Raw genomic sequence first — 42888 nt, forward strand, 5'->3', positions numbered from 1 at the left:
GCAGCTCGAGGTCGGCGACGACGTCGAACTCAACGTCGTGCACCGCGGTGTCGGTGGCGTCACCGAGTCCGACATCGACCTGGCGACCGCGTCCGACGCGATCGTCCTGGGCTTCAACGTCCGTGCGCAGGGCAAGGCGACCGAGCGGGCCACCCGCGAAGGCGTCGACGTCCGGTACTACACGGTCATCTACCAGGCGATCGAGGAGATCGAGCAGGCTCTGAAGGGCATGCTCAAGCCGGAGTACGAAGAGGTCGAGCTCGGCAAGGCGGAGATCCGCGACGTCTTCAAGTCGTCGAAGATCGGCACCATCGCCGGTTGTCTCGTCGTCTCGGGCGAGATCCGCCGCAACGCGCGGGCCCGTCTGCTCCGCGACGCGACCGTCATCGCCGAGAACCTGCCGATCAGCTCGCTGCGGCGGTTCAAGGACGACGTGGTCGAGGTTCGCGACGGGTACGAGTGTGGTCTGACGCTGGGGTCGTACAGCGACCTCAAGGTCGGCGACATCATCGAGACCTACGAGCAGCGCGAAAAGCCGCGTGCGTAAGTGACACGGGCGGCGCTCCTCCGCATCTGGGCGGGGGAGCGCCGCTTCACCTTCCACACAACCCAGAACCCATATGTTCGTAGGAGCCCTTGAGCTCGACATCCTGCTGGGCGACGTCCACTCGCTCAAGCAGAAGCGATCCGTGATCAAGCCGGTGCTGGCCGAGGTGCGCAGACGTTTCGACGTCTCCGTCGCCGAAGCGGGCCATCAAGACCTGCACCGGCGCGCGCTGATCGGTGTGGCCGTGGTCGCGGCGAGTGGCGAGCACGTTCGAGACGTGCTCGACTCGTGTGAGCGCCTCGTGGCGGGCAGGCCGGAGTTCGAACTGCTCTCCAGCCACCGCCGGCTGCTCGGCCCGGATGACTGACGAATTTTTCAAGGAGACGAAATCCCATGGCCGACCCCGCTCGGGCTCGTAAGCTCGCCAAGCGGATCTCACAGATCGTCGCGCACGCGATCGAGCACGACATCAAGGATCCGCGGCTCAATTACGTGACGATCACCGACACGAAGATCACGGCGGATCTGCACGACGCCACGGTCTACTACACGGTGCTCGGCGAGAACCTGGAGTCCACGCCCGATCACGCCGGTGCCGCGGCGGCGCTCGAATCCGCCCGCGGTGTGCTGCGCACGAAGGTCGGACAGGGCACCGGAGTCCGCTACACTCCGACGCTGGCCTTCGTGGCCGACAGTATTCCTGAGGACGCCAAGCGCATCGAAGACCTTCTCGCGAAGGCGCGGGAAGCCGATGCGGAGGTCGCCCGGCGGGCCACTGGGGCGCAGCACGCCGGCGAAGCCGACCCGTACAAGCCGCCGCGGGAAGAGGCCGAAGACGATGAGTTCGCCGACGAGGAGACCCGTCGCTGAGGGACCGGACCACGCCGTGAGCCGGCGCGGTCTCCTGCTGGGAGCCGCGGCTCTCGGCGGCTCGGCGCTGATTTCCGCTTGCGGCGCCGAGAAGCCGCCCCTGGTGGGGCCGCCGCCGGTGGCCCCACCGACCACACCGACGCCGCTCACCGAAGCGGTCACGGTGCAGAAGATGCGGTCGGCGGCACGGAACCGCGACGTCAACCTCGTCATCATCGCGCCCGACGGCGTGTCCCGGGTCGGGATGCCGGTCTGCGTCGCCCTGCACGGACGCGGCGCGGACGCCCGGACCTTCCTGAACCTGGGCGTGCAGGACGCGCTGAACCGGGCCGTCGCGACCGGATTGCCCGGCTTCGCGGTGGCCGCCGTCGACGGGGACAACTACTGGGTGGACGTCGGCAAGGCCGACGACCCGCAGCGGATGCTGTCCGACGAGCTGCCCGGCTGGCTCGCCCAGCGCCAGCTGCGGCCGCCGTCGGCGATGTTCGGGATCTCGATGGGCGGATTCGGCGCGCTGCGCTACGCCCGCGACCACAAGAACCTCAAAGCCGTCGCCGTCGCCAGCGCGGCACTGTTCGTGAGCTGGCCCGATGCCAAGTCCCGCAAGGTCTTCGCGGATCGCGCGCAGTGGGAATCGCACGAGCCGCTGCTGCACACCGGCGACCTTTCCGCCGAGTCGACCGGGGTGTGGTGCGGGAATTCGGATCCCTTCGCCCGTGCCGACCGGAAACTCATCAAGGCCCTGGACCCGGCCGTCGCGAAGATGTCGCCTGGCGCGCACAACGACGACTACTGGCGCGAGATCATGCCCGACGTGCTGAAATTCGTGGGGGAACGCCTCACCTGACGGGTGCAGGAACACCTCGCGTGCAATGAAAGGTCCTTTCCTTGCGAAATTTGCAAGGAAAGGACCTTTCATTGCACGCCCCGGGGCCAGGTGACTACTTGCGCGGGAGGCCCTGCGGGTTGACCTGCGACGCTTCGACGGCCTCGTTCCCCAGATTCCAGCGCTTGAGCACCTCGGCGTACTGGCCGTTCTTGAGCACGGACTGGATCGCTTGGCGCAGCGGCTCGGCGAGCCCGTTGCCCTTCTTGGTCATCGCCGCGATGTCGGCCGGGATCTGCCCGCCGCCGGAGACCGTGCCGACGATCTTGGTCTGCCCGTCCACGGCGACGTGGTACGCGGCCGTCGGGTTGGGGCCCGTGTAGGCGTCGATCCGGCCGGACTGCAATGCCAGGTAGTAGTCGGTGGTGTTCTGGAAGTACTGGAACTCCACCGGTTTCAGGCCCGCCGCCTTGTTCTGCTCGTCCCAGCGCACCAGGATCTGCTCCTGGTTGGTCCCGGAGCCGACCCCCACCTTGAGCCCGGCGATGTCCTTGGGCTCCTTCACGGTGACATCGCGGTTCTTCTTGACCTCGAAGGCGATGGTGTCCTTGCGGTAGGTGGCGAAGTCGTACTTGTCCTTGCGTTCCTCGGTCACCGTGATGTTGGAGAACCCGGCCGCGTACTGCCCGGTCTCCACCGAGAGGAACAGGTTCTCCCAGGACGTCGCCTGGAGGTCGAGTTCCAGCCCCAGCACGTCCGCGACCAGTTGTGCGATGTCGGTCTCGACGCCGATCACCGTCTTGTCGTCGTCGGCGCGGAACGACAGCGGGGGAGTGCCGTTGCCGGTGGTGCCGACGGTCAGTTTCCCGCTGTCGCGTACCGCTTTCGGCACCAGATTCGCGATGGCATCGACCTTCTGCGCCCGGATCCGGTTCTGCTGTGCGGTGATGTTGATCCCTTCGGTCCCGGGTCGCGGCGCGGCGGGGGCGGCGGCCTCGGTCGTCCCGCACGCGGTCAGCGCGACCGTGGCCAGTAACAGGATCGGGGTCAAGAGTTTTCTCACGGTGGTACTCCTTAAAGGACCTTTTCGAGGAACGCCCGGGTGCGGGGATGCTCTGGCGTGTCGAGGATCTGTGCGGGCGGGCCCTGTTCGACGACGCGGCCGGCGTCCAGGAACACCACGGTGTCGGCCACTTCCCTGGCGAAGCCGATCTCGTGGGTGACGACGATCATGGTGGTGCCGTCGCGGGCGAGTTTCTTGATCACGTCGAGCACTTCGCCGACCAGTTCCGGGTCGAGCGCGGACGTCGGTTCGTCGAACAGCAGGACCTCGGGCCGCACCGCGAGCGCGCGGGCGATCGCGACCCGTTGCTGCTGCCCGCCGGAAAGCTGCCGCGGATAGGCGTCCGCCTTGTCCGCGAGCCCGACCAGCGTGAGCAGTTCCCGAGCGTGGTCCGTCGCCTCCGCGCGGGACCGGCGCTGCGCCGAAATCGGTGCCTCGACGACGTTCTCCAGCGCCGTGAGATGACCGAACAGGTTGAAGTTCTGGAACACGAACCCGATCCGCGTGCGCTGCTTGAGGATCTCGCGTTCGCGCAGTTCGTGCAGCCGGTCACCCGAACGCCGGTACCCCATCAGTTCACCGCCGACGCTGATGAAGCCGCGGTCGGCGCGGTCGAGATGGTTGATCAGCCGGAGCAGCGTCGACTTACCGGAGCCGGAGGGGCCCAGCACCACGGTCACCTCGCCGGGCCGGACCTGGAGGTCGACCCCGTCGAGCACGGTCAGCGCGCCGAAGGCCTTGTGCACGCCGCGGACGTCCACCTCGAACTCTTCGCTCATCGGGCCGCCTTCAGTTTGGCGAGGCCGGCGCGGGCCTGCTGCAGGGGAGTGGGCGGGACGGTGCGCAGAGCCCCCTTGGCGTAATGGCGTTCGACGTAGAACTGCGCCACCGAAAGGAGCGTGGTGAGCAGCAGGTACCAGGCGGTGGCCACCAGCAGCAGCGGGATCACCCGGCCGTTGCGGCTGTAGATCACCTGGACCTGGTAGAAGAGTTCCGGCAGTGCCATCACGTACACCTGCGAGGTGTTCTTGACCATGCCGATGATCTCGTTGGCCGCGTTCGGCACGATCGAGCGCATCGCCTGCGGCAGCACGATCCTGCGGAACTGCCTGCTCGCCGGGATGCCCAGCGCCGCGGCGGCTTCTCGCTGCCCCTGATCGACCGCGAGGAAACCGGCGCGCACGATCTCCCCGGAATAGGCGGCCTGGTGCAGGCCGAGACCGAGCCCGGCCGCGAGGAACGGCGGGATCAGGCTCATCGTGTCGAACGAGACGAACGACGGGCCGAACGGGACGCCGAAGGAAAGCTGGTTGTAGAGAATGGCGAGGTTGTACCAGAAAAGCAGCTGGAGAATGAGCGGCACCGAGCGGAAGATCCACGTGTAGGTCCAGCTGACCGAACGCAGGAGCGGATTCCGGGAAATGCGCATGAGCGCGAGAACCGTGCCCAGCACGAATCCCGCGACCACGCCGAACACCGTCAATTCTACCGTCAGGACGACCGAGGAGACAACGGCGTCGGCGAACACGTAGTCGGCGACGACCTGCCATTCCCACGCCTCGTTGGTCACCAGAGCGTGCCCCGCCATGGCCACCAGGACGGCGACCACCGCGGCGGCCAGCCAGGTCAGCGGCCGCCGCGCGGGCACGATCTTCAGTCCTTCCTCCGGCCGGGCAGGTGCCGGCGGCGGCGCCGGTGGCGCGTCCAGATCACTGGTCATAAGACACCTGTCTCGCGGGAAATGGGCAGCACGAATCGCCGAAAAGCGGAAAGGTCGAAAAGGAAACACTCCAGGCGCGGCATTGATCGCCGCTTTCCTTCTCGCTGAGCCGACTTTAGGAAGAGGTGCCCGTTCCGGTCAACGAAGCCGGTGCCGGTTCCAGATGCTGGAAGTCTCGCCGGTCACGAGCCGGTCAGGCGGGTTTGGCCGCGACGATCAGATCCCGCACGATCGCCTGGTCCACCCGGTGGGCGAATCCGGCGTACGGGCCGTCCTCACGGACCTCCAGGCCCGCTTTGTCCAGGATCGCGGCGAGTTCCTCGCGCGGCGCGACGTTGGTGTTCCACGAGATGCCGAGCGCGCCGCCAGGGCGCAGCACCCGCGTCCACACCGGGACCGCGGCCGCGAGCAGGTCGCGCGGGCTGCGCGCGAGCGACGCGTCCTGGGTGCGGTGGCTGCCGTGCTGCACGCCGTACGGGGCGTCGGTGACGATGAGGTCCACCGAGTTCGGCCGCAGCAGTTCGTCGGTGGTGAGCGTGTCGCAGTTGAGGTAGCTCAGCTTGCGGACCTCGCCCGCCTTGTACTGCTCCTTGGTGATCCCGAAGCCGATGTCGAGCCGCCTGCCGAGCCGGACCTTGTTGCGGCGTACCTGACCGGATTCGGCGCTGTGCTTGATCCGCTTCTGCTTCAGCCAGGTCTTGATGAACATCTCGTAGGAGTCGAAGTCCTTGCCGTCCACGTCGAGACCGGTGGCGTCGAAGCCGTACATCATCGCCTGGTTCAGCGTGGTGCCGCGGCCGCACAGCGGATCGAGCAGGTGCAGCGGCTTGTCCAGCATCGCGGCCGGGTTCGCCGTCGACAGGAGGGTGACGTTGACGAGGAGTTTGGTGAACAGCTCGTTCGTCTTGCCCGGGTACTTCTGGATGGTCAGCAGATCCGAGTCGAACTTCGCGAGCGGGCTGATCGTCACCGGCTTCAGGACACCGTCGCCGAGTTCGAACAGCGCGTACAGCGCCGAAAGGTTCGAAAGGAGCGCGAGATCGCGTTCGCTCAGCGGGGCGGGCGTGGTGAAGGTGAGGTAGCCGACGCCGCCGAGTTCCGTTTCGCCGATCTCGGAGATCTCGGTCTCCAATGCGGACAGACCGAACACCGCCAGTTCCGCGCGCAGGAGGGCCGGGGTGGAGTCGGTGTAGACCCGGTTGGCGGACGGGTAGACCAGGATCGCGTACTCGGACATCCGGTAGAGCGTAGCTTGACTGATTGTGACAGCCACTCCAGTGCCGAACCTGAAGGAAGCCGCCGCCCTCCTGGCGCGCGCCACCGACGTGACCCTGCTCGGCCATGTCCGCCCGGACGCCGACGCGCTCGGCAGCGCGCTGGCGCTGGGGCGGGCACTTCAGCTGCGCGGCGTCAAGGTCCGCGTCTCCGTCGGCGAGCCCGAGGAGATGCCCGAAACCCTGCGGAGCCTGGACGCCGGCGGGCTCTACGTCCCCGCGAGCGAGCTGCCGGAGAGTGAACGGCTGCTGGTCGCGCTCGACACGCCCACTCCGGGCAGGCTCGGGAAACTCGCGCAGCGGGTGGACGCCGTCCGCGCGGCGGGCGGCGACGTCCTGGTGATCGACCACCACGCGTCCAACGTCTTCTACGGCACGCACCACGTCGTCGACGACACCGCCGAAGCCACCGCCGTCCTCGTCTTCGCGTTGCTGGAGGAGCTCGGCACCGAGCTCGACGAGCCGATCGCGCGCTGCCTGTACGCGGGGCTCGTCACCGACACGAGCGGGTTCCGCCGGGCGCGGCCCTCCACCCATCTGATGGCCGCGAAGCTGCTCGAAGCCGGGGTCGACCCGGACAAGGTGGTCCGCGAGATCGTCGACGACCACCCGTTCGCGTGGCTGCCGATGCTTTCGGACGTCCTCGCGGGCGCCCGGCTCGAACCGGACGAGGCTCGCGGCTTCGGCCTCGCGTACGCGGTCGTGACGCTCGACGCCGCGCGGTCCGTCCGTGCCGAGGAGGTCGAAGCGGTCATCGACGTCGTCCGGTCCATTCGCGAGGCCGGGGTCGCCGTGGTGCTCAAGGAGGCCGAGCCGATCGGACCGCGGCGCCGGTGGACGGTCTCGCTCCGTTCGGCGGGCGGCGTCGACGTGTCGGCCGCGGCCGGGGAGCTGGGCGGCGGAGGACATCGCCAGGCGGCCGGGTGCACCGCGGAGGGCACGGCCGACGAGGTGCTCGGCAAGCTCCGGGAAGCCTTGTCGAGGGCGCCGCTGCTGTGACGGACGGTGTCATCGGAATTTCATCGGTGGTTCCTAACGTGAGCCACGATGAACGACCGAACCTCGCTCCGCCGCCGGATCCTGGTCACGTTGGGCGTGATCGGGCTGTTCCGGCTGGGCCAGAGCCTGCCCACGCCCCAGGTGACCGTCCGCGCGCCGATAGGTGATCACCCGCTGCGGTGGATCCTCGACCTCCTCACCGGCGGAGACCTGGCCACGGTTTTCGGATTCGGTGTCCTGCCCTGCCTGGTCGCCCCGTTCGTCCTGCGAGCGCTGATCGTCCTGATCCCGCGACTGGCGGCGCTCCGGGCGGAAGGTGAAGCCGGAGCCAGGGTGCTGACGCGGTACCGGCGACGGCTCGTCGTCGTGCTCGGCCTGCTGGGTGCCGTCGGCCTGGTCTTGTCCCGAGGACAGGACGTCCTGGACGGAGCCGTGACGGTGGCGTGCCTGACGGCGGGCACCGCACTGGTCCTGCGGCTGACCGAGCTGATCACCGACCGGGGCTTCGGCGACGGCGTCCGGATCCTGCTGCTCGCGCAGGTCCTGGCGGTGCTGCCGCCGGAGTTCCTGAGCCTGTACGAAAGGACGGGCTGGGCGGCTGTCGTGGTCATGGCCATGGTGACGCTGTCGATCACCGTGATCACGATCGTCGTCGCGCAGGGGCAGCGCCGCGTCCCGGTTCAGTACGCCAAGAGGATGATCGGCAGGCGCGCTTTCGGCGGCACTCCGTCCTACATTCCCCTTCGCTTCCCCCAGGCGAACACTCCGGCCGTCCTCGCTGCGGTCCTGCTGTGGGTGCTTCCCTTCGATCTGGGAGATCCCTGGTGGATCGCGGTCTACTTCGTCCTCGTCTGCCTCTTCGCCTTCGCCAGGGCCGCCGTGGCGCTGGACATGGGCAAGGTGGCGGGTGAGCTGGTGCGCGTGGGTGGTTTCGTCCCCGGGATCCGGCCGGGGAACTGGACCGCCGAATACCTCGACTACGTGAACCGCCGGATCATCGCCTTCGGAGCGTTCAGCTTGGGAGTGGTCGCGCTGATCCCGGTCGCAGGTTCGGCCCTGCTGGGCGTCACCCCGGCGACGCTGTTCGTCGCCGGGGTGACCCTGCAGGTGGTGCTCGTCTTCCTGGTCAGTGTCTCGCTCGACACCACGCGGCAGATCGAGTCGCTGCGCCGGCAACGACGCTACGAACCGTTCCTCCGCTGACCGCTTCAGAAGTGCGGAAGCCACCCGCCGCCGAGGGCGTCGGCGGGACCGAATTTGTTGCCGCCCTTGCCGTTCCAGAGGTACAGGGTGCCGGTGGTCTTGTTGATGGCGCCGATGTCGGAGTGGCCGTCCTTGTTGACGTCTCCGAGTGACATGAGGGTGGCCTGGTAGTCGCCCCAGCCTCCACCAATGGCGTCGGCGGCGCCGAACTTGTTGCCGCCCTTGCCGTTCCAGATGTAGAGGGTGTTGCCGTCCCGCACCGCCGCCAGATCGGTCTTGCCGTCGTTGTTGAAGTCGCCCGCCACGGGTGCGGTGAAGGGTTCCCAGCCGCCACCGACGGCGTCGGCGGGGGTGAAGTGGTTGCCGCCCTTGCCGTTCCAGATGTAGAGCGTGCCGTCCTTGACGGCCGACAGGTCGCTGATGCCGTCGTTGTTGAAGTCTCCGGCGACTGGCGCGCTGAAGGGTTCCCAGCCGCTGCCAACGGCGTCGGCGGTGCCGAACTTGTTGCCGCCCTTGCCGTTCCAGACGTAGAGGGTGCCGTTCTTGACGGCGGCGAGGTCGGTTTTGCCGTCCTTGTTGAAGTCTCCCGCGGCGGGCCGGGTGAAGCCTTCCCAGCCGCCGCCGACCGGGTCGGCGGTGCCGAAGTTGTTGTTGCCCTTGCCGTTCCAGATCGTCAGCGTGCCCGTGCCGGTCGCGTAGATGTCGCCGACGCCGTTGCCGTCGAAGTCACCGCCGTCCGTGGTCGAGCGCTGCCACAGTGCGCTGACGATCTTCTGCGCGTCCCCGGCCTCGGTCTGGTAGCGGTCCGGATAGGCCGAGACCTGCACCGCCTGGCACACCTCGCCGATCGGCGCCGAGTTCCAGGAACCGTTCGGGTACACGCGCACCATCTTGTCGAGGAAGGCGTTGGTGGCCCAGACGGGGTTGAGCCGGTTCGTCGCGCTGCCCCAGGACGCGCGTTGCTGGAACAGGCCGAGACTGTCGTGATCGACCTCTTCGCTGATGTTCTGGAGACTCGTCTCGACGATCACCGTGGCGATGGCGATGGCCGCGGCTCTCTGGTTCAGCCCGCGATCGCGGACGGCGTCGACGACCATGCGGGCGCACGACATCCGGTACGCGGTCAGGTATCCCCGCATCTTCGCGGTCAGGGTGCCGTTGAGCTGCGTGGCCAGGGCGGCGTCGCCGCTGGTCGTGCCCGAGCGGTCGCACGGGGCCGTCGCGTAGGCGGTGGTCACCAAGCCGGCCGGTTCCTCTTCGGCGTGCGCGACGGGGGACAGGGCGGTGATCGCGAAGACGGTCAGAGCTGCCGTGGTCGCACGGCGGGTGAAGTTCTTCGACACTGCTCGACCTCCAAGGTCGTGGGGTGGGGACGGAACCGGTCAGAAGTGGGGGAGCCAGCCGCCGCCGAGGGCGTCGGCCGCACCGAATTTGTTGCCGCCCTTGCCGTTCCAGAGGTACAGCGTGCCACTGGTCTTGTTGATGGCGCCGATGTCGGAGTGGCCGTCCTTGTTGACGTCTCCGAGTGACATGAGGGTGGCCTGGTAGTCGCCCCAGCCTCCACCAATGGCGTCGGCGGCGCCGAACTTGTTGCCACCTTTGCCGTTCCAGATGTAGAGGGTGTTGCTGTCGCGGATGGCGGCGAGGTCGGTTTTGCCGTCGTTGTTGAAGTCTCCGGCGATGGGTGCGGTGAAGGGTTCCCAGCCGCCGCCGACGGCGTCGGCGGGGGTGAAGTGGTTGCCGCCCTTGCCGTTCCAGATGTAGAGCGTGCCGTCCTTGACCGCGGAGAGGTCGCTGATGCCGTCGTTGTTGAAGTCTCCGGCGACTGGCGCGCTGAAGGGTTCCCAGCCGCTGCCCACGGCGTCGGCGGCGCCGAATTTGTTGCCGCCCTTGCCGTTCCAGACGTACAGCGTGCCGTTCTTCACCGCGGCGAGGTCGGTTTTGCCGTCCTTGTTGAAGTCACCGGCCGCGGGCCGGGTGAAGCCTTCCCAGCCGCCGCCGACCGGGTCGGCGGTGTCGAAGTTGTTGTTGCCCTTGCCGTTCCAGATCGTCAGCGTGCCGGTTCCGGTCGCGTAGATGTCACCCGCGCCGTTGCCGTCGAAGTCGCCGCCGTCGAGGGACTTTTCGATGACCTTGTCGTAGCGGATGCCGCGGTAGGTGGTCATCTCCGACCAGGAGTTGGTGTTGTGGTTGGTCTTCTGGCCGTAGTCGTTCTCCGAGTAGACCCAGGCGCCCGCCGAATGGTTCTTGGGGTCGACCCACTTCTCGAACAGCTCGATGTGACCGTTCTTGAGCAATGCGTCACCGGGCAGCAGATCGTGCAGGCTCGGCAGCCAGGACTTGTGCGAATAGGACTCGAAGTCGCCGGTGTTGAGATCCCAGCCGTCGGATTTCTTGGGCAGGTGCCAGGCCATCGCGACGAGACCGGAACAGTCGGGCCGGTACTTCCCGCCGGTGCCGTCGGAGATCGCGTCCGCCTGGTCCTGGCTGTACCAGGTGTCGCCCCGGTCGTACCAGTACTTGGCGCGGGCGATGATCTCGGCGCGGGTGATGGAGCCGCCCACTGTGGACGCCGCACTCGCTTCGTTTCGCGTGCCGAACGTGAGCAAGCCTGCGACAAGTGTCACGAGGGCCATGAGCGCGGAGGCGAACCGGACCGCTCGTGGAGAACCGGAGCTGTTCATGACGACCTTTCCTGAGCATGATGTGGAGTGGACAGCACAGAGGCTCCGGGAGGCCGCTGTAGCCACGCTTCAACGCGGGCTACAGCGAGGCGGCGCGCTGTAGGTGGATCCGCTCTGGGGAGGGACGGATGAGGTTTTCTCTGCTCGGGCCGATGGAGGTGGCGGGCCCGTCGGGGCCGATCACGCTCCCGGGGGTCAAGCCGCGCACACTGCTCGCCGCGCTGCTGCTGGGCTACGGCCGGACGGTGCCCGCCGAACGGCTGATCGGTGTGGTCTGGGGCGAGGAGCCGCCCACGACCGCCCGCGCCGTGGTGCAGACGTATGTCGCGACACTGCGCCGCGCGTTCGACGCGGCGGGCTTGCCGCAGGTCATCGTGTCCGATCGGAACGGCTACCGCGCCGACGTCGCCGAGGACGCCCTCGACGTGCGGATGTTCGAGCAGCTGGTGGAACGGGGACGGCTGGCCGCGCAGAGCGGCGACCACACCGAGGCGGCGGACCTCTTCCGCACCGGCCTCGCCCTGTGGCGGGGCCCCGCGCTCGGCGGTATCGGGGAGTCGTTCCTGCGCGCCGAAGCCACCAGGCTGGACGAGCTGCGCCTGACCGTCACGGAGGAGCGGGTCGACGCGGACCTGGCGGCGGGGCAGGGGCCGCGGCTGCTCGCGGAACTCACCGAACTGGTCGCCCTGCATCCCACGCGGGAGCGGCTGCGCGGCGGCCTCATGGTCGCGTTGTACCGGTCCGGACGGCAGGCCGAAGCGCTGGAAACCTACGAACGCGGCCGGAAGGTGCTGGCCGACGAGCTGGGCATCGATCCCGGCCCGGAGCTGCGCCGGGTGCACGAGTCGATCCTGCGCTCCGACACCGCCCTGCTCCCGGCCGTCACCTCCCGCACCCCGCGGCAGCTGCCGTCGCCGCCACCCGATTTCACCGGCCGGGTGCTCGAACTCGCGGCGCTGCGCGCGACCTTGGTGCGGCCCGGCGAGATGCCGGTCGCCGTCGTCTCCGGCGCGGGCGGCGTCGGCAAGTCCACCTTGGCCCACCGGATCGCGCACGAGATCGCCGAGCATTTCCCCGACGGGCAGCTGCACCTCGAACTCCACGGCTCCACCGACGGCCCGGCGACCGCCGAAGAGGTACTCGGCCGCGTCCTGCGCGACTTCGATCCCGCGACGCCGGCGCCCGGCTCACTCGACGAGCGGGTCGCCCGCTACCGGACGGTGCTCGCCGGCACCCGCACGCTCGTCGTGCTCGACGACGCCGCGAACGAGGCGCAGGTCCGGCCGTTGTTGCCCGGCGGCCCGGGATGCGCGGTGATCGTCACGTCGCGCAACCGGCTTCCCGCGCTGGCGGGCGCGACCTTCTTCGAACTCGGGGTGCTGCCCGCGGACGCCGCGCTCGACCTGCTCACCCGCATCGTCGGGGCCGAGCGCGCGAGCACCGAGCCCGCTTCGGCCGCCGAGATCACCGAGCTGTGCGGGCAGTTGCCGCTCGCGATCCGCGTCGCCGGCGCGCGGCTGGTGTCCCGGCGGCAGTGGTCGTTGTCCCGGCTGGCGAACCGCTTGGCCCAGGAACAGCGCCGCCTCGACGAACTGGTGGTCGGCGACCAGGAGGTGCGGGCCAGTATCAACCTGAGCTACACGCTCCTGCCCAAGGCGGCGCGGACCGCGTTGCGACGGCTGGGCTTGCTCGGCCTCGCGCATTTCCCCGCGTGGGTCGCGGCGGCGGCGATCCAGGCCGATCCGGACGACGCGGAGCAGGTGCTCGAAGACCTCGTCGACGTGTCGCTTCTCGAAGTCGACGGCGTGGATCCCTTGGGGCTCATGCGTTACCGGCTGCACGACCTCGTCCGCCTGTTCGCGCTGGAACGCGCCGTCGAGGAGGAGCCCGCCGCGGACCGGGCCGCCACCGTCGAGCGGGTGCTCGGTGCCTGGATCTGGCTGGTCGAACGGATCAACGAGACCCAGCCGCCGGTCGTGCCGTCGATCCAGGGCATCTCCCGGCTGGGCCGTCCCGTCGACGAGGAGATCGCCCGGCGGGTCGTGGCCAGGCCGTACGAATGGTTCCGCGCCGAGGAGGAGGCGATGACCACCGCCGTCGAACTGGCGGCGGCACTGGATCTGGTCGACATCGCGGTCGAACTCTCGTCGGCCTTGTGCGGCACCGCGTTCGGCGGGCACAACCGGGTCCTCGACGATTCGCTCGGCTCCTGGCGCCGCACCCACGACGCGGCGCTCACCGCCGCCCGCCGCACCGAAAACGCCTTGGGCGAGGCGACTCTGCTGGCGGGGCTCGGGCAGCTGTACTACGAACACGACGACTTCCCCCGGTCCCGCGCGCATCTGAGCCAGGCGCTGTCGATGTTCCGCGCCGCCGGTGACGTCCGCGGCGAGGCCGCCACCCTCGCCGCGCTCGGCGCCGCCTGCCGTGAGCAGGGCTACCTGCCCGAGGCGGTGCACTTCCTGGACCGGGCCGGGCGGATGTGGTCCGGTCTGGACGATCCGGGGGCGATGGGCCACGTCCACCGGCTGGCCGGCACGGTACGGCTGGAGCTGGGCGAATACCCGGCAGCGCTGACCGCGCTGACCGAGGCACGAGCGTCGTTCGCGGCGGCGGGCTCCCGGCGCGGCGAGGGACTGACGCTGCGCAGCCTTTCGCTGTACCACCGGGCCCGCGGCGAGTGGGCCGAAGCCGAAGAGTTCGCGCGTGCCGCGCTCGCGGTGTTCGAGGGCACCGAGGACCGGATGCTGGCCGCCTATTCCGAACGCGCGCTGGCCAAGGCGTTGCTGCGGCGCGGGGACTCGGTCGCGGCGCGGCGGCTGGCGGAGAACGCGCTGGAGGTCTGCCGTGAACTCGGCGACGCCTTCGGCCACGCGTGCACGCTTCGCGTCGTCGGGGAGGTGCATCTCGCCGAAGGCCGGTTGTACCAGGCGAAGGGCTGCCTGGAGGACTCGCTCCAGCGGTGGACCGACCTGCGCGCCGAACTGTTCCGGGCCCGGACTCTGCGGACGCTCGCGGAGGTCCACGACGCGCTCGGCGACGTGCCGTCCGGGCGACGGATGACCACGGAGGCGTGCGAGATCTTCCGGACCTACGGTGCCCGCGAGTATCAGGAGCTCTCGGCTGTAACCGGGTTACAGCGTTCCTGAAGGACGCTGGTGGACAGTGGGGTCCATGTCTTCGTTCGTGTCGTTGTCGGATCCCCACATCGCCGCCGTGCCCGTCCGGGAATGCGGGGAACCCTTGGTGGACCTGCGGGAAACCGGGGCCATCCTGATCGATCCCAGGCTCGCCGACGAACGGGGTGCCTACGCGCACGTGCGGCTCAGCGTCGCGGACCGGCTCGTCGCGGCGCAATGCCAGCTCCCGCGCGGGCTCCGGCTGCTCGTCGTCGAGGGATTCCGGCCGAGGGAGGTGCAGGAGCGGTACTTCGCGGACAGCATGGCCAGGATCGCGCGCGCCAGTCCGGACTGGTCGCCCGGACAGGTGGCCGCCGAAGCCGCCACCTACGTGTCACCGCCCGAAGTCGCGCCGCATGTCGCCGGGGGAGCGGTGGACCTCACGCTGTGCACCGTCGACGGTGTCGAACTGCCGATGGGGACCGACGTGAACGCGACACCGCCGGAATACGGGACGGAATGTTTCACCGAGTCCGCGCTGATCGGTCCCGAAGCGCGCGCGAACCGGGAAACGCTCATCGACGCGATGACCACGACCGGATTCGTGAACTACCCGAGCGAATGGTGGCACTGGTCCTACGGAGACCGGTACTGGGCGTTCACCACCGGTGTGAAGCACGCCCGCTTTGGTCCGGCGGGTTTCCCGGCGACTGGGACTGTCGTACCAGACGTCTAGTCTGCGGTGGTGCCTGAAGCTTCCGAACTCGACGAACGCGTCCCGCCGAAACGCGTACTCGGCCTCGCCGTGCCCGCGCTCGGCGTCCTCGCCGCCGAACCGCTGTACGTCCTGGTGGACACGGCCGTCGTCGGGCATCTGGGCGCGCTGCCGCTGGCCGGTCTCGCCGTCGGCGGTGTCGTGCTGTCGCAGGTTTCGAGCCAGCTGACGTTCCTGTCGTACGGCACCACGTCGCGGACCGCGCGGCTGCACGGCGCCGGACGGCGTGGTGACGCCGTCCGCGAAGGTGTCCAGGCGACCTGGCTGGCGGTGATCGTCGGGCTGGTGGTGATCGTCGCCGGACAGCTGCTGGCCGCGCCGATCGCCCGCGTCCTCTCCGGGGACGACGCGATCACCGACGCCGCCGTCTCCTGGCTGCGGATCGCGCTGTTCGGCACGCCGTTCATCCTGATCACGATGGCGGGCAACGGCTGGATGCGCGGCGTGCAGGATTCCGCGAAACCGTTGCGCTATGTCCTGGCGGGCAACGGGATCTCCGCCGTGCTGTGCCCGGTGCTGGTGTACGGCGCGGACTGGGGGCTGGAAGGTTCGGCGATCGCCAACGTCGTCGCGCAGGTGATCTCGGCGTCGCTGTTCATCGCGGCCCTGGTGCGGGAACGGGTCCCGCTGCGCCCGGAGCCGAAGGTGATGCGCGCCCAGCTCGGCCTCGGCCGGGATCTGGTGCTGCGCAGCCTCGCGTTCCAGGCGTGCTTCGTCTCGGCCGCCGCGGTCGCCGCGCGGACGTCCACCGAAGCCGTCGGCGCGCACCAGGTCGTGCTCCAGCTCTGGACGTTCCTCGCGCTGGTGCTGGACTCGCTCGCGATCGCCGCGCAGTCGCTCGTGGGCGCCGCGCTCGGCGCCGGGGCGAGCAAACGGGCGCGCGGGGTGTCGAACCAGATCACCGGCTACGGCCTGGTGTTCGGCTGTTTCCTCGGCGTCGTGTTCGCGTCGGTGGCCGGGGTGCTGCCGCGAGTGTTCACTTCGGACGCGGCCGTACTCGGCCAGATCCCGCACGCCTGGTGGTTCTTCGTCGCGCTGCAACCGATCGCCGGGGTGGTGTTCGCGCTGGACGGCGTCCTGCTCGGCGCGGGCGACGCCGCCTTCCTGCGCAACGCGACCCTGCTGAGCGCGGCGGCGGGGTTCCTGCCGCTGATCTGGCTGTCGCTCGCCTTCGGCTGGGGGCTGGCCGGGATCTGGACCGGGCTCTCGCTGTTCATGCTGCTGCGGCTGGTGACCCTGCTGGTGCGGTGGCGCTCGGGACGATGGGCCGTGGAAGGCGCCGTCCGCGGTTAGTCCTCTGAATGCGTTCCTTGCGTGTGCAACTACCGCATTCAGAGGACGAAACGCGGGTGGTGGCGGGCTCGCTGTGGCGAAAGCCACCCGGGTAACGGGTATGTTTCGCCGTTGCTTAGGAGCTACAACTATATGAGGCGGCAGTGCGGGCGTCTCTTTCTGCCCGAAACCGTTCCCGAGGAGGAAACACTGTGACAGGCCGAGCCACTCGCCGGTCCTGGTTCATCTGGTTCGCCGCCGTCACCGTCTATCTCCTCGCCGTCTTCCACCGCACCTCGTTCGGCGTCGCCGGGCTCCAGGCCGCCGACCGCTTCGGGGTCGGCGCGGCCGCGCTCGGCACGTTCACCGTCCTGCAGGTCGGCGTCTACGCCGCGATGCAGATCCCCACCGGCGTCCTCGTCGACCGCTACGGTCCACGACGCGTGCTCACCGGCGCCGTGTTCTTCCTCGGGCTCGGCCAGATCCTGCTCGCGGTCGCCGATTCCTACCCGCTCGGCCTGCTCGCCCGCGCCGTCGTCGGCTTCGGTGACGCGCTCACCTTCGTGAGCATCCTGCGGCTGATCGCCGCGCACTTCCCCGGCCGCCAGTACGCCCTGCTCGCCGCGCTGACCGGGGCCATCGGGTACGTCGGCAACCTCGCCGCGACCCTCCCGCTGGGCCTCCTGCTCGACGGTCCCGGCTGGACCCCGACGTTCCTCGCCGTCGGCCTGGTGACGGCCCTCTACACCGCCGTCGTCGCCCTCCGCGTCGAAGACACCCCGCGCGGCCTGCCGGAGCCCGTTCGCGAAAAGGTCCATCCGAAGGTGCTGGGCCGCCAGGTCGCCGACGCGTGGCGCACGCCCGGGACCCGGCTGGGGTTCTGGGTCCACTTCAGCACGATGTTCGCGCCCAACGTGCTGACCATGCTGTGGGGTGTCCCGTTCCTGGTGCAGGGGCAGGGATATCCGAAGGCCACCGCGAGTTCGCTGCTGATCGTGTTCGTGTTCGGCTCGATGATCGGCGGCCCGGTGATCGGCGGGCTGATCGGGCGGCGCCCGTCGCTGCGGATGCCGCTCGTCGGCTGGTACATCGGCGGCGCCGCGGTGATGTGGGCGGTCCTGCTCGGCTGGGGCGGCACGATCCCGGTCGCGGTCCTGGTTCCCGTGTTCGCCTTCCTTTCCCTCGGCGGCCCGGCGTCGATGATCGGTTTCGCGCTGGCACGGGACTACAACCCGCTCTCGCGTGTCGGCACCGCGACCGGTGTGGTGAACGTCGGCGGCTTCGTGGCCACGACGATCTCGGCGCTCGCGGTCGGTGTGCTGCTGGAGTGGACGGGCGGCACCTTCCGGCTGGCGTTGCTGTCGGTCATCGCGGTGCTCGCCTTCGGCACCTTCCGGATGCTCGTCTGGTGGCGGCGAACCCGCGCCGTGCTGTTCGAGGCCGAGGCCCGCGGCGAGGCGATCCCGGTGCAGATCCGGCGCCGCCGCTGGGACGCCGAAGCGCCGATGCCCGTCTCGTCCTAGTCATTCGGGCGGGGTGGCTGGTGTGTCGCGAAAGCCACTTTCGAGACGTCAGGTGTCGCGAAAGTGGCTTTCGCGACATGCCACAACTGGTGTTCGTGTGCCATGCGACGAAAGCGCCCTTCACCGCGTGAGACGCGGGGAAAGTCCCCTTCGGCCCCGCCCGGCCCCGAAAGATAGGGTTCGGCCCGTGTCGCGCCCCAATCAGGCTCAAGCCAAGAAACGTCCCGCCCCGCCGCCCGGTCTCGTCATCGTCGACAAACCATCCGGAATGACCTCCCACGACGTCGTCGCCAGGGCGCGGCGCTTCATGGGCACCCGCAAGGTCGGGCACGCCGGCACCCTCGACCCGATGGCCACCGGGGTCCTCGTGCTCGGCATCGAACGCGCGACCAAACTCCTCGGCCATTTGGCCCTGGACCGCAAGACCTATCTCGCGACCCTCTCCTTGGGACTGTCCACCACGACCGACGACGCCGAGGGCGAGCCGATCGCCGAAGCCGCCCCGGAGGTCGTCGAGAAGATCACCGACGAAGCGATCGCCGCCGGGATCGCCGAGCTGACCGGCGACATCCAGCAGGTGCCGAGCGCGGTCAGCGCGGTCAAGATCGACGGCAAGCGCGCGTACGCCCGCGTCCGGGCGGGCGAAGAGGTCGTGATCCCGCCGCGTCCGGTCACCGTGCACCGCTTCGATCTGCTCGCCACCCGCCGCGAGGCCGGCCGGATCGAACTCGACGCGATCGTCGAATGTTCGTCGGGGACCTACGTCCGCGCGCTGGCCCGCGATCTCGGTGCCGGGCTCGGCGCCGGCGGGCATCTGCTCGCGTTGCGGCGCACCACGGTCGGGCCGTTCACGCTCGCCAAGGCCCGCACCCTCGACCAGCTCGAAGACAAGCCGGAGCTGTCGCTGGACCTCGACGCCGCCGTCGCCGCGGCGTTCCCGCGCCGCGATCTGGACGCCCGCACGGCACAGGCGGTCCGATATGGACAGAGGGTGCCCGCGGCCGGGATCGAGGGCACGTACGGGATGTTCGGACCGGACGGCCGGGTGCTCGCCCTCGCCGCGGACGAAGGTGAACTGGCCCGGTCGGTGGTCGTGTTGCTGCCCGCCTAGGGTGGTGCACGGAGCTGGGCTGGAGGAGACGGGGCACAAGTGCAGCGTTGGCGTGGTTTGGGTGACCTCCCCGGGAGCTGGGGACGGTGCGTGGTGACGATCGGCGTCTTCGACGGCGTGCACCGCGGTCATCAGGAGCTGATTTCGAGGACGGTCCGCGCCGCCGCCGAACGCGGCGTGCCGAGCGTGGTGCTGACCTTCGACCCGCATCCGTCGGAGGTGCTCCGGCCGGGCAGCCATCCCGCGCAGCTGACCACGTTGCGCCGCAAGGCGGAACTGGTCGAGGGCCTGGGGGCGGACGTCTTCTGCGTGCTGCCGTTCACCCTGGAGCTGTCGCGGCTGACGGCGCACGAGTTCGTGCACGAGGTGCTGGTGGACAAACTGCACGCGGCCGCGGTGATCGTGGGGGAGAACTTCACCTTCGGCGCCAAGGCCGCCGGTGACGTCGCGCTGCTCCGCACGCTGGGGAAGCGGTTCGGTTTCGTGGCGCAGGGTGCGGAACTGCAGGGTCTGCTCGCGCAGGAGCAGGCGGACAACGACATCACGTTCTCCTCGACCTACGTCCGTTCGTGCATCGACGCCGGGGACGTCGTGGCGGCGTCCGAGGCGCTCGGCAGGCCGCATCGGCTGGAGGGCATCGTCGTCCGGGGCGACGGCCGGGGGCACGACCTCGGCTACCCGACGGCGAACCTGTCGACGCCGCGCTTCGCCGCGGTGCCCGCCGACGGTGTCTACAGCGCCTGGTTCACCCGTTCGTCGGATCTTGGCCGCCGGCTGCGCGCCGCCGTGTCCGTCGGGACCAATCCGACCTTCTCCGGGAGGGAACGCACCGTCGAGGCCTTCGTCCTTGACATCGACGAGGATTTCTACGGACAGCACGTTTCGCTCGATTTCGTCGCCAAGCTGCGGGACCAGGTCCGTTTCCCGACGTCGGAAGGTCTGGTGAAGCAGATCGACGAGGACGTCGCGCGGACCAGGGAACTGCTCGGCGAGCAGGACTGACCGGAGCCGGCCTCGGCCGGACGAGAATCGACAAACATGCCCGCCCGCGTGCGTTCCGGTGGCAAGATGTCACGGACCGCGCAGGGCGTTCGATGGGGTAGGGGAGCGGACCAGGTGGAGGACCACAAGATCGTCCAGCGGAACATCGCGCTGCAGAAGGAGTGGTACGGGGAGCCGCTCGGCGATCGTGTGCGGAGACTGGTCGTCGCCTTCGACATCTCCCAGGCCTTCCTCGCCGAGGTCCTCGGCATCAGCGCGCCCATGCTCAGCCAGGTGATGAGCGGTCGTCGCGCGAAGATCGGGAACCCGGTCGTCCTCGCCAAGATGATCATGCTGGAGCGCAAGGTGCTCGTCCCCGCGGTCGCCGCGGGGGACCGCAAGGCCATGCAGGAGGCGCTGGAAGACGTCCGCGACTCGCGGCCGACGGTGGGCAGGGACAGCATCCCGGTCGGCGCCGTCGCCGACGACCAGGGAGTGCTCGTGGCACTGCGCGACATCGGCGAGGACGAAGACCTCACCGAAGCCGCGAAGCTGCTCGACGACGATTTCCCGTCGCTGGCGGATCTGCTGCGCCGGGCGGCCAAGACCACTTGACGATGACGATCTTCAGCGCGCTGATCCCGCCGGACGGCGTTCTCGACGAGGTCGCCGCCGCGGTGGGTACTCCCGGAGGCGACGGTTTCCGCTGGTCGCCGCGGGAGAACTGGCACATCACCCTCGGTTTCTACGGCGTGGACGACCCGGCGGAACGAGGCGAATGGCTCGCCGGACGGCTGGCGGGCGCGGGCCCGCTCGACCTCCGGCTGGAAAAGGCCGCGACTTTCCCCGGGGTGCTGTGGTTGAGTGTGTCCGGAACCGGGCTCCACGAGCTGGCCGTGAAGGCAGGCGCGGGGAATGAGGGCAGGCCGTACGTGGCCCACCTGACACTGGCCCGCTTCCCCCGCGACCGGCCGGAGGCCGCGAGCGCGTGGGAGGAGCGGCTGGCCGGGTTCACCAGTGAGACTTGGACGGCGACCGAGGCCGTTCTGATGAGCAGTGACCGTGAGCAGGGCGAGCCACGCTACCGGGTGATCCGGTCGTACGCGTTGAACCACGCCCGCGACTGAAGCCGCTGATCACGAGGCTGGTAGCCTCGACGATTGGGTCCGGCTGCAGTCCGTGGCGGCCGTGACCGTCTCACCCGGCGTGAAGACATCGTCCGGGCCGCACGGCACAGAGTATCTAGGAGCACCACTGTGGCTTTGTCCACCGAAGAGAAGAAGTCGATCCTTGCCGAGTACGGCGTGCACGACTCGGACACCGGATCCCCGGAGGCCCAGGTCGCGCTGCTGACCAAGCGCATCGTCGGCCTCACCGAGCACCTCAAGGCTCACAAGCACGACCACCACTCCCGTCGCGGGCTCCTGCTGCTGGTCGGCCGCCGCCGCCGGCTGCTGAACTACGTGATGAAGGTGGACATCGAGCGTTACCGTGCGCTGATCCAGCGCCTCGGCCTGCGCCGATAGCTTGAACCCGAGGGGGAGTGACCACATCGGTCGCTCCCCCTCGGTCCAAGTACAAGGAAACACGCGGCGCGAGCGCGCACGAGGTACCGTCCGCCGGTCCTCGGTAGTGGTTCCCGGGCAACGGCCCGGGGGCTTCGATCGAAGACCGGCCTCACTCCTCGAGCGTCCGCAGGCGAAACAGGTCCCAGGGTGGGAGACTCGCGCCGTTACAGAGGATCAAAAGAGGAGATACACCCTATGACCGACTCCACCGGAGTCACCGTGCACGAAACCGAAGCCGTGATCGACAACGGCCGTTTCGGCACCCGCACCGTTCGCTTCGAGACCGGCCGCCTGGCCCGTCAGGCCGCCGGCGCCGTCGTCGCGTACCTCGACGAAGAGACCATGCTGCTCTCGGCGACCACCGCGTCGAAGCACCCGAAGGACCACTTCGACTTCTTCCCGCTGACTGTGGACGTCGAGGAGCGGATGTACGCCGCCGGGCGCATCCCCGGCGCGTTCTTCCGCCGTGAGGGCCGCCCGTCGACCGACGCGATCCTGACCTGCCGCCTGATCGACCGGCCGCTGCGCCCGTCGTTCGCCGACGGTCTCCGCAACGAGATCCAGGTCGTCATCACCGTCCAGAGCCTCAACCCGGACGACCCGTACGACGTGCTCGCGATCAACGCGGCCTCGGCCTCGACCCAGATCGCCGGTCTGCCGTTCTCGGGCCCGGTCGGCGGCGTCCGCGTCGCGCTGATCGACGGCCAGTGGGTCGCGTTCCCGACCTGGAAGCAGCTCGAAGAGGCCACCTTCAACATGGTGGTCGCCGGCCGCATCGTGGGTGACGACGTCGCCATCATGATGGTCGAGGCGGAGGGCACCGAGCAGACGCTCGACCTGATCGCCGCCGGCGGCAAGGCGCCGGACGAGATCGCCGTCGCCGAGGGCCTCGAGGCCGCGAAGCCGTTCATCAAGGTCCTGTGCGAGGCCCAGCAGCAGCTGGCCGAGCTGGCCGCCAAGCCGACCGGCGAGTTCCCGGTCTTCCTCGCCTACGAGCAGGACGCGTACGACGCCGTCGCCGCCATCGCGACCGACGACCTCGCGAACGCCCTGACCATCGCGGGCAAGCAGGACCGCGAGAACGCGACCGACCAGGTCAAGGCCGCGGTGCTGGAGAAGGTCGGCCTTGGCGAGGGCGAAGCCTTCCAGGGCCGCGAGAAGGAGATCGGCGCGGCGTTCAAGGCCCTGTCGAAGAAGATCATGCGCAAGCGCGTCCTCACGGACAAGATCCGCATGGACGGCCGCGGCCTGACCGACATCCGTTCGCTCGCCGCCGAGGTCGCCGTGATCCCGCGGGCGCACGGTTCCGCGCTGTTCGAGCGCGGTGAGACCCAGATCCTGGGCGTCACCACGCTGAACATGCTCCGCATGGAGCAGCAGATCGACTCGCTCTCCCCGGAGACCACGAAGCGGTACCTGCACCACTACAACTTCCCGCCGTTCTCCACCGGTGAGACCGGCCGCGTCGGTTCGCCGAAGCGGCGCGAGATCGGCCACGGCATGCTCGCCGAGCGCGCCCTGGTCCCGGTCCTGCCGAAGCGGGACGAGTTCCCGTACGCGATCCGCCAGGTCTCCGAGGCGCTGGGCTCCAACGGCTCCACCTCGATGGGCTCGGTCTGCGCCTCGACCATGGGTCTGCTGAACGCGGGTGTCCCGCTGAAGGCGCCGGTCGCCGGTATCGCCATGGGCCTCATCTCCGACGAGGTCGACGGCGAGACCCGTTACGTCGCGCTGACCGACATCCTGGGCGCCGAAGACGCCATGGGCGACATGGACTTCAAGGTCGCCGGCACCAAGGACATCATCACCGCGCTGCAGCTCGACACGAAGCTCGACGGCATCCCGTCGGAGGTTCTCGCGGCCGCGCTGAAGCAGGCGAAGGACGCTCGCCTCACCATCCTGGAGGTCATCGCCGAGGCGATCGACGGCCCGGACGAGATGAGCCCGTACGCGCCGCGCGTCACCAGCGTGAAGATCCCGGTGGACAAGATCGGCGAGGTCATCGGCCCGAAGGGCAAGATGATCAACTCGATCACCGAGGAGACCGGCGCCGACATCTCCATCGAGGACGACGGCACGATCTACGTGGGCGCGGCCGACGGCCCGTCGGCGGAGGCGGCGATCGACAAGATCAACGCCATCGCCAACCCGCAGCTGCCCAAGGTCGGCGAGCGCTTCCTCGGCACCGTGGTGAAGACGGCCGCGTTCGGCGCGTTCGTCTCGCTGCTGCCGGGCAAGGACGGCCTGGTGCACATTTCGAAGCTGGGCAACGGCAAGCGGATCGCCAAGGTCGAAGACGTGGTCAACGTGGGCGACAAGCTCCGCGTCGAGATCGCCGACATCGACAACCGCGGCAAGATCAGCCTGATCGTGGTCAAGGAAGACGACGCTGCCGACGCCGCCGAGAAGCCCGCCGAGGGTGACAAGGCCGAGGCCCCGAAGGCCGACGCGTAGTAGTCCTGGCTAGACCGATGTGAAACGTCAGGAAAGGGTCGTTCAGGACGATTTTCGTCCTGAACGACCCTTTCCTGACATGTGAGTAAGGAATCCGTTGGCTCGTCAGGTTCCCGGGCACGAACAGCCCGTCGGCAGCACCCGCACCCTTGAGTCCACTTCGGACGGCGCGGTGGTCAAGCGCAGTGTGCTGGCCGGTGGCCTCCGGGTCATCACCGAGCACGTACCCGCGTCCCGTTCGGTGACGGTCGGACTGTGGGTCGGCGTCGGATCGCGCGACGAGCCGTCGTCGGTCGAGGGCGCGGCGCACTACCTCGAACACCTGCTGTTCAAGGGCACCACGAACCGGGACGCCACCCAGATCGCCGAAGAGATCGACGCGGTCGGCGGGGAGTTCAACGCGTTCACCGCGAAGGAGCACACCTGCTACTACGCGCAGGTGCTCGACGAGGATCTGCCGCTCGCGATGGACCTCGTCACCGACGTCGTGTTCGAGGCGCTGTGCACGGACAAGGACGTCGAGACCGAGCGCAGTGTCGTGCTCGAAGAGATCTCGATGCGTGACGACGACCCCGAAGATCTGCTGCACGAGACGTTCGTCGGCGCGATCCTGGGCAACCACGCGCTCGGCCGTCCGGTGCTGGGCAGCGAGAAGTCCATCGCCGAGATGTCCGCTTCGGCGCTGCGCGGGTTCTACCGGCGCCGCTACACGCTGCCGCGGATGGTGCTCGCGGTCGCCGGGAACATCGAGCACGGCCAGGTGCTTCGCCTGGTGCGCAAGGCTTTGCGGAACCGGCTGAGAGGAGCGGCGACACCCGTGCCGCCGCGTGGCGGGCGGGCCCGGATCGCGATGGCGCCGAAACTCGCGCTGCACACCGACGACACCGAGCAGGCGCACGTGATGCTCGGCCTGCGTTCGCTGTCGCGGCACGACGACCGGCGGTTCGCGCAGTCGGTGCTCAACGCCGCGCTCGGCGGCGGGATGAGCTCGCGCCTGTTCCAGGAGGTCCGCGAGAAGCGCGGCCTGGCGTACCAGGTGTATTCGTCCGTCGCGAGCTACGCCGACGCCGGGCACATGGCCGTGTACGCGGGCTGCCAGCCGGAGAAGCTCGGCGAGGTCGCCGGCGTGATCCGCGAGGTGCTCGAACTCGTCGGCAAGGACGGGCTGAGCGAAGCCGAGGTCGCGCGGGCGAAGGGACAGCTGCGGGGCGGGCTCGTGCTCGGTCTTGAGGACACCTCGTCGCGGATGTCGCGGATCGGCAAGAACGAACTGAACTACGGCCGCTATCTCGGCGTCGACGACACGGTGGCGCGGATCGACGCCGTCACCACCGAAGAGGTCTGTGCGCTCGCTCGCACTCTGCTCGCCCGCCCTGGTGGCGTCTCGGCGGCGGCGGTGGTCGGGCCGTACGCTCACGCCGACGACCTTCCGGACGATCTGCACGAGGTGATCGCATCATGACCGCTGGAATTCGCGTCGGTGTGCTGGGCGCACGCGGCCGGATGGGCCAGGAAGTGGTGAACGCCGTCAACGGCGCCGACGACATGGAGCTCGTCGCCGCGCTGGACGCCGGTGACGACTTCGCGGCGCTCAAGCAGGCGCAGGTCGTCGTCGACTTCACCCATCCCGACGCGGTGATGGACAACCTGGAGTTCCTGACCGGCAACGGGATCCACGCCGTCGTCGGCACCACCGGATTCAGCGGGGAGCGGCTGGAGAAGCTGCGCTCGTGGCTCGCGGCCGATCCGTCGCTCGGCGTGCTCATCGCGCCGAACTTCGCGCTCGGCGCGGTGCTGGCGATGCGGTTCGCCCAGCAGGCGGCGCGGTTCTACAACTCGGCCGAGGTCATCGAACTGCACCACAACCGCAAGGCCGACGCGCCTTCCGGCACCGCCGCGCACACCGCGAAGCTGATCGGCGAGGCCCGTGCGGAAGCCGGTCTCGCTCCCGGTGAAGACGCGACGACGTCCGAAGTGGACGGTGCCCGCGGCGCGCTCGTCGACGACGTCCGCGTGCACTCGGTCCGGCTCCCCGGGCTGGTGGCGCACGAGGAGATCCTGTTCGGTGGCGAGGGCGAGACCCTGACCATCCGGCACGACTCGCTGCACCGCACCTCGTTCATGCCGGGCGTGCTGCTCGGTGTGCGCTCGGTGCTCACGCGGCCCGGCCTCACGGTCGGTCTCGAGAACATCCTCGACCTGTGAGGGCCCGCAACTTCGCGCTGGTGATGACGGCGGCGCTCGCCGTCTACGTCGTCCTGCTGGCGGGCCGGGCCATCGCGTTGCTGCGTACCGGCGAGACGGTGCCGGTGATCTTCGGCATCGGGGTTCTGCTGCTGCCGGTGCTCGGGATCTGGATCATCGTCACCACCTGGCGTTCCGGTGTCCAGATCCAGCGGCTTTCACGGCGATTGGACGAAGAAGGCGGCCTTCCCGACGTCTCCGATCTGCCCCGCAGGCCTTCGGGCAGGGTGGATCGGGACGCCGCGGACGCCTGGTTCGACGAGCGCCGCGCCGAGGTCGAGGCGGATCAGGAGAACTGGCGCGTCTGGTACCGGCTGGCGTACGCGTACGAGATCGCCGGGGACCGGAAACGGGCCCGCGCGACGATGCGGCGCGCCGTGGAACTCGAAGCCTCCTCCCGCAATTAGTCCTCTGAACGCGTGGGCTCGATCCCGAGGACGGGCAGGCATTCGCGGACGGCGGCGAGTTCGATGTCGTCACGGCGCCGCCACCGTTCGCGGGGCAGCCGCCATTGCTTGATCCGCGCGGGTTCGCCGCGCCGGGTGTCCCAGGTGACGCCGTTCGGCTCGTAACCCAGCGCCTGTGAGACGCGGTTCGAGGCTTGGTTGTCGAAGAAGGCGTCGCTGGACGCCTCACGCGCTCCGAATCCCTCGAAGGCCAGCTGCAGCACGGCCTGCCGCATCTCCTTGCCCAGGCCGCGGCCCCGCAGGCCCGGGCCGAGCCAGGAGAACGTGGTGACCGTGCCGAACGTGGCGAAGTCGATGCCGATCAGATCCTGCATGCCCACCGGCTCGCCGTCGACGACCACCACGAAGTACAGCCGCCATTGGCTCGCGTTCACCCGGCCCCGGCCCAGCCAGATCCCGCGGAGCCAGCGCCACTCGCGTTCCGGGCTGTCCTCGTAGAGCGAGGCCGGATCGTCGAAGGGCCATGGGGGTTCGGTGACCACGCCCTCGCGGACCGTCGGGATCAAGCGCTCCAGGAGCTCGTCCGTCGCGCCCAGCAAGGACAGGCGGGGTGTGTGCACCTGCACGTTCAACGGCGGATATGCGAACGAAGTCGGCATGGGCGGAAACCCTAGAGCGCGGCCGCCATGGCGCGCATCACAATATCGGTGCTCAGTAGTGGAACCAGCCCGCGAACAGGGCGGGGGAGGCGGCCAGCAGGCTGAACCGCACCCAGCGGCCCACGAAACCGGTGGCCAGGAAGGTCGCGAGCGGCATCCGCACCAGGCCCGCGAGCACACTCGTGGCCATGTACGGCGGCAGGCCGACGACCGAGCTCACCCCGTACGTGCCCGCCATCCAATGCGGATGCCGGTGGCATCGTTCGCGCAGTGCGTCGAGCCGGGCGCGCATCTTCTTGGTGCGCGCCCGCCATCTTTCCCGGCGCGGGGTGGGCGGCCGCTCGCGGTGCAGGCGGTCGTGCAGCGGTTTCGGCAGCTTGATCGTGCCCTTCGCGGCGAGGTAGTAGAGCGTTTTCCCGCCCACCTGACCTGCCGCGACGATGGCGCCGAGCAGCAGCCACGGCATCGTCGGCTGGCTCGCGCACAGACCGATGAGGAACATCTCGATGCTGACCACGGGGAGGATCGCGGAACCGAAGGCGACGCCGAACGACAGGAGCAACCAGCCCACCATCGTTGCCTCCCCGTTATCTTCGTTCCTTCCAAGTTATCAGCTGAAAACCTGGACGCACTGGGGCCAGCCCCCGTTCCCGGCCTCCGGGTCGCACCAGAAGATCACCTGTTCGTCGGCTCACGGCCACCTGCCGCTGCCATGCTGGAGCCGTGGCCGACCTGCACGGCGCGGTCCGCGGCAAGGGTTTCGCGGATCGCTTCGCCGATTTCTGCGCGGCCGTGGTGCGGCGCCTCCCCTTCGGGCTCTCCCGGCTGGTGGCGCCGAGTTTCCTCGGTTTCGCGCTCATCAACGGGTTCACCTTCGGGGTCGACCTGATCCTGCTGACCCTGCTCCGCGGCTGGCTCGGCCTGCCGGTGTGGCTGGCGATCACGCTCGCCTACGCGACGGCGTTCGGGTTGAGCTTCGTGCTGAACCGCAGCATGAACTTCCGCTCGCACGCGCCCGTCGGCAGGCAGGCGGTGCTCTACGTCATCGCGATCGTCATCAACTACGTGGCGTTCCTGCTCGGCGTCGGCGCGGGACTGGCCGCGCTGGGCGTCGACTACCGCCTCTCGCGGCTCATCGCCGGGGCGTGCGAAGGCGTGTTCATGTACTCGGTGATGCGCTGGGTCGTGTTCGCGAAGTCAGGGAGTGAGCTCGAGGTCGAGGCCGCCGGTGAGCCGGACTTCGCGCACGTTCGTGCTTCCGGTGTCGAGGATGCGGACGGTTCCGTCGGGCGACCAGCCCGCGCGGCGGAAGAAGCCCAGTGACGCGTGATCGGTCTGGGCGACCCAGCTGATCCCGCGGGTGGCGCCGTCCGCACGCAGCCAGGCGGACGCGTTCGCCAGCAGCCGTCCCGCGTGCCCGCGCCGTCCCCAGCGCGGCTCGACCAGCAGCGAGGCGATGAGGGCCGTCGTCGAAGCGTCGTCGGGCAGCGATCCGTCGGCCGTGGCGACCTCGCTCACCGGAGCGCGGCCGGCGACACAGAAACCGACGGTGAACTCGCCTTCGGTGGCGAGGAAGACACGCGTGCCCGCGTACTCGATCGTCTCGGTCCAGGTCTTTTCGAGTTCCTCGATGTCGAGACCGGCTACGGCCGCTTCGCCGAGCAGCTCGGTGTAGGCGCTTCGCCAGGTGTCCCGCTGGATACGGGCGATCTCGGGGGCGTCGGACACGACTGCTGGGCGGACTTCGGCGGCGGCCATGGCAGGAAACCTACAGCGGAGCGAAGCTCCATCCGTTGAGGGTGGGGGTGGGGAGGAAGGTGGAGTAGCGGTGTCGCGGAAACTGTCGGTGGGGGATGGCACCATGCCGACGATGAGCACTACGACCATCAGCGGTCCGGTCGCGCGCCGGATCGCCCTGGCCGCACAAGGGTTCGCGGACGCGCGTCCCGGTGGAGCGGTCACGAGGAGGCATCTGCAGCGCGTGCTGTCGCGAATCCAGTTGCTGCAACTGGATTCGGTGAACGTCGCGGTCCGCGCGCACTACATGCCGTTGTTCTCCCGGCTCGGCGCGTACGAGTCCACGCTGGTGGACGACGCGGCCTGGTCCCATTCCACGCGCAAACCCCGGATGCTGGTCGAATCCTGGGCGCACGAGGCGAGTCTGCTGCCCGTGGCGGACTGGCCGCTCCTGCGGTCCGGGGCGAAGCGCATGGGCTGGTGGACGAACTACGCGCGGGTGCTGGACCAGACACCCCAGCTGGTGGACGACATCCTGACCGTGGTCAAGGAACAGGGGCCGATCGGCGCGGGCGGCATCGAGCGCGCGCTGGAGGGCAAGTCGGGAGGTTCGAGGCCCGGTTCGTGGTGGGAGCGCTCGGAGGTCAAGAAGGCCTGCGAGTGGCTCTTCGGCATGGGGCAGCTGACCACCGGCACGCGCCGGTCGTTCGAGCGGCTGTACGACCTGACCGAACGCGTCGTCCCACCGGAAATCCTGTCCCGAACCGTGAGCCCGGAGGAAGGCGCCCGCGAACTGATCACCCGCGCGGCCGTCGCGCTGGGCATCGGCACCGAACCGGACCTGCGGGACTACTACCGCCTGGGCCCGGACGTCAGCAAGCGGGCGGTGGCGGAGCTGGTCGACGCGGGTGTGCTGGAACCGGTGACCGTGGACGGCTGGCCCGCCCCGGCGTACCGGCACTTCGCGGCGAAGGCGCCGAGGTCGGTCACCGGCCGGGCCCTGCTGTCGCCCTTCGACCCATTGATCTGGGAACGCGCCCGCACCGAGCGCATCTTCGACTTCTTCTACCGCATCGAGATCTACGTGCCCGAGCCGAAGCGGATCTACGGGTACTACGTGTTCCCGTTCCTGCTCGACGGCGAACTCGTCGGCCGGGTCGACCTCAAGGCCGACCGTGCCGCCGGGGTGCTTCGCGTTCAAGGCGCCTTCGCCGAGCCTGGGGTGGATGTCGCTCGGGTCGCGAGTGAGCTGGCGGGCGAGCTGCGGCTGATGGCGGAGTGGCAGGGACTGGACGGGGTCGCGGTGGGGAAGCGGGGAGACCTCGCTCCGGTGCTCTCCCGCCTCGTGCGCTGAGCCCGACCCCCGCACGAACGCTATGAACGGTCCGTTCCTTGCAAAATTTGCAAGGAACGGACCGTTCATAGCGGCGGCTCCTCAAGAAGGCCCAAGCGTCAGGAAAGGGTCGTTCAGGACCAGAAACGTCCTGAACGACCCTTTCCTGACATCCACGTGAGCGAGGGACCTTTGCTCCCACCCCCGTGGAAAAGTGCGAGCAAAGGTCCCTCGATCCCCCTGTGGTCCGCGGCTCAGCCGGCCGCGCTGGTCACCACCGCGTCGCCGGTGCCGGTGCGCGCCCGCACCTTCAGCGAGACCTCCGAAGGCGCGCTGTCCGCGACCTCCAGTTCGCTCGACACCGAACCGGTCGTCGACGAGAGGTCGATCTCGGCCTGGACACCGCCCCGGATAGCGACCCGGACCTCACCCGATCCGGTGGTCAGTTCCAGCGTCCCGGAGGCGGCGTCGGTCACCGAGAGGTCGCCGCTGCCGGTACGCGCCAGGACCTCGCCCGCGACCTCGCCGAGCCAGACGTCACCCGTGCCGGTCGCGACCGTGGCCGAACCGTTCACCGAGGCCGCCTCGACCGAACCGCTGCCGGTGCGCAGTTGCAGGCCCGACAGGGTCGGCCCGAGTTTGATGTCGCCGGTGCCGGTGCGGACGATGGCCGAACCGTCGGCCCGTTCGAGGGCGATCTTGCCGGCGCCGGTCAGGATGTCGGCCCGCCCGGCGACACCGGTGACCGTGACGTCGGCCGCCCCGGCCCGTACCTCCAGATGCGAACCGGCGGGTGCCCGGACGGTCACGGCGAGCGGGACGTTCTTCAGCTGCCAGGCCTTCGGCGCCTGGACGACCAGCCGGTTGCCGACCTTCTCGATCCGCGTCTGCGCCACGGCATCACCCACGGAGCCCGCCGAACCCACCGGCGAACCGCCGAGCTGGTCGCCGAAGCGTTCCCCGACCCAGCTGAGCAGGCTCGTCATCCCGTCCACCCACGGCTGCTGTTCGCCGCCGTCCCGGCGGACCTCGGTGTGGACCCCGTTTTCGTCGGTCAGTTCGATCGTCACCCGGCCGATGGCCACGCTCACGTCGACCTCGATCGGGCCCTCGGCCTCGAAGTCCTCGACGCGCACGGTCTCTTCACCGGCGGGAATGCTTTCCTCGGTCATTTTCGTCCCCCTCAGCCCTGGACCCAGCCGTGCAAATGCGAACCGGCGCCGCCGCCCGGCTTCTGCTTGTGGTGCCAGTGCTCGCTCCCGCTCTTGCCCAGCGCGCCCTGGACGGCCTGCGAGACGAACGTGTTCAGCGAAACGCCCTGCGAGGCGGCCGCGGCTTCGGCCTGGCCCTTGACCTGCTCGAACAGGCGCAGCGTGATGCGGGTGATGTCGCCCGTGTCCACCTTGGGGGCGCGCGGGGTCTCCCGCGGCGTCTCCTGACGGGGCGCGGACTGCTCGGCGCTCTCGGCGGAGCCGGTGACGACGACGCGCACGTCGCGGCCGTCGAGCCGGACGTCGACAACGTGCCCCGGCAGCGCCGAAGTCACTTCGGCGGCGAGGTCGGCGAGGGCATTCATGATGGTCAGTCGGGCAGCCGGCTCCAGCGCCGACGACAGCAGCGCGGCAGCGCGCCGCGTCTGCTCGTCGCCGGCCGAAGCCGTGTTCGCGAGGTCCTCGCGAAGGCTTGTGATGTACGGCGTCAGATCCATGACACCACTATGACGTCACTTGTGGTGTCAGTCAAGGAGGCTATGACGTCACCGTGATGTCGTCCCGGCGTCAAAGGCGGTTGCGGTTACGCTGCCCGGAGTCGTGGAGCAGGGGTCGAAAAGGAGTGCGAACGTGGCCGAGACCGTGTCACCCAAGGTTCAACTGATCGCGAAGACGGAGTTCTTCCCGCCGTCCGACGTACCGTGGTCGACCGATGCCGACGGTGGTGAGGCGCTGGCCGAATTCGCGGGCCGGGCCTGCTACCAGTCCTGGAAGAAGCCGAACCCGAAGACGGCCACCAACGCCGGCTACCTCGAGCACATCATCGACGTCGGTCACCTGTCGGTGCTGGAGCACGGCTCCGTCAGCTTCTACATCACCGGCATCTCCCGGTCGCTGACGCACGAGCTGATCCGCCACCGTCACTTCTCCTACTCGCAGCTCTCGCAGCGCTACGTGCCGGAGCGCGACGCCGCGTTCGTCGAGCCCGACGTCATCGCGCAGGACCCGGAGCTGCACGCGAAGTTCCTCGCCGCCTCGCAGGCCGCCGTCGACGCCTACACCGAGCTGCTCGCCGGGCTGGAGGAGAAGTTCGCCGACGTGCCGAGCGCGACCCTGCGCCGCAAGCAGGCCCGTCAGGCCGCCCGCGCCGTGCTGCCGAACGCCACCGAGACCCGCATCGTGGTCACCGGCAACTACCGCGCCTGGCGGCACTTCATCGCGATGCGCGCCACCGAGCACGCCGACGTCGAGATCCGCGCCCTGGCCATCGAGTGCCTGCGTGAGCTGCAGAAGGCGTCGAGCAACGTCTTCGCGGACTTCACCATCTCCGCGCTGCCCGACGGCACCGAGGTCGCGTCCAGCCCGAAGGTCCTCGAAGGCTGATGCGACGCCTCGCGATCGACGTCCGGCCCGGTGAGTACGCGGTCGCCCGCCTCGCCCCGGACGCGCCGGTTCCGGCGAACCTGCTCGACCCCGGCGAGCCCGTGCTGATCTCGCTCACACGGACGCCGGAGGAGCTGTCGGTGATCTGCCCGGCCGGTCTCGCGCCGGCCGGGGCCACCGTCGAGGACGGCTGGCGGCTGCTGTCGGTCCGCGGACCGCTCGCGTTCACGCTCACCGGCATCATCGCGGCGCTGTCGAGCGAACTCGCCGCCGCCGGTGTGGCGCTGTTCTCCATGTCCACATTCGACACCGACCACGTGCTGGTCCGGGCTGCCGAACTGGAGCGCGCGGTGAAGGCGCTCCGGGAAGCCGGGCACGAGGTCACGGTCTGATTCACCAGCCGGGCGAAGGAACCTTTCGGGACGCGAACGGGTCCGAGTTGGCATCCTGCGCGAACCGAAGGAGCACCGAACCTTGACCGACGAACAGACCCGTCCGTACGGGCCGCCCCAGCAGACCCAGCAGGCCACCGGCGCGCGGATCGTCGCCGGCCGATACGCCCTGCTGGGCGAGCTCGGCCGCGGCGGGATGGGCATCGTCTGGCGTGCGCAGGACCAGGTGATCGGCCGTCAGGTGGCGATCAAGGAGCTGAAGTTCCCGAACGCCCCCGAGGACGCCTCGGTGCTGTCGGAGCGGATGCTGCGCGAAGTCCGCTCCGGCGGCCGCCTCAACGATCCGGCCGTCGTCACCGTGTACGACGTCGTCACCGAGAACGGCGCCACCTACATCGTGATGGAGCTGGTCGAGGCGCCGACGCTGGCCGATCTGGTGCGCGACCGCGGGCCGCTGCCCGCCCAGCAGATCGCGCTGGTGGGGGAGCGGGTGCTGTCCGCGCTGCGGGCCGCGCACGCCGCCGGGATCGTGCACCGCGACGTCAAACCCGCGAACATCATGGTCGCGCCGGACGGCCGGGTGAAGCTCACCGACTTCGGCATCGCGCACGCTGCCGACGACCCGCGCCTGACCACCAGCGGCATGATCGTCGGCTCGCCCGCGTTCATGGCGCCGGAACGGGTCGAGGGCCGCGACGCGATGCCCGAATCCGACCTCTGGTCGCTGGGTACGGCGCTGTTCTTCGCCGCGGAAGGCATCGTCGCGTTCGAACGGTCGACCACCGCGGCGACCCTGCACGCGATCATGACCGAGGCGCCGTACCTGACCAGGGTCCAGGGCCCGCTGGCCGCCGCGATCCTCGGCCTGCTGGTCACCAAACCCGAGGCGCGGATGTCGTACGACCAGGTGCGCAGCCTGCTCGCGGCGGCACAGGGTGTGCAGGCCCAGCCCACGCCGCCCTCGGGCGGCACGGCGATGATGCCGCAGTCCGGCCAGCCGATGACCCGGCTCGCCCCGGCCCCGGCGAAGCGCGATCTGCGCCCCCTGTGGCTGAGCCTCGCTGCGGTCGCCGTGATCGGCGCGCTGGTCGGCGGGATCTTCCTCGGCCGCTGGATGGCCGCGCCCGAGGGGAACTCGCAGGCGCAGGCGACGCTGACGTACGGCATCAACGGCCAGGTCAAGCTCGGTTCGTCCGGGGACTGCTACAACGTGCCGCTCAAAGAGGGCATCAACCTGAACGACGGGGTCAGCTGCGACAAGGACCATCTGCTGGAGATCTTCTCCAAGCGGTCGTTGCTCGAAGTCGAGTCCCCCAGCGACGACGACGCGAAGATCGCCGAATATCCGGGAGCGGAAACGGTCAACCGGATCGCCGAGGCGACCTGCTCGGCGACCTTCAACTCGAACATCGTGCCGGCGGCGCAGCGGGCTTCGCTGACCTGGCGGGCGGTCGTCCCGACCGAGGCGGAATGGAAGCGGCCGCCCGGCGAGGAAGACCGCAGCTACTCGCGGGGCTACTACTGCCTGCTCGCCAAGACCGACGGGAGCCAGATCCCCTCGCAGATCACGACCAAGGTCAAATAGCTCACAGAGAGTTTGCGCCGAGTTCGCCTTCGTCGTGGAAAATCTCCCGCATTCGGCGGGAACGACCACGTCGGCAGGGGGTTCGGCGCTCGCAGGAGGTACCTTCACAGCATGTCCACTCCACCTACCGCAGCGCCGGGAAGACCGTTCGGGCGCGTGCTCACCGCGATGGCCACCCCCTTCGACGCCGATGGCGCGCTGGACCTGAAGCGGGCGCAGGAGCTGGCCGAACACCTCGTGGATCTGGGCAACGACGGTCTCGTCGTGAACGGCACGACGGGGGAGAGCCCCACCACCACCGACGCCGAGAAGGCCGAGCTGGTCCGCGCCGTCGTCGAAGCGGTCGGTGACCGCGCGACGATCGTCGCCGGCGCGGGCACGAACAACACCGCGCACAGCATCGAGCAGGCGAAGCAGGCCGAAGCGGCCGGCGCCCACGGCATCCTCGTCGTCACGCCGTACTACTCGCGGCCCAGCCAGGCGGGGCTCTACGCGCACTTCACCACCGTCGCCGACGCCTCCGGCCTGCCGGTGATGCTCTACGACATCCCGCCGCGTTCGATCGTGCCCATCGAGGTCGACACGCTGCTGCGGCTCGCCGAGCACCCGCGCATTCTCGCGGTCAAGGACGCCAAGGGCGACCTCATCGCCGGCTCCGAGGTCATCGCGAACACCCAGCTCGCCTACTACTCCGGTGACGACGGCCTCAACCTGCCGTGGGTCTCGGTCGGCGGCGCGGGCGTGGTCAGCGTGATCGGGCACGTCGTCGCGGGCCGCATCCGCGGCATGATGGACGCCTACGAGTCCGGCGACACCTCCACCGCGCGCACCAACCACCGCGGCATGCTGCCGGTGCTGCGGGCGATGTCCCGCGTCGGCGGGGTCGCGTTCTCGAAGGCGGCCCTGAAGCTGCGCGGATTCGACATCGGCGACCCGCGGCTGCCCATCGTGGCCGCGAGCGACGAGCAGCTCCAGGCGATTTCCGCCGATCTCGCCCAGGGGGGCGTGCCGCTCGGTGAAAGCGCCGCCGGCGACTGGCATGGTGCACGAGTGGCACAAGCAGATTCAGCGGCGGCCTACACGGCGCCGACCTCACATACCAGCGTAGGGACCATGCCTCGGTGAGTTCATTGCCAACCGGACCCGGACCGACCACCCCGCCGCCCGCGCTGCCCGAAGGCGCCTTGCGCGTGGTCGCGCTCGGCGGGATCGGCGAAGTCGGCCGCAACATGACCGTCTTCGAATTCGACGGCCGTCTGCTGATCGTCGACTGCGGGGTCCTTTTCCCCGAGGACGACCAGCCCGGCGTCGACCTGATCCTGCCCGACTTCCGCGCGATCGAAGACCGCCTTGAGGACATCGACGGTCTCGTCCTCACCCACGGGCACGAGGACCACATCGGCGCCGTCCCGTTCCTGCTGCGGCTCGTGCCGGACCTGAAGATCTACGGCTCCCGGTTCACGAACGCGCTGCTCGCGGCCAAGGCCAAGGAACACCGCCAGCGGCCGAACCTGATCGAGGTCCGCGAGGGCGAGCGACGCAAGGTCGGCTGGTTCGACCTCGAGTTCTTCGCGGTCAACCACTCGATCCCGGACGCGCTCGCGGTGGCCATCCGCACGCCCGCGGGGGTCGTGCTGCACACCGGCGACATCAAGCTCGACCAGCTCCCGCTCGACGGCAGGCTGACCGACCTCGCCGGATTCTCCCGGCTCGGCGACGAGGGCGTGGACCTGTTCTGCGTCGACTCGACCAACGCCGAGGTGCCCGGCTTCGTCATGCCGGAACGCGACATCGGCCCGGTGCTCGACGACGTCGTCCGCAAGGTCGGCCAGCGCGTCATCGTGGCCTGTTTCGCGAGCCATGTGCACCGCGTCCAGCAGGTGCTCGACGCGGCCGTGCGGCACGGGCGCCGGGTCGCGTTCGTCGGCCGGTCGATGGTCCGGAACATGGGCATCGCGGCCGATCTCGGCCTGCTGAACGTGCCCGACGGTCTGCTGGTCAACCTCGACCAGGCCAGTGACCTGCCCGAGGGCAAGGTGCTGTTCGTGTCGACCGGTTCGCAGGGCGAGCCGCTGTCGGCGCTGTCGCGGATGGCGCGCGGCGAGCACCGGCAGATCTCGATCCGCGCCGGCGACACCGTCGTACTGGCCAGCTCGATGATCCCGGGCAACGAGACCGCGGTCTTCGGCGTCGTCAACGGCCTCACCCGGCTCGGCGCGAACGTCGTGCACCAGGGCAACGCCAAGGTGCACGTGTCCGGGCACGCGTCGGCGGGCGAGCTGCTGTACCTGTACAACGCGGTGCGCCCCAGCAACGTCATGCCGGTGCACGGCGAGTGGAAACACCTGCGCGCCAACGGAGAACTGGCCGTGCGCACCGGTGTCGCCCCGGAGAACGTGGTGATCGCCGAGGACGGTGTCGTGGTCGACCTCGTCGACGGCAAGGCCACGCGGACCGGCCGGGTCGAGGTCGGGCACGTGTACGTCGACGGCCTCTCGGTCGGTGACGTCGGCGAGTCGACCCTGTCCGACAGGCTCGTGCTCGGCGAGGGCGGTTTCATCGCCATCACCGTCGCCGTGGACACCAGCACCGGCCGCGCGGTGACGCGTCCGACGGTGTCCGGACGCGGGTTCTCCGACGACCCGAAGGCGCTCGACGCCGTGGTCCCCATGGTGGAGATGGAACTCGCCAGGACCGAGGCCGAGGGCATCACCGACACGCACCGCATCGCCCAGGCCGTGCGCCGGGTCGTCGGCCGCTGGGTCGCCGACACCTACCGGCGCCGCCCGATGATCGTGCCGACGGTCATCCCCGTCTAGTCCCGAACGCGCGTGAAGGCCCCCTTCACTCGGCTCAGCCGAGGGAAGGGGGCCTTCACGCGCGAGTGGCGGCCGCGAGCAGCAGGGCGAAGGCGACTGTGATCGCCTGGCCGAAGAGGGCGTTGCGTGCTTTGCGCTGTTCCGCACGAGTGGGCCGGTTCATCACTGATTCCCCCGATTTCGAGTGTTTTCCTTACCGGGCAAGTGTTTCGCGAGCCGCGCCGGGGCACCTCCCGCCTTGGTGGGGTTTCGCTACGCCGAAAGTCGTAGCCTTCCCCTAGGGGAGCGGCCGGCGTACCCTCGGACGCTCCTCGAGCCCCATGCCGGGAGAGCCGATGGGACGCCACGCCACCACCCGGACCCGAAGACGGATACTGCTCCCGTCGCTGGCGCTCGCGCTGGCGGTCGTGCTCGGCGCGGCCACCTGGGTGGTGGTGGCCATGACGCGGTCCGAACCCGGCTGCGAGCCCGCCCGGGTGGTCGTCGCGGCGTCGCCCGATATCGCCCCCGCCGTCATGCGGGCGGCCAGTGCGCTCGATCTCAAGTGTGTCGCGTTCGACGTCCAGCCCAGGGATTCCCTCCAACTGGCGGAGGAGCTGTCCGGAACCGCGCCCAAGCCCCAGGCCTGGATCCCGTCGTCGACGTTGTTCTTGAGGCGTGCCAACGGGGTTCCCGTCTCCGGGCCGTCGATCGCCAGCTCACCGGTGGTACTCGCGGTCGCGGAACCGGTCGCGCGGACGCTCGGCTGGCCCCGCAAGCCGCTGACGTGGCCGGAGGTACTCGGCGGATCCGGTGTCGTCGCCGGAATGCCGGACCCCGCGAGCGATCCCGCCGGTGTTTCCGCGCTGCTGGCGCTCCGAGAGGTCACGAAGGGCGCGTCGGATCCCGCCGCCGCGTACGTCGCCTTGCTCCGGAAGTTCTCCGCCACCACTTCGGGTGCGACAGTGTTCCCCGCGCCCGAGAATGCGGTGCTGCGCCACAATTCCGGGCTCTCCGAGGGCGAGACCGCGCTGGTGGCCGCGTATTCACCCGCGGCTCCGGCGCTCGACTACCCGTTCGTCGAGATCGCGGGCGCGACCCAGCGGCAGGCGGAGGCGGTCGCCGAACTGAAACGCGCCCTGCTGCGCGGCGCCGCGACCGGCACGCCGTCCGATCTGCGCGCTCCCGGCGGACAGGCGTTGCGGCTGACCGAAAACGATCAGCGTGTTTCGGCACAAGGGCAGCGCAGCACCGAGATTCCGGCCGCCGCCGAGGTCGGCAAGGTGCTCAGCCAGTGGGCCGGAGTGAACGCGAGTGCCCGGGTCCAGGTCCTCATCGACGTGTCCGGTTCGATGAGCGCGCCGGTCCCGGGAACCGGGAAGTCCCGGCTGCGGATCACGCTGGAGGCGGCGGAGAACGCCCTGCACCTGTTCAGATCCACGTCACAGGTTCGTTTTCTGGCCTTCGCGACCAAAGTGGACGGTGACCGTGACTACCGGGAGATCCTGCCGATGGCCCCGGTCGGGCAGCAGCTGGCGGCGGTCGGCCGCCTGCGCGCCGTCCGCGCGGTGCCGGACGGACAGACCGGCCTCTACGACAGTGTCCTCGACGTCTATCGGCTGGCGCACAAGGAATGGGAGCGGGGAAGACTGAACCTCGTCATCGTGATGACCGACGGCCGCGACACCGATCCAGGTGGTATCAGCCGCGAGAACCTGGTGGCCGAGCTGGAAAAGCTGCGCGACCGGGATCGCCCGGTGCCGCTGATCGCCATCGGGATCGGCCCGGACGCCGACGAGAACGAACTCGGGCAGCTCGTCGCGCCCGCCGGTGGCCAGGCCTTCCTCAGCCGTGATCCCGCGAGGATCGGAGAGGTGTTTTACGGTGCTCTCGGCCGGATCGCCGGTGCTGGATGAAGTAGACGCCGAGGATCACCGCCAGGCTGATCAGGCTCAGGTAAAGCTGGGCCCGCGTGTCGGCGTCCACGAACAACATCGACGCGACCACGGCCAGCGTCGCGGCTAGGGTGAGCCAGCTCAGCCATGGGTAGCCCCACATGCGCAGTTTCAGCCGCTCCGGCGCTTCGGCCTCCAGTCGGCGCCGCATCCGCAGCTGCGAGCCGGCGATGATCGCGTAGACGAACAACGCGACCGCTCCGGCGGAGTTGATGATGAAGTAGAAGATCTTGTCCGGGGACACGAAGTTCATCACCACGGCGACGTAACCGACCGAAGTGGACACCAGGATCGCCTTCCACGGGACGCCGCGCCGGTTCGTGTCCGCGATCCATTTCGGCGCCCAGCCGTTGCCGCGTAACGCGAACAGCATGCGGGAAGCGGTGTACAGCCCCGAGTTCAGCACCGACAGCACGGCCGTCAGCACCACCGCGCTGACCACCGTCTCGGCGGCGGGGATGCCGAACCGGCCGAACGCGGCGGCGAACGGGCTGGTCGTGGTCGGGATGTCACGCCAGCCGGTGATCATCACCAGCAGTGTCACGGAGCCGACGTAGAACACGATGACCCGCCAGACGATCGACGAGGTCGCCTTGCGCACGGCGGTCTCGGGCTCCCGCGATTCGGCGGCGGCGATGGTGACGATCTCCGCGCCGAAGTAGGAGAAGATCACGATCACCACCCCGTGCACCACCGAGAAGGGGCCGTTGGCGAGGAAGCCGTCCTGCGCGATGTTGCCGACCGAGAACGAGCCGCCGGGCCAGGCACCGAGCACGAACAGGACACCCACCACGAGGAACACCACGATCGTGGCGATCTTGACCGACGCGAGCCAGAACTCCGTCTCCCCGAACGAACGGGCGGAGGCGAGGTTGGTCGCGGTCAGCAGCAGCATCAGGGCCAGCGAGAAGATCCATTGCGGCACAACGGGAATCCAGGTCTGAAGGATCTTCGCCCCGGCGACGGCCTCGAACGCGACCACGCCGACCCAGAAGTACCAGTACAGCCAGCCGACGGTGAACCCCGCCCAGCCGCCGAGCGACGTCCGCGCGTACTCCATGAAGGACCCTTGCGATGGCGAGGCGGTCGCCATCTCGCCGAGCATCCGCATCACCAGCACGACGATCAGGCCGCCGATGGCGTAGGAGAGGACCGCCGCCGGGCCGACGGTGTGGATGACCGCGCCGCTGCCGATGAACAGGCTCGCGCCGATGATGCCGCCGAGGGCGATCATCCGGACGTGGCGTTGCCGCAGGTCCGGGCGCAGACCCGGCCGTTCGCGCCTGGTTTCGGAGTCCATGTCGCGGTTACCCCCTGTCGGAGTGGCGGCGGATCGCGGGATTGTCGCACCGCGAGCCGGGGAGGCAAAGTGTTTGCGCAACCCCAGGTGAACAGGCCGAAGTGGACTCTGCCAACCTAGGCACCTCCACCGCGCGTTCCGAGGAGCTCTTCGATGCCGCACGCCGTCCTCCGGTTCCTGCCCGCCGTCGCCCTGGCCGCCGTCGCGCTCGCGGGCTGCTCGGACGAGGCACCCCAGTCGCAGACGGCGCCTCCCGGGTCGTCACCCGTGGCGCAGCAGGCCGCCGTTCCGTTCAACGACGCCGACGTCGCCTTCGCGCGGCAGGCCCTCGCGCACCACCAGCAGGGCATGGATCTGGCTTCCCTGGCGGAAACCCGCGCCGGGAACGACCAGCTGAAGGCGCTCGCGAAGCGGGTCATCGACACGCACGAACCGGAGATCGCGCGGCTCTCCGGGCTCATCGAGGCGTGGGGTCAGCCCGCGCCGGACGACCCGAACCTCGAACACGTCCAGCGCGACGGATACGTCAGCCCCGGCGACATGGCGGAACTGGCCGGACTGTCCGGAAAGGACTTCGACCGCCAGTTCGTCGCGCGGTTGCTGCGCCAGCGCGAGGCGGGCGTCCGCATCGCCGACGCCGAGACCCAGCACGGCCGCAACCCCGACGCCCGCGACCTCGCCGCGACGACTTCGCGTTCGCAGCAGCAGGAGATCAGCGACCTACGGGGCTTCCAACAGGGTTGAGTCCGTCTGGACCACGTTCGAGTTCAGCTGGACGATGTACGCGCCGGTCAGCAGCACCACCGCGCCGGCGGCTTGGATCCAGCTGAGCGCCTCGCCCAGCAGCAGCCAGGCCGCGGCGCCGGCGATCAGCGGCTCCACCAGCCCGACGACGCTCGCCACCGACGCCGGGAGATGACGTAGCGCCGCCATGCCCGTCGCGTAGGCGAGGACGGTCGCGATCAGCACCAGCGCGATCAGCAACGACCACACCGGCGGCTCCCACGGCCCGAACGTCGTCGGCGCGTCGAGGACACCCCACGGAATCGTCCACGGCGGGGAGACCGCGCACACCAGGACGGCGCCGATCGTCATCCCCCAGGTGACCATGCCGAGCGGATCCCGGTCCGCGACGCCGCGCTCGCCGAGGAGGAAGTAACCCGCCGAACAGACGGCCGCGCCGAGCCCGGCGAGCAATCCGAGGACGTCCAGGCTGAGCCCCTCCCAGACCTGGGCGACCAGCACGAGCCCCGTCATCGCCAGCGCTATCCCCGCCCACATCGCCCTCGGCAGCCGCACCCGGCGCACGAACCGCACCCACAGCGCGATCAGCACCGGTGAGGTGAACTCGAGCAGGATCGCGATCCCGACCGGGATCCGGCCCGCCGAGAGGAAGTACATGAGCTGGACGCCCGCGACGCCGAGCGAGCCGTACGCGAGCAGCAGCGGCCACTCGTTCTTCGTGACTTTGAGGAGTTTCGGCCGGAAAACGGCGACCAGCGCGAGGAGGACGATCGCCGACAGCCCGATGCGTATCGCCGCGACCTGCTCCGGCGACAACCCGGCCTGCATCGCCGGTTTGCCCAGTACACCCGAGGTGCCGAAGAAGAGCGCGGCGAGCAGGATCAGCGTGATCCCCCGGCCGCGATGCGCGACGTGCGGGCGGGGGGCGGCGGCGAGTTCGGCGGTCACGGCCGGAGGGTAGAGGCCGTTCGATCGCGGGGCGACCCGTTTTCCCACCGGTTGGTCTTCGGTTCCCGCGGCCTCGTTCCTAGGTACATGAAGGCCCCCTTCCTGTACCTAGGGCGTGTCCTGCGGATCTTTTCCATGATCGTGTGCAGATGATGGATTGTGGTGGGTCGTGGTGAGCTGACGGACAAGGCCTGGGCGGTGAT

At 69.4% G+C, this 42888-nt stretch carries 40 protein-coding genes and 1 pseudogene (1 of these 41 only partly in view); 28 read left to right on the forward strand and 13 right to left on the reverse strand.

What is annotated here, in order from left to right; all coding sequences use genetic code 11:
- The 4 genes from infB to ACIBTM_RS39990 form a co-directional block, all read left to right on the forward strand.
- On the forward strand, positions 1–547 hold the final stretch of the coding sequence (infB, locus tag ACIBTM_RS39975) for a translation initiation factor IF-2 (protein ID WP_395882340.1). It extends 2468 nt beyond the left edge of the window; the window shows 547 of its 3015 coding nt (coding positions 2469–3015); its start codon lies beyond the left edge, outside the window; it ends in the stop codon at positions 545–547.
- 73 nt (positions 548–620) lie between these two features.
- Positions 621–914, forward strand: a complete 294-nt coding sequence (locus ACIBTM_RS39980; protein ID WP_016332602.1) for a DUF503 domain-containing protein — start codon at positions 621–623, stop codon at positions 912–914.
- A gap of 26 nt (positions 915–940) precedes the next feature.
- Positions 941–1417: a 30S ribosome-binding factor RbfA gene (rbfA, locus tag ACIBTM_RS39985; protein WP_016332603.1), complete on the forward strand. Its 477-nt coding sequence runs from the start codon at positions 941–943 to the stop codon at positions 1415–1417.
- Between the two features lie 16 nt (positions 1418–1433).
- A complete protein-coding gene (locus tag ACIBTM_RS39990) occupies positions 1434–2264 on the forward strand; it encodes an alpha/beta hydrolase (protein ID WP_395882341.1) in 831 nt (276 codons plus the stop codon).
- A 94-nt stretch (positions 2265–2358) separates the two neighbouring features.
- Here ACIBTM_RS39990 and ACIBTM_RS39995 read toward each other — a convergent pair whose 3' ends face one another.
- From ACIBTM_RS39995 to ACIBTM_RS40010, 4 genes are all read right to left on the reverse strand, one after another.
- The gene (locus tag ACIBTM_RS39995; RefSeq protein ID WP_395882342.1) at positions 2359–3306 is read right to left on the reverse strand and encodes an ABC transporter substrate-binding protein; all 948 of its coding nucleotides are present in this window, start codon (positions 3304–3306) and stop codon (positions 2359–2361) included.
- 11 nt (positions 3307–3317) lie between these two features.
- Entirely contained in the window at positions 3318–4085 is a 768-nt protein-coding gene (locus ACIBTM_RS40000) for an amino acid ABC transporter ATP-binding protein (protein ID WP_395882343.1), read from the reverse strand.
- Positions 4082–5026, reverse strand: a complete 945-nt coding sequence (locus ACIBTM_RS40005) for an amino acid ABC transporter permease (RefSeq protein ID WP_395882344.1) — start codon at positions 5024–5026, stop codon at positions 4082–4084. Before ACIBTM_RS40005 ends, ACIBTM_RS40000 begins: the two co-directional genes overlap by 4 nt.
- 193 nt (positions 5027–5219) lie before the next feature.
- Positions 5220–6263: a TRM11 family SAM-dependent methyltransferase gene (locus tag ACIBTM_RS40010; RefSeq protein WP_395882345.1), complete on the reverse strand. Its 1044-nt coding sequence runs from the start codon at positions 6261–6263 to the stop codon at positions 5220–5222.
- 40 nt (positions 6264–6303) lie between these two features.
- Here ACIBTM_RS40010 and ACIBTM_RS40015 point away from each other — a divergent pair, with 40 nt between their 5' ends.
- Positions 6304–7299 (forward strand): bifunctional oligoribonuclease/PAP phosphatase NrnA, encoded by a 996-nt coding sequence (locus ACIBTM_RS40015; RefSeq protein ID WP_395882379.1) that lies wholly within the window; start codon positions 6304–6306, stop codon positions 7297–7299.
- Positions 7300–7347: 48 nt separating this feature from the next.
- Positions 7348–8502, forward strand: coding sequence for a preprotein translocase subunit SecY (locus ACIBTM_RS40020; RefSeq protein ID WP_395882346.1), 1155 nt, complete (start codon positions 7348–7350; stop codon positions 8500–8502).
- A gap of 5 nt (positions 8503–8507) precedes the next feature.
- Here the strand turns inward: ACIBTM_RS40020 and ACIBTM_RS40025 are convergent, their stop codons facing one another.
- Both ACIBTM_RS40025 and ACIBTM_RS40030 read right to left on the reverse strand, forming a co-directional pair.
- Entirely contained in the window at positions 8508–9845 is a 1338-nt protein-coding gene (locus ACIBTM_RS40025; protein ID WP_395882347.1) for an FG-GAP repeat domain-containing protein, read from the reverse strand.
- Between the two features lie 39 nt (positions 9846–9884).
- Positions 9885–11186: an FG-GAP repeat domain-containing protein gene (locus tag ACIBTM_RS40030; RefSeq protein WP_395882348.1), complete on the reverse strand. Its 1302-nt coding sequence runs from the start codon at positions 11184–11186 to the stop codon at positions 9885–9887.
- A 128-nt stretch (positions 11187–11314) separates the two neighbouring features.
- On the opposite strand from ACIBTM_RS40030, the gene ACIBTM_RS40035 reads away from it, so the two are divergent.
- The 13 genes from ACIBTM_RS40035 (at position 11315) to ACIBTM_RS40095 (ending at position 26640) form a co-directional block, all read left to right on the forward strand.
- Positions 11315–14335 (forward strand): BTAD domain-containing putative transcriptional regulator, encoded by a 3021-nt coding sequence (locus tag ACIBTM_RS40035; RefSeq protein ID WP_395882349.1) that lies wholly within the window; start codon positions 11315–11317, stop codon positions 14333–14335.
- 25 nt (positions 14336–14360) lie between these two features.
- Positions 14361–15041, forward strand: a complete 681-nt coding sequence (locus ACIBTM_RS40040; RefSeq protein WP_395882350.1) for a M15 family metallopeptidase — start codon at positions 14361–14363, stop codon at positions 15039–15041.
- A 6-nt stretch (positions 15042–15047) separates the two neighbouring features.
- On the forward strand, positions 15048–16373 hold the full coding sequence (locus ACIBTM_RS40045) for an MATE family efflux transporter (protein ID WP_395882351.1): 1326 nt from the start codon (positions 15048–15050) through the stop codon (positions 16371–16373).
- 191 nt (positions 16374–16564) lie between these two features.
- The gene (locus ACIBTM_RS40050) at positions 16565–17875 is read left to right on the forward strand and encodes a nitrate/nitrite transporter (RefSeq protein WP_395882352.1); all 1311 of its coding nucleotides are present in this window, start codon (positions 16565–16567) and stop codon (positions 17873–17875) included.
- A gap of 187 nt (positions 17876–18062) precedes the next feature.
- Complete coding sequence (gene truB, locus ACIBTM_RS40055) at positions 18063–18986, forward strand: tRNA pseudouridine(55) synthase TruB (RefSeq protein WP_395882353.1); 924 nt, start codon at positions 18063–18065, stop codon at positions 18984–18986.
- A 39-nt stretch (positions 18987–19025) separates the two neighbouring features.
- Positions 19026–19988, forward strand: a complete 963-nt coding sequence (locus ACIBTM_RS40060) for a bifunctional riboflavin kinase/FAD synthetase (RefSeq protein ID WP_395882354.1) — start codon at positions 19026–19028, stop codon at positions 19986–19988.
- A gap of 114 nt (positions 19989–20102) precedes the next feature.
- On the forward strand, positions 20103–20582 hold the full coding sequence (locus ACIBTM_RS40065; protein WP_395882380.1) for an XRE family transcriptional regulator: 480 nt from the start codon (positions 20103–20105) through the stop codon (positions 20580–20582).
- 2 nt (positions 20583–20584) lie between these two features.
- Positions 20585–21094: an RNA 2',3'-cyclic phosphodiesterase gene (gene thpR, locus ACIBTM_RS40070; protein ID WP_395882355.1), complete on the forward strand. Its 510-nt coding sequence runs from the start codon at positions 20585–20587 to the stop codon at positions 21092–21094.
- A 129-nt stretch (positions 21095–21223) separates the two neighbouring features.
- Positions 21224–21493, forward strand: coding sequence for a 30S ribosomal protein S15 (rpsO, locus tag ACIBTM_RS40075; protein WP_003084034.1), 270 nt, complete (start codon positions 21224–21226; stop codon positions 21491–21493).
- A gap of 237 nt (positions 21494–21730) precedes the next feature.
- Entirely contained in the window at positions 21731–23989 is a 2259-nt protein-coding gene (locus tag ACIBTM_RS40080) for a polyribonucleotide nucleotidyltransferase (protein WP_395882356.1), read from the forward strand.
- 97 nt (positions 23990–24086) lie between these two features.
- Positions 24087–25451, forward strand: coding sequence for a M16 family metallopeptidase (locus ACIBTM_RS40085; protein ID WP_395882357.1), 1365 nt, complete (start codon positions 24087–24089; stop codon positions 25449–25451).
- The gene (dapB, locus tag ACIBTM_RS40090; RefSeq protein ID WP_395882358.1) at positions 25448–26194 is read left to right on the forward strand and encodes a 4-hydroxy-tetrahydrodipicolinate reductase; all 747 of its coding nucleotides are present in this window, start codon (positions 25448–25450) and stop codon (positions 26192–26194) included. The genes ACIBTM_RS40085 and dapB overlap by 4 nt, the downstream gene beginning before the upstream one ends.
- Positions 26191–26640, forward strand: a complete 450-nt coding sequence (locus ACIBTM_RS40095) for a tetratricopeptide repeat protein (protein WP_395882359.1) — start codon at positions 26191–26193, stop codon at positions 26638–26640. The genes dapB and ACIBTM_RS40095 overlap by 4 nt, the downstream gene beginning before the upstream one ends.
- On the opposite strand, the gene ACIBTM_RS40100 is transcribed toward ACIBTM_RS40095, so the two are convergent.
- Positions 26637–27299: a GNAT family N-acetyltransferase gene (locus ACIBTM_RS40100; protein ID WP_395882360.1), complete on the reverse strand. Its 663-nt coding sequence runs from the start codon at positions 27297–27299 to the stop codon at positions 26637–26639. The two genes, ACIBTM_RS40095 and ACIBTM_RS40100, sit on opposite strands and share 4 nt — an antisense overlap.
- Positions 27300–27351: 52 nt before the next feature.
- Positions 27352–27873 (reverse strand): YqaA family protein, encoded by a 522-nt coding sequence (locus tag ACIBTM_RS40105; protein ID WP_395882361.1) that lies wholly within the window; start codon positions 27871–27873, stop codon positions 27352–27354.
- A gap of 254 nt (positions 27874–28127) precedes the next feature.
- Here ACIBTM_RS40105 and ACIBTM_RS40110 point away from each other — a divergent pair.
- Positions 28128–28430, forward strand: a pseudogene (locus ACIBTM_RS40110) (GtrA family protein); the annotation flags it as partial.
- Between the two features lie 66 nt (positions 28431–28496).
- On the opposite strand, the gene ACIBTM_RS40115 reads toward ACIBTM_RS40110, so the two are convergent.
- Positions 28497–29057, reverse strand: coding sequence for a GNAT family N-acetyltransferase (locus ACIBTM_RS40115; protein WP_395882362.1), 561 nt, complete (start codon positions 29055–29057; stop codon positions 28497–28499).
- A 112-nt stretch (positions 29058–29169) separates the two neighbouring features.
- Here ACIBTM_RS40115 and ACIBTM_RS40120 point away from each other — a divergent pair, with 112 nt between their 5' ends.
- Positions 29170–30390 (forward strand): winged helix-turn-helix domain-containing protein, encoded by a 1221-nt coding sequence (locus tag ACIBTM_RS40120; RefSeq protein WP_395882363.1) that lies wholly within the window; start codon positions 29170–29172, stop codon positions 30388–30390.
- A gap of 233 nt (positions 30391–30623) precedes the next feature.
- On the opposite strand, the gene ACIBTM_RS40125 is transcribed toward ACIBTM_RS40120, so the two are convergent.
- Positions 30624–31541 carry a DUF4097 family beta strand repeat-containing protein gene (locus ACIBTM_RS40125; protein ID WP_395882364.1) on the reverse strand — a complete coding sequence of 306 codons (918 nt, stop codon included), beginning with the start codon at positions 31539–31541 and terminating at the stop codon, positions 30624–30626.
- 11 nt (positions 31542–31552) lie between these two features.
- Positions 31553–32077: a toxin-antitoxin system HicB family antitoxin gene (locus ACIBTM_RS40130; RefSeq protein ID WP_395882365.1), complete on the reverse strand. Its 525-nt coding sequence runs from the start codon at positions 32075–32077 to the stop codon at positions 31553–31555.
- A 133-nt stretch (positions 32078–32210) separates the two neighbouring features.
- On the opposite strand from ACIBTM_RS40130, the gene thyX reads away from it, so the two are divergent.
- From thyX to ACIBTM_RS40160, 6 genes are all read left to right on the forward strand, one after another.
- Positions 32211–32963: an FAD-dependent thymidylate synthase gene (gene thyX, locus ACIBTM_RS40135; protein WP_007029376.1), complete on the forward strand. Its 753-nt coding sequence runs from the start codon at positions 32211–32213 to the stop codon at positions 32961–32963.
- A complete protein-coding gene (locus ACIBTM_RS40140) occupies positions 32963–33355 on the forward strand; it encodes an ACT domain-containing protein (protein WP_016332627.1) in 393 nt (130 codons plus the stop codon). The genes thyX and ACIBTM_RS40140 overlap by 1 nt, the downstream gene beginning before the upstream one ends.
- Positions 33356–33437: 82 nt before the next feature.
- The gene (locus ACIBTM_RS40145; RefSeq protein ID WP_395882366.1) at positions 33438–34940 is read left to right on the forward strand and encodes a serine/threonine-protein kinase; all 1503 of its coding nucleotides are present in this window, start codon (positions 33438–33440) and stop codon (positions 34938–34940) included.
- A gap of 111 nt (positions 34941–35051) precedes the next feature.
- The gene (dapA, locus tag ACIBTM_RS40150; RefSeq protein WP_395882367.1) at positions 35052–36065 is read left to right on the forward strand and encodes a 4-hydroxy-tetrahydrodipicolinate synthase; all 1014 of its coding nucleotides are present in this window, start codon (positions 35052–35054) and stop codon (positions 36063–36065) included.
- On the forward strand, positions 36062–37759 hold the full coding sequence (locus ACIBTM_RS40155) for a ribonuclease J (protein WP_395882368.1): 1698 nt from the start codon (positions 36062–36064) through the stop codon (positions 37757–37759). Before dapA ends, ACIBTM_RS40155 begins: the two co-directional genes overlap by 4 nt.
- A 335-nt stretch (positions 37760–38094) precedes the next feature.
- Positions 38095–39654: a VWA domain-containing protein gene (locus ACIBTM_RS40160; protein ID WP_395882369.1), complete on the forward strand. Its 1560-nt coding sequence runs from the start codon at positions 38095–38097 to the stop codon at positions 39652–39654.
- On the opposite strand, the gene ACIBTM_RS40165 is transcribed toward ACIBTM_RS40160, so the two are convergent.
- Positions 39584–40993, reverse strand: coding sequence for an amino acid permease (locus ACIBTM_RS40165; RefSeq protein ID WP_395882370.1), 1410 nt, complete (start codon positions 40991–40993; stop codon positions 39584–39586). The two genes, ACIBTM_RS40160 and ACIBTM_RS40165, sit on opposite strands and share 71 nt — an antisense overlap.
- Before the next feature lie 153 nt (positions 40994–41146).
- Here ACIBTM_RS40165 and ACIBTM_RS40170 point away from each other — a divergent pair, with 153 nt between their 5' ends.
- The gene (locus tag ACIBTM_RS40170) at positions 41147–41737 is read left to right on the forward strand and encodes a DUF305 domain-containing protein (RefSeq protein WP_395882371.1); all 591 of its coding nucleotides are present in this window, start codon (positions 41147–41149) and stop codon (positions 41735–41737) included.
- On the opposite strand, the gene ACIBTM_RS40175 is transcribed toward ACIBTM_RS40170, so the two are convergent.
- Positions 41714–42685 (reverse strand): EamA family transporter, encoded by a 972-nt coding sequence (locus ACIBTM_RS40175; protein WP_395882372.1) that lies wholly within the window; start codon positions 42683–42685, stop codon positions 41714–41716. The genes ACIBTM_RS40170 and ACIBTM_RS40175 overlap by 24 nt on opposite strands.
- Between the last annotated feature and the right edge of the window lie 203 nt (positions 42686–42888).

This window comes from Amycolatopsis sp. NPDC049868, from assembly GCF_044461365.1.
Lineage (GTDB): Bacteria > Actinomycetota > Actinomycetes > Mycobacteriales > Pseudonocardiaceae > Amycolatopsis.

Excerpts from the sequence above, each read along its gene's own strand:
- ACIBTM_RS39980 (WP_016332602.1), top strand. The coding sequence starts at position 621 with ATGTTCGTAGGAGCCCTTGAGCTCGACATCCTGCTGGGCGACGTCCAC.
- rbfA (WP_016332603.1), top strand. The coding sequence starts at position 941 with ATGGCCGACCCCGCTCGGGCTCGTAAGCTCGCCAAGCGGATCTCACAG.
- ACIBTM_RS40000 (WP_395882343.1), bottom strand. The coding sequence starts at position 4,085 with ATGAGCGAAGAGTTCGAGGTGGACGTCCGCGGCGTGCACAAGGCCTTC.
- ACIBTM_RS40005 (WP_395882344.1), bottom strand. The coding sequence starts at position 5,026 with ATGACCAGTGATCTGGACGCGCCACCGGCGCCGCCGCCGGCACCTGCC.
- ACIBTM_RS40010 (WP_395882345.1), bottom strand. The coding sequence starts at position 6,263 with ATGTCCGAGTACGCGATCCTGGTCTACCCGTCCGCCAACCGGGTCTAC.
- ACIBTM_RS40020 (WP_395882346.1), top strand. The coding sequence starts at position 7,348 with ATGAACGACCGAACCTCGCTCCGCCGCCGGATCCTGGTCACGTTGGGC.
- ACIBTM_RS40030 (WP_395882348.1), bottom strand. The coding sequence starts at position 11,186 with ATGAACAGCTCCGGTTCTCCACGAGCGGTCCGGTTCGCCTCCGCGCTC.
- ACIBTM_RS40035 (WP_395882349.1), top strand. The coding sequence starts at position 11,315 with ATGAGGTTTTCTCTGCTCGGGCCGATGGAGGTGGCGGGCCCGTCGGGG.
- ACIBTM_RS40040 (WP_395882350.1), top strand. The coding sequence starts at position 14,361 with ATGTCTTCGTTCGTGTCGTTGTCGGATCCCCACATCGCCGCCGTGCCC.
- thpR (WP_395882355.1), top strand. The coding sequence starts at position 20,585 with ATGACGATCTTCAGCGCGCTGATCCCGCCGGACGGCGTTCTCGACGAG.
- ACIBTM_RS40080 (WP_395882356.1), top strand. The coding sequence starts at position 21,731 with ATGACCGACTCCACCGGAGTCACCGTGCACGAAACCGAAGCCGTGATC.
- dapB (WP_395882358.1), top strand. The coding sequence starts at position 25,448 with ATGACCGCTGGAATTCGCGTCGGTGTGCTGGGCGCACGCGGCCGGATG.
- ACIBTM_RS40100 (WP_395882360.1), bottom strand. The coding sequence starts at position 27,299 with ATGCCGACTTCGTTCGCATATCCGCCGTTGAACGTGCAGGTGCACACA.
- ACIBTM_RS40105 (WP_395882361.1), bottom strand. The coding sequence starts at position 27,873 with ATGGTGGGCTGGTTGCTCCTGTCGTTCGGCGTCGCCTTCGGTTCCGCG.
- ACIBTM_RS40115 (WP_395882362.1), bottom strand. The coding sequence starts at position 29,057 with ATGGCCGCCGCCGAAGTCCGCCCAGCAGTCGTGTCCGACGCCCCCGAG.
- ACIBTM_RS40120 (WP_395882363.1), top strand. The coding sequence starts at position 29,170 with ATGAGCACTACGACCATCAGCGGTCCGGTCGCGCGCCGGATCGCCCTG.
- ACIBTM_RS40125 (WP_395882364.1), bottom strand. The coding sequence starts at position 31,541 with ATGACCGAGGAAAGCATTCCCGCCGGTGAAGAGACCGTGCGCGTCGAG.
- ACIBTM_RS40130 (WP_395882365.1), bottom strand. The coding sequence starts at position 32,077 with ATGGATCTGACGCCGTACATCACAAGCCTTCGCGAGGACCTCGCGAAC.
- ACIBTM_RS40140 (WP_016332627.1), top strand. The coding sequence starts at position 32,963 with ATGCGACGCCTCGCGATCGACGTCCGGCCCGGTGAGTACGCGGTCGCC.
- dapA (WP_395882367.1), top strand. The coding sequence starts at position 35,052 with ATGTCCACTCCACCTACCGCAGCGCCGGGAAGACCGTTCGGGCGCGTG.
- ACIBTM_RS40160 (WP_395882369.1), top strand. The coding sequence starts at position 38,095 with ATGGGACGCCACGCCACCACCCGGACCCGAAGACGGATACTGCTCCCG.
- ACIBTM_RS40165 (WP_395882370.1), bottom strand. The coding sequence starts at position 40,993 with ATGGACTCCGAAACCAGGCGCGAACGGCCGGGTCTGCGCCCGGACCTG.
- ACIBTM_RS40170 (WP_395882371.1), top strand. The coding sequence starts at position 41,147 with ATGCCGCACGCCGTCCTCCGGTTCCTGCCCGCCGTCGCCCTGGCCGCC.